Raw genomic sequence first — 41,171 nt, 5'->3', positions numbered from 1 at the left:
CCAGTTTCAGCATTACCAGTAAAGGTAAAAGTATCATTATCAGTAGAAGCAGCTCTATACCCAACACCAGCATCAAGGGTAGCAGTTTCGGTATTAGCCCAAGTGACATACTGACCAGTCACCTTTTCAAACGGACCAAATAAGTAAAGTGTACCAGCGCCATTGCTAAAGATATTAGGATTAGCAGCAGCAAAGTCATCGAATTGTTGACCCGTTAAAGGAGCCGACACGAGGTCGTTACTACCAGTAGTACCAGAGCCATTAATGTTAACATGACGCTCATATTCCATAGTACCTACAATAGTTCCATTAGGAATTAAACTCGAATAACTTGTAGAACTAGATTCAAGAGTTAAACCGTTGGTAGCTTCAAGTGTAGTACCAACATCAACAGTTACACTCGCTCCAGGATTAACAGTCATCGTGTTACAAGTTAAGTCAGAGCTAAGTACTAAATTACCAGAAGCAATGATGATATCATCTAAATCATTTGTAGGAGTACTTGGTGACCATACACCATCAGTATAGGTATAAGTTCCAGGGATGTTGTCATAAACAGCAACATCATCAACATATAAACTATCACCATCATCATTTGCCCACACAATAGCTATATAAACTGTAGGTGCACCTGCGTAAGCACTTAAATCAATAACTAATTGGTTGTATGTCGTAATATCAGTTTCACCGCTAGTATATACAGTCGTAAATGACGCATGAGCAGTGTCTGTAGTTGATACTCTTACAGTTAATGTACTACCATAATCTGTTGTTAACCCTTCTCTAGTAAAGAATGAGAATTCAGGATTTGATAATGCAGAAAAATCAAATTCTGGAGTTACTAACCAGTCTTCAGCGTCATTACCACTGACACTAAACCTAACGAATGCAGCTTGTGAACCACTATTAGCAGTAGCAGTCGTCGTCCAATCATAGGTAGTACCTTCATCATTTGTACCTCTAAAAGTAGACCAACATGTAGGAGGTACGCCACTTTCAAATCCTTCAGTATAAGGAAATGTAGAGAATGAATCACAAGCAGTAGCAAAATTAATCGGTCCAATCCATGCTCCAAATTCAACTCCAGCTGTACATTCTGCTCTTACCCAAACTTCATAACTTGTTGATGAACTTAAACCAGTAGCATTATAAGGATTTGTTGCTGAATCTGTACCAGATCCATCAGCAGCTCCTGGTTCTCCTGTTCCTGCAGCTTGTACCGCTACTTCCCAAGCGGTTTCAGAACCACCATTAGTCCATGCAATATCTGCAGAAGTTGTAGTGATGTTAGATACTGCAATTGCAGATACATCTGGACAAGATGGAGGAGTTCTTACAATAAAGTTGTCAATATGGAAGTCAATATCTCTTCCATCATCAGTTCCTTCAGAAACATAAAATGCAAATCGAACATTAGTTCCAGTTATTCCACTAAGGTCAATGGTTTCGGTTTGACCAGCAGCTGCAGGAACATTTACGTCGTTATATACAACTAAATCGGTCCAGTTTGTACCATCATTAGAATATACAATATGTACCTCATCACCTGTACTAAATCCATCGTTTTGAGTTGTGGCATTATAATCGGTCATTGCAACGTCTACTAATAATTCATAACCATCAGCTGATAAATCAAAGCTAGGTGATAACAACCAATCTATATCTGGTCCACCTAAATACATGTTAATATTCACAGCGCCATTACCAGATCCAACATGAGCAAATTCTTCAGCTAAGAAACCTCCAGAACCAAAGTTAGCAGGTCCTGATGTTAAATCACCATCTGTAGCTTCAGTCCAACATGAATTTAAGAATGTTGTAAAGTCTTCAGTGTAATCTGGTGTTTCAGTAGCACAAGGCGTTGTAAAAGTTACAGGACCAGTCCATGCACTAAATCCAGCTCCACCACAATTAGCTCTTACATATATTTCATAATCTGTTTCAGGTGTTAAGCCTGTAGCCGAATATGGGTTAGATGTTGTTGCATCACCTGAAGCAGGAGTTCCTGTTCCGTCAGGTTGTACAGCGACTTCCCAATCGGTAGCAGTACCATTTTCTGTCCAACCTATATTGGCAGAAGTACCAGTTGCACCAGAAACTGTTATACTTGTTACGTCTAAACAGCTAGGGATTTCTTCAACTGTGAAATCATCAAAATAGATATAGTAACCATCCAATCCACCAGAAGGTACATGAATAGCTAAGTATACATCTCCTGAATAAGCACTTAAATCAATAGGAGCTATTTCAGCATGTGTTGTATTAGATACAGATGTTAAAGCTTGTAATTCCGTAGAGAAATCGGCAGCAGCAGTTCCTGTGGTAGATAATACAACTCTGTAATCATTTGGTTCACCCGTTGATCTTGCTCTAACACTGAATTTGAATCGTTCATTTCCAGTTAAAGTAAATGGAGGTAAGATTAAATAATCATCATTATTTCCAGCATTGAAATCTGTATATAAACCTGCTTCATTACTAACAGAGCTAAAGTCATTCCATGTTCTGAAAAAGTCTCCATCTGCATTTTCATTTAATTCTGTCCAACAATCTGGTAAGTTTGGAATTGTAATACTCTCAAAATCTTCAGTCCAAGGGAAAGCACTAATAGTTTCACAAGGTGTTGTAAAGTTAAATGGACCATTCCAAGTACTAAATTCAGTACCAGCAGTACATTCTGCTCTTACATATACTTCATAAGCTGTATTAGCTGTTAAACCAGTAAATGAATACGGATTTGAAGTTGTATCTGTACCAGTACCATCAGCAGCAGCAGGTAAACCTGTTCCTGGAGCTTGTATTACGACTTCCCAATTAGTTTCAGCATTACCAGCAGTCCAACTAACATCTGCAGTTGTTGTAGTAACATCATCTAAAGTAATAGCTGTTACAGCTGGGCAATCTGGAGTTGTTGTAAAGTTAAACGGTCCAGTCCAAACGCTAAATCCATCAACACCACAGTTAGATCTTATATATACTTCATAAGCAGTTTCAGACGTTAAGCCTGTTGCAGTATAAGGGTTAGTAGCTGCTGTTCCGGCACCTGCAGGCTCACCTGTAAGTGGTGCTTGAACTACAACTTCCCATGCAGTTTCATCAGTGCCAGGAGTCCAGCTAATATCTGCAGTAGTTGCTGCTGGAGTTATAGCTATATCTGTAGGATCAACACAAGGAGGAAGATCTACGATGCTAAAATCATCAAAATAGATATAATAACCATCTAATCCACCATCTGGTACATGTATAGCAATATAGACATCTCCTGTATAAGCTGTTAATCGAATAGGAGCTATAGTTTCGTGTGTTGTATTTGATACTTCTGTTAAAGCTCGCAATTCTGTAGAGAAATCAGCAGCAGCAGTACCAGTTGTTGATAATACAACGCGATAATCATTTGGCTCACCAGATGATCTTGCTCTTACACTAAATGTTAATTCTTGATTGCCAGTTAAAGTAAACTGTGGTAAAATTAAATAATCATCATTACTTCCACCATTAAAATCTGTATATAAACCAGCTGCATTAGAGCCACCAGCACCATAAGTTCCATAGGTTTGGAAAGCGTCTCCATCAGCATTTTCATTTAATGCAGACCAGCAAATAGGTAAGTCTGGCGTTGTAATGCTTTCAAAATCTTCAGTCCAAGGGAATGTGCTTAGAGGGTTACAAGTTGTTGAAAAGTTTAAAGGTCCAACCCACTCACCAAACTCAGATCCAAGAGTACATTCTGCTCTTACATATACTTCATAGTCAGTTTGAGCAGTTAAACCAGTAGCAGTATATGGATTAGTAGCTGTATTTGCTCCAGAATCATTTGCTGTACTAGGTACACCTGTTCCTGCAGCTTGTACTGCGATTTCCCAATTGGTTTCTGCACCAGCATTTGTCCAGCTAATATCTGCTGTTGTAGTTGAAACGCTATCAAGGCTTAAACCTGATACATCAAAACAAGTTGGAGGAGTTCTTACTTTAAAATTATCAATATGGAAATCAATATCTCTTCCAGTAGTTCCTTCAGAAACATAGAACGCAAATTGAACACTAGTTCCTGTGATCCCTGTAAGGTCTACAATTTCAGTTTGTCCAGCAGCAGCAGGCTCATTTGTGTCATCATAGGTTACTAATGTTGTCCAGTTTGTGCCATCATTAGAATATACTATAAGGACTTGGTCACCAGTATTAAAGTTACCTTGAGCTGTACTATTGTAATTTGTCAAAGCAACATCCACTTCTAATTGGTAGCCATCAGCTGATAAATCAAAGCTAGGTGATAATAACCAATCTATATCTGGTCCGCCTAAATACAAATTAATATTTACAGCTCCATTACCAGTGCCAACATGAGCAAATTCTTCAGCTAAGAAACCTCCAGAACCAAAGCTAGCTGGTCCTGCAATTAAGTCGCCATCTGTAGCTTCTTCCCAACATTGATCTAGGAATGTCGTAAAGTCTTCTGAATACGATGGTGTAAATACAGGACAAGGTGTTGTAAAGGTTTCTGGGCCAACCCATTCAGGGTCAGTGCCACACATACCTCTTACATATGCATCATAAGATGTTTGAGCTGTTAAACCAGTAGCTGTATATGGGTTAGCTCCTGAAACATCTGTACCAGAGGTCGTTCCTAATGGAGCAGGATCTCCAGCAGGTAATACTAATACCTCCCAAGCAGTTTCAGAACCATTAACAGTCCATGCTAAATCAGCAGTAGTTCCTGTAATGTTTGATGCTACTAAATCTGATGGAGGATGTCCATCACTATCAAAAGTTCCTAAATCAATATTACAAGCACTATTAGTAACGTCAATAACATTAATTGATGGTGAAGTGGTTCCAATATCAAAAGGACCTACAACATTAATTCCTGAGGTTATTGGTACTGGAGCAGTACCAATAAGAAAGGTCGCTGTACCAGGATCGGTTACGTCTACTTCTACATTATATTGTCCAGTAGCACAATTGTCAACAACTGTTGTACTTGCAATAACAGCAGGTGTACATGATGGTGCTGTAATATTAACATCAAAATCTAAAGTCACACCATATGTTCCACTATAACAAGGGTTAGGTGTTGCTTGACCAGAATCTGCTGTACCAATTCTCATTTTGTGAGCACCTAAAAAGCCAGAAGGTACTGTAAAACTTGCATCAAGAGTAGTTGGGTTGTCTGCTAAAGATTCGCCAGAAAATACAAGCTCTCCTGGGTCTGTTAAATCTCCATTGTCATTTAAATCAATCCAAATATGTGTGCCATAAGTATAACCTGTTTCAAAAGTAATTTGAACATTAATTGGCACACCTTGACTTAATTCATTTACAGGGCCAGAATGATCAAAGTATGTCACATCTCCGGTAGCATAATCATCAAAACCAATTCTAACATTTGAAATACCAGCGCCATCATTTGATGTTGGGACAGAATCACATAAACAAGCTGTTGCATTTGTGGTGTATGTCTGCTCTGTACAGGTTGTGTTTGTTCCAACAATATTGTATGGAGAAACAGTATAGTAATATGTTGTGCTAGGACTTTGACTACTCACAGTAGTAGTTAAAACATCACCTAAATCAACATCATCAAGAATATCATTGCCTCCTGAAGTAGTTCCAACTGTAATACGATATCCGTCAGCTGTATCTGCAGCATCCCACGAAAGTGTTGTGTCTGAATTACCACAACTTGCATCTGGAGCAGGAGTATATGTTGCAGAACAACTAGGTACAGTAGAAGGTAATGTGGTAAAATCAACTGGACCAATCCAATCACTAAAATCACCACCACCACAATTGGCTCTTAAATATACTTCGTAATCTGTACTAGGCGCAAGACTTAATGCAAAATAAGGGCTGCTTGAAGTAGCAACACCTGAGCCTACTGGAGTTCCAGTACCATCAGTTTGAACTACAATTTCCCAATCACTTTCTCCAGAGACACCAGCAGTCCAGCTAATGGTTGCACTAGATGCATTAAAGCTGTCAATAGCTAATCCTGAAGGAACAAAACAAGATGGGTATTCATCAAATGATACATCATCAATGGCTATATCATCATAGAAGCTTCCAGAATCAGCAATTAAAAATCGTGCTTGAGCTGGTCCTGTAAATGTAAGACCGCTTAAATCAATAAATTTTTGTTCCCAGCCTGATGTGTTAGTGTTGTATGTGCCTACTGTATTCCATGCAGCACCATCCCAAACATCTACAGTTAATGTTGCATTAGGGTTAGCGCCTTCATTGTCACTTATTTCATAAAAAGATAAACTAGGTGTCGTTAAACCAGAGAGATCTACTAATGGGGATCTTAATTCTGCATTGGTAGCGTCAGGAGTAGAATCATCTACCCAAGCAAAGTAACCGTTAGAATCAGTTGAACCAGATAGTGTGCCATTATCACCAATATGTTCGCCACTTCCAGAATTTGCAAATTCCCAGTCGTCATCACCAGCTAAGGTCCAACAATCTGGAAGTGCTCCTCCGTTTTCAAAATCTTCTGTATAAGGTGCAGTTTCTATAGCACATGCTGTTGTGAAATTTACAGGACCAGACCATGCACTAAAATCAGTACCAGCACCAGCAGAACAATCAGCTCTTACATATACTTCGTAAGCTGTTTGTGCTGTTAATCCAGTTGCAGAATGTGGATTAGTTCCTGTATCAGTTCCAGAATTATCAGCTGCACCAGGCGTACCAGTTCCTGCAGCTTGTACTACTATTTCCCAATCTAATTCTCCTTGACCAGCTGTCCAGCTAATTTCTGCAGTTGTAGCTGTAAAGCTATCAACAGTTATCGCAGTAGGAGCAAAACACGCAGGAGGTGTACCGTCTATATAATTAAATTGTATGTTAGGTTTGTGCGGGTTAGTTGTACTGGTGTCAACACCACAGGCGCTACTTCCATCAACTCTGTAAATTCTTGAGTTGTTAGTACCATCAGTACCTCTTACTTGACCATAAGGGCCACTAAAAGGATTCTGTCCATCAGAGCAAACTTCTACTAAAACATTATCAACGCCATTCCACACAAAGTTAGTGTCAAATGTAATCATGTCAAACACGCCAGCAGCAGTGACAGTTGGATCATAATCAAATGCATTTTTAACAACAATAGTACTCGAGTTATCATGTGATGCCGAGTTTGCTGCTGAGGTGTGTCCCATTTTAATGGTATAACCTAGTAAGTTACCACCAGCATAGTCGCCAGAAATGGACCATCCTAAAGCAGTTATTTCATCATAAGGGGTTAAAGACGCACTTAATTCCGCAGCAGTATAAACTACTTGGTATCTAAAAGCATTGTAATACCCATGAATTGGATCAGATTCGGTACTCGTTGTTTCATCGGTACCTGTACCAATAACGATAGATTGTGAGTAGGATTGCCAACTAAAAGCAAGCAATACTAACACAATGAATGTAAATTTTCTCATAAAAGTTAATATTAGTTAATAGCTTAATGTTTGCGCAAATGCACAAATACCAAAAAAAAACAGGGAGTTATAGGAAGTTTTGGGAAGGTTTAAAAATAAAACAAGTTAATTTTATGTTAAACCGAAAAACAAATATAGCAAAACAGTTGAATTTTCAAACTTTTTGTTTATAAAAAAAAATGTTTTCTGTCAAGTGGTGTTTTTCTTAGATGAAACACATTTTTAATTAAAGTTGTTAACATAAAAATAAAGCGCATCAACAAAATGTAAATGCTTTTTTGAATTATAAAAATATGTTTCTTATTTAATAATTACTTTTTGTGATTTCGATTGTCCGTTGTTTTCAATGTTTACTACATAAATTCCACTACTAATTGCTGAAACATCAATGCGGTTGTCTTGAGTACTGTCATCAAGTTGTGTAGATAATACATGCTTGCCTAGAACATCATATAAATTTAAAGTAGTATTATTTAAAAGTTGCCCTTTAACCACAATCTCTTTACTTTGGTTTAAAGCAAAAACGGTTAAAGTTTCAAGGTTGTCTTCCGTAGTCGATAGCAGTGTGTCATCATAAACTCTAAGATAAAACCTTCCGGTTCCGTTTAAATCTACACTAGGTGTAATTACATAATCACCACTGTTTAGTAATGTGCTTGTATCTTCTACAGTGTCATCTAACCATAACTCAGTTGTTGATGGTAATGTGTTTGCAGTAAGAGTAAAAGTGATTTGCTCACCTTGTTCTGAAATTATTCCTATAGGGATGGTTGTGTTTGCTAAATCTGTAGTGTTTATGGCTTGTAGTGATAACATGGTTGGGTCAGAACCAGAATTTATTTCTATTAATTCAGTATATAAAACAAATGAAGGGATGCTAAATAATTCAGCATCAAATCCAAAATTAAAAGCAAGACTAGCATTTGGATTAAAATAGACATCTGTATTATAAGAATCACCGCCAGCACTAGCATTAAGGGTGAAAAATATTAAGCCACCTCTACTAGTAATCAAGTCATCGTTTGTTTCTAATTGGGCTTGAGCTCCATAACAGGTAAATAAAATAGTTGTCAATAAAACGTATAGTTTTTTCATAATTTCAGCAATTTTTAGTTAAAAAGATATGAATTAAGAAGGTAAATATATAATAGTTTTAGAAAAGATAAAAACGAAAATGATTTTGTGTTAATAAATTAGTAATAATATAGAGGTTGCTTTTTTATTGTATTAGATAGGGTTTTAAATAAAAAAAAGCACACTGTTATAGTGTGCTTTTTTTATTGATGAGGTTGTTTGCTTACTCAAAAGGATTTCCTCCTGGATCTGGTGGAGACGATGCTTGTGCTTGCTTCGGATTCAGTATAATAAATGATCCTACTGCTGTTAACGCAGCGTATTTCCCCATTTTTTTCAGGGCTTCTTTCCTCGTAATTTGATCTTTAGATGTATTGTGTGTCATTTTGTTAATAATTAAAGTTAACAAGTTCTATTTAAGAATCACTTTTTGAGTTTCCTGTTGTCCGTTATTTTCAACAGTTACCACATAAACACCTTCACTTAAAACTGAAGCATCAACACGATTTTCAAGACGAGTGCTATCAAGTTGCTTTGTTAAAACCTTTCTTCCTTGTATGTCATACAAACTTAAATGAGCGTTATCTTGTAACTGTCCGCTTATAACTAGTGCTTTAGAGTTATTTAGTGCGTAAATATTTAATGCATCTATATTGTGTTCAATAGTTGATAATGCTTCATTAGAAGTTCTTAAAAAGAAACGTCCAGTTCCAGATAAATCTGACGATGGCGTAATCACATAATCACTAGCATTCAATAATGTAGATGTATTAGCAACAACATCATCAAGATATACTTTAACAGATTCAGATAAAGTAGATTCAGCAATGCTAAACGTTAATTGCTCCCCTTGATTTGCATGAACGCCTAATGGGATGGTTACGTTAGATAGGTCTGAAGCATGTAATGACTGTAAGGCCATCGCTTTACCTTGGTTGTTGTCAACTAGATGCGAATAGATTGCAAAATCAGGAGTAGTTCCTCCCCAAACTTCAGCATCGTAACCAAAGTCAAATGCGCTACTTGCATTAGAGTTAAAATAAAAATCTGTAGTATAAGAGTTAGAGTTTGTGCGAGCATTAACTTTTACAAATACTAATTCTGCATTACGTCCAGAAATAAAATCATCACTAGTTCCAGTAGATCGCATTGCAGGTGTAAATTCTAAATCATAAGCAGCTACACTAGAAGCATCAGCACTTACAAAGAAGCCTTGACCTGGAGCAATAACTGTTGATAAAGTAGTTGTTGCCATATTGTATATAATCCATCCATCTTGAGCTGTACCATCATAACCGTAAATAGCTCCTGTACCTGTATTAAATAAGTCAAGGTTGGTAACGCCCGAACCTACTTCATGGTTAAAAAAGCTATGAACATTCATGTATGAAGGATAAGGGTTACCTACAAGATTCCATTCTGCTTCTTGAGGTCCAGAATTAGTAATGTTATATGTTATTGTACTATTATTTGCAGTACCCGTAAAAGTAACAGTACCATTGTCAGTCGTTCCAGCTCTATAACCTACACCAGCATCAAGGGTTGAGGTTTCTGTACCAGCCCAAGTTAAATATTCACCAGTACTTTTTTCAAATGGACCAAATAAATATAAGGTGCCATTGTTTAAAATATTTGGATTCGCAGTAGCAAAATTATTAAATGCTTGACCGGTTAAAGGAGCAGATATTAAATCGTTACTTCCAGTATCTCCAGAACCATTAATATTAACATGACGCTCATAATAAATGTCTCCAATTACATTTCCATCAAGAATTAAACTCGAATAGCTAGTAGAACTAGATTCTAGGGTTAATGTATTTGTTGTTAGTGTAATAGCAGTATCAACTGTAAGTCCTGCGCCTGCATTCACAGTTACAGTATTACACGTTGTATTAGTATTTATAGTTGCGTTGCCAGACTCAATTACGATGTCATCACTTGCTGTTGCTGTGCCACTAGGATCACTTGGCGACCAAGTGCCATCAAAAGTATAAGTGGTAGTTACTGGAGTACCACAATTTGCAGTATGAGAGCCAAGATTGGTTACGGTGTCTATACTAGAATTCGACCATTCTGTTGCTAATGTAGGAAAATCACAAGGAGAATTAGAAGGGTCGGCAGAAACTCCCGAACAAACATTGCTATTTCTTACCAAGGTCATGTTGCTTGTTGTGTTTCCACTATCACTCCAAGAAGAACCAGGGTCACAACCAATATTACCAATAATGTCAATTATAGTGCCATTATTTTTAAGTACGATAGTGTCGTCACCATTAAAGTTACAAACACTAGTAGAGTAAGCAGTTCCGCCATAAATACTTGCACTAGAGTTTTGTAACACAATAACAGCGCCATCAGCAAGCGTTGCTGGGAAACCAACACTAAAATCTTCTGTGTTACTTGCTGAACCACTTCCGTTTGAATACAATTCAACAGTATAATTACTTAATGTAACAGTAGCTCCAGTACCATTGTAGATCTCAATATATTTATTATTGCTAGAGCCTTCAATATATTCAGAGAAGATAAGATCTGTAGCTCCTGTTGGTAACGGTGTAACATCAAAGCTGTCAGAAACAAAACTACCAGGTATAATAGTAGAATCATCTGTAGCAGTTAAGCTAATTCCTGTATCTTCTGTATCAAAAACAAGATTGTTAAAAGTTGCAATGCCATTAGAAGCTGTAACCGTTGTTGTTGCCGATATATCAAAACTACCTGTGGTAGAAAGGCTAATGTCAAACAAACCATCATAGTCTGGGTCAACATTACCATTAACATCTACGTAAGCTACTGTAACATCAGGACTCATTACAGCGTCAACTGTAACGTCACTAGGTTGTTGTATAAAGCTTAATGTTGTAGCGTCTACGTCAACTGTAAAATTATTACCAACAACATCACCAAAAAGGAATGGATCTACAAAATCAGAACCATTTGCATCGGCATCAAAACCACTTGAAGTACCGTCTATTTGTAGCTGAATGATATTCCCATCTACAATATTTGTTGTGTTTAAATATAAACCAATTAAAAAATCAAGTGTGGTTCCATCTGCTACAGCAATTGGTGCTGCAAAATCTAAAATAAGTTCTGTATCTGTAATTGTCGTAGATGGAGTGTGCGAAGTTACGTTTCCGTCCAAAACAGTTACACCTTGTATAAAATCAGTCCAGTCAGCGGTGTTGTTTGGGCCAGGTACAAAACGCATTCTTGTTATGTTAGTGGCTAAACCGTCACTTGTGCCTTGGTCGTCAACTTCAAAGCTTAATACATCAAAAGCGGTTCCAGAGGTAGTCACATCAGCAGCGATTACAATATCTCCTGCAACTTGTGAAACAGCAAATACTTCAGTGTCAGCATCATTTGGAGCAGCGCTTTCTGTAATAGAAATATCTAGAACCCTCCAGTCTTCTGCACCAGCACCTGCAGTCATGTCATACTTAAACGCTAAGTATGCTATACCACTAATTCCTGAAGCATCCACAGAAGTAGTTGACGCCGTTGATAATCCAGATCCACTTGATGAATTATTAGGGTCAAATGTTAAGGCTGTCCATGTTGCTAAAGTAGGATCTCCAGACCCTGTATAGTCGGTAGAATACAATAATTCAAATTCGCCAACTTCGTTAGTGGTATTTCCATAACGCTCACTAGTCTCTATTTCAATAGTTTCATTGCTATACGCATCAAAATCAATTCTAAAGTCAGAGATCAACCAATCAATATCGTCACTGCCACTAAAACCATTTATGGCATACTCGCCAGAGCCACAAAGCCATGAATCGTTACCAGTTTGATCAAAAGTAAACCATTCAGCAGCAGCACAATCTGAAAAATCTTCAGAGTATGGTAAAGCAATAGGAGCTGCAAGATCATCATTGGTAATGGTCAAGTTAAAAGTATTGTTTGTTCCAACAATAGCATTGTTTCCGCCAGTTACATTTTGAATTTCAAAAGTAAGTACTTCATCGGCTTCAAAAACAGCATCATCAGTTACAGTAATGGTAATATTAATGTCTGTAACTGAACCACCAGGAAAACTTTCAGATTGTGTTACGTATGAGTCAATATCTGAAGCATCTCCAGAGGTTAAAACGACATCAAAATTGGTAGCGTTGATAGCATCTTCATTAGAGATTTGAACCACTAAGTCATACGTACCTATATTTTCAGAAACTGAAGCAGAGGTTGTGCTAAATTCAACTGTAGTGACAGCAGCAGTAGTAAAGTTACCTGTTAAGGCAGGTGTTAAATAACAAGTATCTGTGGTGTTGTATTCATAAACAGCTACATGATATGTTGTGCTAGGAGTTAAGCCTGTAATACTTGCCGAACTTGAAGTTGTTCCAGTATATACAGCATAATTACCTGTGCCTATTTCATCACCAGAACCAAAAGCGGTATTACCAGTATAACTTGTTCCGTTAGTTGGATCAGTATCTACTGCCGAACCTGCTTTAACTAATACTAACACTTCGTCGCCATCTCCAGAAGTCCAGTTTAAGGTTGCAAAACTAGAACCAATAGCCGTTGTGTTATATGCAGAGGCTTGTGTCGTTGGTGCTGTACAGCCACCAGAAATAGTAAACGCTGTCGTAGATATAGGTAAGATATTTTCACCACTTGAAGTTTCTCTTGTCCAATTTGAATTGTCACCTAACTCAACTAAATAATCTGAAAATAAAGATTCTCCAGAACGAGGACCGCTATAGTAACCACCATCAGGACTTCCGGAAGTGTAAAAATTTATAAATGTTGTACCAACTGTTAAGCCGGAAGATGCAAATCCACCACCTTGATTATTAGCTTCATTTTGTATTCCTGCTAACCATCCAGTAACAGCAGTTGCTGATGTTCCTACAAATGCATAAAGTGCATCTCCACCTCCAGCTAGATTGAAACTTCCACCTGCTGAGGAAAATGACCCAATAGAAGCACTTCTAGAACCAGAGCTTGCGTCAGTAAATACAATGATTGAACCTTGAGTAATTAAAGACCCACCTGAATTCCAAAGAAGAGTTCCTTCTCCTCCAGTCAAAGTTGTTGCACTTGCTGGTTCATTATCAGTGAAATATATTTCTGTATTAGCAGGAATGTCAACCAATGCCACAATGGCAAAGTCGTCGCCACCATCAGCATTAAAAGCAGTAAATGCAATATCTCCTGGACTAGTTTGTGCAAACCCTAAACCAGTAATCAATAGGGCAAATAAAAATGTGTAAATGTTTTTCATAATATAAATAAAAGTTTTTAAACTATAACACCGTGTTTAATACGGCAATTTGTAAAAATAATAGCGGTTACAAATATAACGCAAACTTATTAAAGGTCATGTATGAACATATTAACAAACCATTAATTCATATTTATATTTGCATCTGCATATTTCACGTGTAATTAAGACACATATTTTTTAAATGAGTCACTATATATAGCCTAATGAAGACATATATACCAAAACTGTTTATCACTAAACAAGCCACAAGAGTAATCACACACACACACACACACACACACACACACAACCCTGTCCTCGAATTAGTTAAATTCTACAATTTCGAGCCTATCGAGAAATCTTATTCTATCTGTCAGTAATGTAAACCCACAAGAATATTCCTATCAATTAACAAAAATTAATATTATTAAGCACTTGCAATTCCGACACCGTCGGAACCAGCGACCTCCAATTATTTAGCGTAAAACATGCAGAGAAGCGAAGGGTAAAACAAAAATCGAAGAAAAGAAGAATAAGCAACTACGCAATAAGTGATTTAGAAGTTTAGAACACGAACAGAACTGCGACTCTTTATTTTTGTGCCGTAGCGATCAAAATGTTTAGCAAAATCATTGGCAGTCTTGATTTTTTTGTTTCATTTTTTTATCAAGAAAAAAATGAATAATAAACGATAACCATAGTAAACACTCAAGAGTAATCACACACAGCTCTGTCATTCCGAGCCTGTCGAGAAATCTCATTCTGTCTGTCAGTAATATAAACCCAAAATAATGATCCTATCAATCAACATTAATAAAAAAATCAAACCCTAACCTCAAGTAATTTAACCCCAACCATACCATTCAAACCATAAACCTCACCATCAATTACCTCATAAAACCTTAACCCTAAAACCGCAATCCCAACATATTCGGGTATAATAACCTGTTCCATAGTAATCTCAAAAGAAAAAGAACCAATACCGACCTCTAAAAAATACGTAGGAGCAACCCTTACTGAAGATATTAAACTATCAAAATTAAAGTCCAGAATACCTAACGTTATACCTATATGTGTGGCAGACTTAGGGTGCTTATATAATCGCGAATCAAAATCACTAATACTAAGCCTTTGCAAAGACCAATTAAACGCCGACTTACGTACAAGGGCTTCTAACATTTTATGCTGAGGTGTAAAATCAAAATCACCTAACAGTTTTCGGCCTTTAGCCGACTGTAAACCTCTACTAACTCTGCGATTACCACGTGTCGAAACCTCGTCCAAAGCCTTAATACTCATAAATAAAGACATCATACGTGCATGTAACTTGGGATCTTTATAACCCGCTAAAAAAGGATGTAATGAAAGTTTAAATTCTTTTTTTACTTTACTACAACGACCAAACTCACTGGCGTTTTCGCGTACACGTTGCATGTTCGGCTGATATCGTATGGCATTACCGTTAAAACCACCACCAGCTTTACGAGCATATCCAACACCCTTAACAATATAAAAGTTAATACCATCTAAAGTCCCCGAAAATTTCATTAAACCTTTCTGACGTGCCATGATATGCTAATATACTGATAAATAATTATTTACATAATAGGTATAGCGTATATATAGCGTATTATATTCATATAAACCTCAGGTCAGTTTCGGGAGAAGCTTACATCTACTTCGGGTATATCCTAAATTCTAGGTAAATAGTAGCGCACAATTCCTATTGTGAATCTTCAATCAAAGTAGAGTTAATAGCTATGAAGACAAAACAAAAAAAGCACACTTTTAAAGTGTGCTTTTTTATTAAAATAACAGGAAGTTCTATTTAATGATAACTTTTTGCGTTTTCTGCTGTATATCATTATTAATGCTTACCACATACACACCACCACTAAGCGAAGATGTATCAATACGGTTTTGTAAGTTCTCATTATCAAGTTGAGTGCTAAGCACTAAACGACCTTGAGTATCATACAATGTTAGCATTGTTTTAGCATCTAGTAACTGACCACTAATTACAAGCTCTTTAGACGATTTCAATGTAAAGATATCTAACAGATCAAGGCTATTATCCATAGTAGATAAAGCTTCGTTAGAAGTTCTAAGGAAGAAACGACCAGTACCATTTAGAGGAGTTGTAGGTGTAATGCTATAATCTGTTTCATTAAGCAGAGTTACAGTATTAGCTACAACATCTTCAAGGTAGATCTTAACCGATGCAGGTACATTGATATCTGCAATACTAAAGGTTAGTTGCTCGCCTTGATTAGCATTTACTCCTAACGGAATGGTTACATTGTCAAGCTCATTAGAGTTTAAGGTTTGTAATGCTACAGGATCACCAACATTGTCTTGAACTAAATGAGAGTAAATAGCAAATTCAGGAGTTGTATTGCCCCAAAGATTAGCATCATACCCAATATCAAATCCAGTAGAAGCATTGGTGTTAAAGTAAAACTCTGTATTGAAAGCTTTCTCATTAGCACTCAAGTTAAGTTTAACATAAGTTAACTCCGCATTACGACCAACGATAAAGTCATCACTGTTACCAGTGCTTCTCATAGCAGGTGTGAATGTTAAATCACCAGTAGCCACGTTAGCAGCATCAGCACTTACCATAAATCCTTGCCCTGGAGCTATTACTGTAGAGGCACTAGTGTTAGCTAAGTTGTAAATGGTCCAACCATTTTGAGCACTACCATCATATCCATAGATAGCAGCCGTAGGGCCATCAAATAATTGAATGTTTGTTAGTCCACCACCAGCATCACCTGAAAGGAATTGTTGCACATTCAAGTAAGATGGATAAGGGTTACCCACTAAGTTCCATTCTTGATTGTTAGTACCTTGGTTAACAATATCATGAGTTATGGTTCCAGTTTCAGCATTACCAGTAAAGGTAAAAGTATCATTATCAGTAGAAGCAGCTCTATACCCAACACCAGCATCAAGGGTAGCAGTTTCGGTATTAGCCCAAGTGACATACTGACCAGTCACCTTTTCAAACGGACCAAATAAGTAAAGTGTACCAGCGCCATTGCTAAAGATATTAGGATTAGCAGCAGCAAAGTCATCGAATTGTTGACCCGTTAAAGGAGCCGACACGAGGTCGTTACTACCAGTAGTACCAGAGCCATTAATGTTAACATGACGCTCATATTCCATAGTACCTACAATAGTTCCATTAGGAATTAAACTCGAATAACTTGTAGAACTAGATTCAAGAGTTAAACCATTGGTAGCTTCAAGTGTAGTACCAGCATCTACAGTTACACTCGCTCCAGGATTAACAGTCATTGTGTTACAAGTTGTATTTGAGTTAATCACAGCATTACCAGAAGCAATAATAATATCATCATTAGAGGTAGCTGTTCCATTAGGATCACTTGGTGACCACACTCCATTAAAGGTGTAGGTTATAGGAGCTACATATGCTGAACCAGGAGTTCCTCCGTCATAAAAAGATGAAGCTACCCAATTGGCTCCTACTGTATTGTCAAATGTAACATCAATTAATTCTAAAGATGGACCATTACCATCTGCAGTAGTAGGCCAAGGTGAGCCATCATCATAGGTTACTATGTCTATTGTAGTATTTGCTCCACTAGGATCAAATATCAATTCTATGGTTGCAGAAGAATTTCCAAGATTATTACTATCGCTTATAGTAGCCACTGGAGTTCCAATTTCACTAACATCTGGTGTAAAAGGGTTATCATTATTATAAGTGCCATCACCATTACTACCTAAGGCTATGGTTAAATAACTATCAGCAGGAATAAGAGTACCAGTAAAATCGTAAGTAGTAGATTGGTAGTTTAATCTCCAATCAGAATCTAAAGTAATATCTGCACCAGAGGCGTTATATATTTCTATCCATTCATCATCAGTGCCAGAAGAATTATACATAATTTCAGAAATTACAACATCGCCTGGTAAAGCTACATTGCCGTCATTATCTTGAATAGTTAAATCAAAGGAAGTATTAGTTCCAGCTGTTGCAGAATTTCCTCCAGCTACATTCTGAATTTCAAAAGTGAATACTTCAGCCGATTCTTCAACCATATCATCTGTAATGGTTACTGTTACTGTTTGGTTAGCCGATGAACCAGCTGGGAAAGTTACCGTTTGCGTTGTATACGCATCAATATCTCCTGCATCTCCAGAAGTTAATACCACATCAAAAGTTGTCGCGTTAGTGGCATCTTCAAATAAAATTTCAAAAGTCAAATCGTAAGTTCCAGCATCTTCAAATACAACATCAGAAGTGGATGCAAATTGTACTGAAGTAGTAGTAGAGCCTTCAACAACTATAAATTCAGAAATTGAGTAGCCATCGCCACCTCCATTTTCTGAGAATTCATAACCTACTTCTAAATCGGTTGCGCCAGAAACGTTTATTCCAGTTAAAGAATAGTTTACAGGATCTCCATTACTTGAAGATACTGGTGTTTCAACTCGAGTTCCGCCATCTATGATATAAAAATATGTAAAATTATTTTCGTTGGCTCCAACATTGATTCCCGTTGCAGAAATATCTACAACGCTTATTCCTGTTACATCAATAACTTGGCTAGTAAAAATACCTTGTCCACCCCAATCATCACAAACTAATTCACCACCAACAACTTCAAAAATATTATCTGATCCGTCTGTATTTGGAGCTGTGTCATAAGATAATGCCCATTGGTTTGGTGCTGCTCCAAAAAGTCCAGTAGAAGTTGGTCCAGCTGCAGGAGGAGAGCTGGAGTTGTGTGCTGGAAATCCATCGCCATCATTTGTGAAATCTGCATCATATAAAAGTCCAGGGATTACAGGTTCATCATTGGCTAAAATGGTTAAGTCAAATGAGCTATTTGTCCCTATAAAGGCATTGTTTCCTCCAGATACATTCTGAATTTCAAAAGTAAGTGTCTCATCGGCTTCTTCAAGTAAATCATCTGTAATTGTAATAGTAACAGTTTGGTCGGCAACAGATCCAGCAGGAAAGCTTACATTTTGTGTGGTGTATGAATCTATATCTGAAGCTTCTCCAGAAGTTAACACCACATCAAATGTAGTGGCATTAGTGGCATCTTCGTTTGTTATAGTGAATTCTAAATCTACAGTGCCAACATCTTCAGCAACACTTACAGACGTGCCAATAAACTCTACACTTGTGTTGGGAGCACCTTCAAATATAGAAATATCTGAAACCCTCCAGTCTTCAGCACCACTACCAGCAGCAGTATCATAAACAAATGCGAGATAAGCTGTTCCGGTAATTCCTGAAGCATCTACAAAAGTTGTTGATGGAGCAGATGCTGTCGCATTAGTTGAAGTGTTATTTGGATCAAAAACTAGGGCAGTCCATGTTGCGTTAGTAGGATCACCATATCCAGCGTAATCAGTAGAATAACGCAACTCAAATTCACCAGCTTCATTAATTGTATTTCCAAAGCGTTCACTTGTTTCAATACTTATTGTTTCATTGCCTTGGGCATCAAAATCAATACTAAAGTTTGATATCAACCAATCCACATCATCAGGATTTGGAAATCCATTCATATTGTATTCTCCTCCAGCACAACTCCAAAAATTACCTCCACTTTCATCAAATGGAAGCCATAAAGCAGTTTCGCAATTAGAAAAATCTTCAGAATAAGGTAATCCAATTGTAGCTGGTGCATCATTATTAGTAATCGTTAAATCAAAAGTGTTGTTAGATCCTATAATGGCAGTCGCACCACCAGAAACATTTTGAATCTCAAAAGTCAATACCTCATCAGATTCAAAAATAGCATCATCAGTTATGGTTAACTCAATAACTTGGTCGGCAAAAGAACCAGCAGGAAATGTTACCGTTTGTGTTGTATACGAATCAATATCTGATGCATCACCAGAAATTAACACCACATCAAAACTAGTAGCGTTAGAAGCATCTTCATTTGCAATTGTAAATTCTAACTCATGAGTTCCTATGCCTTCTGAAACTGAAATGCTAGAACCAATAAAGTTAACTTCAGTAGATGCAGTGCCTCCAGATGTCCCATCTACAGAAATATTGTCTAAATACAGACCTTCATCTCCAGCTGTTAAACCGTTAAAGGTTAATACAATATCAAGTGTCGTGTTTCCGTTTAAAGGAATTGTACTTGAAGTAAATGTTGCAAAATTAGAAGCGCTAACAGTACATCCATGTATCGTTCCTGTTGAAATAGCTGGCAGTGTTGTTGAGGCTCCACAATCACCATCATTGTCAAAGCCAGCGTCTATAGCTGCAGGACCATTAGAGATGTCTCCTAAATTCCCAGGATCACGAACCATTTGAACCCACATTAAGTTTTCTGCAATTGCGCCATCAATAGAATAGCTAATCAATAGTTCATCTGTTGAATCCCAATCTTGATAATGGTGTGCTAACATATCTATTGAAAATGTAAAATCTGAAAAACCAGTCACATCCATTTGATCTAATGTAATTGTTGCAGGAGTAACATTTGAATCTTCAATAGCCCAAATAAATGTAGCATTACCTCCAATGTCTCCTCCAGAAGCTGCTGAAGCATCAATTCTATTAAATACATCTTGAAATGTAGAACCTTCGGTAACAGAAGATGAATAACCATCATTAGCAACCTCAAAACTTTGGGTGTAAATATTGGTTTGCGCAAACCCTAAACTCGTCATTATTAGGGATGCTAAGAGTGTGTAAATTTTTTTCATGGTTTAATTAATTTTATAACAAAAACCTGTATTACTTTAAGTAATAACAGGTTATAAAGATAAGGGAAAGTAGAGGAAGCTAAAATTTCAGATATTAACAAATTGTGAATTTTTGTTAATAGCAAAATTTTGAATTTCAATACAATAAGGTGTGCTGTTGTTTAAAATTTCTATTTCAAAACTCATGATTTGGTGCTAATTCAACTAAATACTAGCTCTATGAAGTTTTTGCTTGACTTGAATGTATAAAAAAAGCGCACTAAACTAGTGCGCTTTTTTTATTTTAATAGGCTTATAGATTAGTTAATAACTAATTTTTGAGTTTTAATGTTGTCTTTATGTTTTACTGTGGCAACATAAACTCCTTGGTTTATATTCGATACATCTATTCTGTTTTTTAGAGTATCAGAATTAAGCGCTACAGTTAATACATTTCTACCTTGTATGTCATAAAGACTTAAAAGCGTCTGCTCTTGTAATTGTCCACTAACAACGAGTTCTTTAGATCTGTTCAAAGCAATAATGTTAATTGTATCAAGATTGTTTTCAATTGTCGATAAAGCTTCATCCGAAGTTCTAAGGAAAAAACGTCCAGTTCCATGTATTGGAGTTGCTGGCGTAATAATATAGTCAGAGGTGTTCAACAATGTTACAGTATTAGTAACAACATCTTCAAGATACACCTTAACCGATGCAGGCACATTCATATCGGCAATACTAAAGGTTAATTGTTCACCTTGATTTGCATTTACTCCTAAAGGTATTGTTGCGTTTGATACATCTGTTGAGTGTAATGTTTGTAATGCCATAGCATCATTAGTATTGTCTTGAACTAAATGAGAATAAATTGCAAACTCAGTAGGAGTATCTCCCCAAACTTTAGTGTCATATCCTAAATCAAAACCAAGACTCGCATTGGTGTTAAAATAGATTTCAGTTTTAGATGCATTTGTAGCACTACTTAAATTAAGTTTTAAATAAACTAACTCAGCATTTCTACCTGCAATAAAGTCATCACTAGTTCCAGTTCTTCGCATAGCAGGAGTAAATTCTAAGTCATAAGCAGCTACATTTACAGCATTAGCACTTACAAAAAATCCTTGACCAGGAGCAATAACAGTAGACGAAGTAGTTGTTGCCAAATTGTAAATAACCCAACCATCAGTAGCATCGCCATCATATCCAAAAATTGCTGCTGTTGTAGGGTTGAATAATGCAAGGTTAGGCACGCCAGTACTGACTTCGTGGTTAAAAAATGCTTGTACATTTAAATATGAAGGGTATGGGTTACCTACAAGGTTCCATTCTTGCTCAGCAGGTTCTGTAGGTCCAGAATTTATAATATCAATACTAATTGTAGTGTTTTCAGCGGTACCAGTAAATGTTACTGTACCATTATCTGTTGTTCCAGCTCTATAGCCTATACCAGCCTCTAAAGGAGTGGTTGCGCTTCCAGCATAAGTTACATATTGACCTGTAGTTTTGTCAAAAGGACCAAATAAGTATAGTGTGCCATTATTTAAAATATTCGGATTGGCTGTAGCAAAATTATTAAAGGCTTGACCAGTTAATGGTGCAGAAACTAAATCATTACTTCCTGTAACTCCAGAACCATTAACATTTACATGACGCTCATAATTTATGGTTCCTGAAATTGTTCCATCTAATATAAGGCTTGAATAACTTGTAGAGTTAGATTCTAAAGTTAAATCGTTTGTAGTAAGGGTAACTCCAGCATCAATTGTTAGACCTGCGCCTGCACTTACTGTTGCTGTATTACATGAAGTATTAGAACTAATTATTGCGTTACCACTAACTATGCTAATAGTGTCTACAGTGTTCGAAACACCAATCGGGTTCGAAGGTGACCAACCGTTATTATATGTATAATTAACAGTTCCTGTAACATTTATAGTGTAATCTTCAATTTCTCCATCACTAGATCCATCACAAGGCCCATTTGTAGGAACTGTACCATTGTAGTACTGACAAAGAACTCTTAATCTTGTGTTTCCAGTCGCAGCATAAGTAGGGATAGAAACAGAAAGCGCACTCAAACTCGTTGGCCCATTAGATGTGTTTTGTGCATATCCTAAATCATAAGTTTCTCCAGAGTCTTCAAAGTCACCATCTTGGTTCCAATCAATCCAAGCATAACTATATACTAAATAATTACCATCAGTATCAAGATTTACTGTTAAATCTTCTGAAGTCCCTTTGGTTACTGTTGTAGATTGATTAGTGAAATCTGAGTAGCCGTCATCTAGATCTTGACCTGTAGTGTTACTAATTGTGCCAAAATCAACTAATGTTATTGCTGTATTGTATGTTAAGTCTCCTACAACGTTACAATAACCTAAATTAGCAGTTGCACTTATGGTAACACCAGAGCTCCAATTTGTTCCCTTTCTTGTAAACACTTCAAAATGATATGTTGTGCCATTAGTTAAACTTGTTGTAGTAACAGAGTTATTGGTGCCTTTATAAACTACAAACTCATCAGTAGCAATTTCGGTTCCAGAACCAAAAATACTATTCGCTGTATAAGAACTGCCGTCGCCCGATGGTGTTGCTGTAACTGCCGAAACCGATTTTGCTACAACCAAAACTTCATCAAAACATGAGCTAGTTGTCCAATTAAGTTCTATTTGCTCATTATTTGGTGTAGCCGTTAAGTCACTAACATCAATAGGCGTTGTCGAACAAGGGAAAGTACCAACTACAAGTATATTATCAAAAGTGGTAACTTCATTGTCCGAATCGTTATCAATTTGAACCCTAAGTTCTAACGTGTTTCCTGTTAATCCTGCTTGACTAACCGTAAGATTAAAATCATTGTTCAAACTTCCGTTTGTTGAAGCTGTTGTCCATGAACCTCCATTAATTCGATATTGAACTGAAAATAGGTCGCTATTGTCATTATTTCCAGAGGTAAAAGCGTCCATTGATAAGCTTACATTGGTATAACCTGAAATATCTATAGAAGGTGAATACCAGATAGCATTACCATCAGTATCTTTTCCTGCAAAAGCTTCTCCAGTAACGTAAAAATAATCAGCATTGAACCCAAAAAAACCATTGCTTAGAGAGGAGCTTGAAACATCAATAGACCAATTTACATCTGAAACATCGGTACTAGTACCAATTGCTCCTTTTCCGTTTTGTCCTGTAAAATCCTCAGAATATAAGGTGGTTTGTGCAAACATAGCTTGGCTTAATAATATGCCAAAGAGTAGAATAAAGTAATTTTTTTTCATGATTAAGATAGATTTTTTATTTAACAATAGAAACATTGCTGTTTGAGGGAGTGTTCAAAATTATAGATTATATATGCCATGTCATGAAAATTTCTATATAATGACTGTTTTATTAGTTGAATATCAATTTATTAGGATGAAATGTTCGGTTTTGCCGTTCATTTGAATGTCCTAAAACCAATTCATCCAAATCAATATGTTTTTTTGTTTAAATCTCCATGTCAATACTCTTGTATTAATTAAATGTATACACAGCCACAGAGAAATAATCTACAGCGCTTCCTTGGGTATTGTGTATTTGGTTTAATCATGTAGATTAATTTTAAACCTTTACTTTTAATTGAAGAATCTTAATGTTCTATAAGCAGTAATTTAAGCATAGCATTACATTGTGTGGTAAAAACTATAAAGCACACATTTTTTTGATATGTTAAATCAAATGTAATACGTTGATTAACAATTATTTGCGTAATAGGTATAGCGTATGTATAGCGTGTCATATCCATATAAACCTCAGGTCAGCTTCGGGAGAAGCTTACATCTACTTCGGGTTTATCCTAAATTCTAGGCAAATAGCAGCGCACAATTCCTATTGTGAATCTTCAATCAAAGTAGAGTTAATAGCTATGAAGACAAAACAAAAAAAGCACACTTTTAAAGTGTGCTTTTTTATTAAAATAACAGGAAGTTCTATTTAATGATAACTTTTTGTGTTTTCTGCTGTATATCATTATTAATGCTTACCACATACACACCGCCACTAAGCGAAGATGTATCAATACGGTTTTGTAAGTTCTCATTATCAAGTTGAGTGCTAAGCACTAAACGACCTTGAGTATCGTACAATGTTAGCATTGTTTTAGCATCTAGTAACTGACCACTAATTACAAGCTCTTTAGACGATTTCAGTGTAAAGATATCTAACAGATCAAGATTGTTATCCATAGTAGATAAAGCTTCGTTAGAAGTTCTAAGGAAGAAACGTCCAGTACCATTTAGAGGAGTTGTAGGTGTTATGATGTAATCTGTTTCATTAAGCAGAGTTACAGTATTAGCTACAACATCTTCAAGATACACCTTCACCGATGCAGGTACATTGATATCGGTAATACTAAAGGTTAGTTGTTCGCCTTGATTAGCATTTACTCCTAACGGAATGGTTACATTGTCAAGCTCATTATGACTTAAAGCTTGTAATGCTACAGGATCACCAACATTGTCTTGAACTAAATGAGAGTAAAGTGCAAACTCAGGAGCTGTATTGCCCCAAAGATTAGCATCATACCCAACATCAAATCCAGTAGAAGCATTGGTGTTAAAGTAAAACTCTGTATTGAAAGCTTTCTCATTAGCACTCAAGTTAAGTTTAACATAAGTTAACTCCGCATTACGACCAACGATAAAGTCATCACTAGTTCCAACAGAACGCATAGCAGGAGTGAACTCTAAGTCATAAGCAGCAACATTATCGGCATTTGCACTTACCATAAACCCTTGACCAGGCGCAATACGAGTAGAAGCCGTTGTATTAGCTAAGTTGTAAACAGTCCAACCATTAAGCGCACTACCATCGTATCCATAGATAGCAGCCGTAGGAGCATCAAATAATTGAATGTTAACGACACCACCTACATCATGAGATAAGAACTGTTGTACATTTAAGTAAGACGGATAAGGGTTACCCACTAAGTTCCATTCTTGATTGTTAGTTCCTTGATTAAGGATATCATGAGTTATGGTGCCAGTTTCAGCATTACCAGTAAAGGTAAAAGTATCATTATCAGTAGAAGCAGCTCTATACCCAACACCAGCATCAAGGGTAGCAGTTTCGGTATTAGCCCAAGTGACATACTGACCAGTCACCTTTTCAAACGGACCAAATAAGTAAAGTGTACCAGCGCCATTGCTAAAGATATTAGGATTAGCAGCAGCAAAGTCATCGAATTGTTGACCCGTTAAAGGAGCCGACACGAGGTCGTTACTACCAGTAGTACCAGAGCCATTAATGTTAACATGACGCTCATATTCCATAGTACCTACAATAGTTCCGTTAGGAATCAAGCTCGAATAACTTGTAGAACTAGATTCAAGAGTTAAACCATTGGTGGCTTCAAGTGTAGTACCAGCATCTACAGTTACACTCGCTCCAGGATTAACAGTCATTGTGTTACAAGTTGTATTTGAGTTAATCACAGCATTACCAGAAGCAATAATAATATCATCATTAGCGGTAGCTGTTCCATTAGGATCGCTTGGTGACCATGAACCATCATAAGTATAAGTTGTTGAAGGTCCAGAAGTTCTTAAGAAGAAACGTCCAGCTCCATCTAATGCTGTTGTAGGTGTGATAGTATAATTTGAGCTGTTTAATAAAGTTGAAGTGTTTTCAACTGTATCATCAAGATAAACCTCAATAGATGGAGGTAATGTTGATTCAATAATACTAAATGTTAAAGGCACACCTTGTGGAGCACTTAGTCCTAAAGGAAACGTTACTGAAACAAGGTCTGTAGTATTTACTGCTTGTAAAGAAAGATCAATGCCTGTATCATCTTCAACTAAGTTTGAATACAAAATAAAGCTAGGAGGAGCACCAAAAAATCCAGCATCATAACCAAAGTCGAATCCAAGACTGGCATTATCATTAAAGTAAAAAGAGGTTGTATAAGAATTGCTAGATGTGCTTGCTCTAAGTTTAATAAATACCAATTCACTATTGCGTTCAAACACAACATCGTTGTTGGTGTTGGTGTTGGTGTTTTTTGTTTGAAAAGCAGGCTTCAAATCTTTAGTTGAGTTACCTTCAGTGTTAAAGATTACTTGACCTGGATCTATTTGTGAAAATCCAAAACTAGCAATTAATAAGGCAAATAATAGTGTGTTTTTATTTTTCATATATGTATTTTTTTTACATCTATAGGCAATTGACTTACAAGATGATTTGTGTTGTCAATCAAGATTGCAAATATAGTGTAAACTTATTTACGATGAGTTTCTAAACAATAAACCTCTTTATATACAGCATTTTTATTGAGATTTTTTGTAGGGAATAGTAAATTCTTTGGAAGTTGAATTTAATCAAAGTTGTTAAGTGTTTAATTAATCTTTTATTTGTTATAGATTTGTAACCACTTGATGCTTTATTGAAATAGGAGTGATAGATGTAACTCAAGTAAAGTATACAAATGAGATTATCTCAGTAACTCATTTATAAATATAAAATTAAGATGAAAGGAATTATTCTAGCTGGTGGATCAGGAACTCGTTTGCATCCATTGACGATAGCTGTAAGTAAGCAATTATTGCCAATATACGATAAACCCATGATTTACTATCCGTTGTCGGTTTTGATGCTTGCAGGAATTAAAGAGATTTTAATTATTTCTACACCACATGATCTTCCAAAGTTTAAACATTTATTAGGAGATGGTAGTCAATTTGGGATACAACTAAGCTATAAAGAGCAACCTAGTCCTGATGGTTTAGCACAAGCTTTTATACTAGGAGAAGAATTTATAGGAAATGATGATGTATGTATGGTCTTAGGAGATAATATCTTTTATGGAGCAGGATTGCAAAATATATTAAGAGATGCAATACATACAGTAACTAATGAAAGAAAAGCTGTAATTTTTGGTAATTATGTAAAAGATCCAGAACGTTATGGAGTAGCAGAGTTTGATAAAGAGCATAATGTTATTAGTATTGAGGAAAAACCAAAAACACCTAAGTCTAATTTTGCTGTTGTCGGACTGTATTTTTATCCTAATTCTGTTATTGATATTGCAAAAAACGTAAAACCATCACATCGTGGAGAGTTAGAAATTACGTCTGTAAACCAAGCGTATCTCGAAGAGAAAAGCTTAAAACTTCAACTATTAAGCAGAGGTTTTGCATGGTTAGATACAGGTACACACGAAGCACTTACTGAAGCCACAGAGTTTGTTAAAGCTGTTGAGAAAAGAACAGGTCTTAAAATTGCGTGTTTAGAAGAGATTGCATTAAGCTATAACTGGATTGCCAAGGAGGTGTTAGCTAATAAAGTTAAAAGTCTTAAAGGTGATTACTACGATTACTTAAAAGCAATTATAGCCTAAAGCATGTCATTAAAACAGAAATCTGGCGTTGCACTAGCTTGGGACTTAGGAGGAACCATTGTAAAATCCTTGGGTGGTTTTGTTATTTCTATTTTTTTAGCAAGATTACTTACACCTGAAGAATTTGGTTTAGTTGGTATGGCTATGGTTTTTATTACTGTAAGTCAGGTTTTTATAGATGTGGGTTTTGCTTCTTCATTAATTCAAAGCAAAAAGACTACAAATCTCAGTTATAGTTCAGTTTTTTGGCTAAACTTAGTGATGGGATTTGTCCTTACAGCTATATTTTACTTATCGGCATCTTACATTGGAAACTTTTACGATAATCAAGAAATCACAAACATTGTACAATGGCTGTCTTTAATATTTTTACTTAATTCATTTTGCATTGTGCAAACTGCGCTTTTAAAAAAGAAGTTAAATTTTAAAGTGTTGTCTTTAAGTAATATGTTAGCAGGAATAATAGGAGGAATTGTAGGAGTTGTTTTTGCTTTTATGGATTATGGAGTTTACAGTTTAGTGATACAAAATATTATAACAGCTATTCTATTAACTATCTTTTTATGGTCAGCAGCTGACTGGAAGCCAGATTTTAAATTCTCATTTAATGAAATAAAAAAGCTAACGGGTTATAGTACTTATGTTTTTGTAGATCGATTCGTTTCGTCTTTATTCGAAAGACTAGATATCATAGTTATTGGAAAAGTGTTGTCGCCAGCTACTTTAGGGTTCTATACAAGAGCTGTTTCTTTAAAAAGTCTGGTTACTAAATATTCTTCATCTAGTATTTCAAAGGTTTTTTTTCCGGTTTTATCGTCTATTCAGGATGATGATGAACAATTTGAAAGGGTTTATTTTAAAATTGTTTCTATTGTTAGTTTTATAAGTTTTGGATTGACAGGAGTACTCTATGTTTTAGGAGAAGATATTATAATTTTATTGTTTGGTAACAAGTGGATGCCTTCGGTAACTATTTTTCAAATTCTAATTATTTCAGCATGTAACTACCCTCTTAGTTCAATGATGGTTAATGCTTTTATGAGTAAGGGGAAGTCAAAAGAAAATTTTTATATTGGGCTATTCAGAAAAGCAATTCGAATTGTTCCGCTTTATTTAGCATATAAGTACGGTATTGTTTCATTTGCAGTAGGCGTTGTTGTTGTAAGTTATTTTTTAACCATTACAAATATGATGTTTTTAAAAAAGTTTACCAATCTATCACTTAGAATGCATTTTAAAAAAATTTTTGAAGGGATAATTCCTTTAATTATTATAATATTAGTATACCAAATGTTAAATCCAGAACAGATGATTTACAGAATCGGATTGGCATTGCTTTTTATAATTACTTATATAGGTTATAACCATTTATTGAAGACGGAAGGTTATACGTTTGTAAAATCAAATTACCCTTTAGTAATAAATAAAATACAAAAGAAATTAAGAGTGTAGAAGCAAATAGGTAAATAGAAATGTAAAGATGAATTTAATCCACCGAATATATAATAAAATTAGAAGAGACTATATCGTTCCTTATAAAATAAGAAATAAGCCTAAGATTTTTGGTGTTGGAAATAACAAAACAGGAACAACGTCTTTAAAAGAGGCTTTTTTGCAATTAGGTTACGTTGTGGCTAGTCAAGGAGAAGCAGAAAGAATGATAAAAAAGTGGGCAATAAGAGATTTTAAAAGTTTAATAAAATTTTGTAGAAAATCAGAATTTTTTCAAGATATTCCTTTTAGCAAGCCGTATACATTTATCGCGCTAGATCAGGCATTTCCTGGGAGTAAATTTGTTTTGACTGTAAGAGATACGCCTGAGCAATGGTATAATTCAATAACAAAATTTCACGCTAAGAAATGGGGAGTTGATAATAAAATTCCAACTAAAGAAGATTTGAAAAACTCAGAATATTGCTATAAAGGTTGGGTTTGGGAAGTAAATAGATTACAATATACGACACCAGAGAAAGAGCCATATAAAAAAGAGGAATTAATTAAAAGGTATAATGATCACAATAGTGCAGTTATTGATTATTTTAGACATCGTCCTAAAGATTTATTAGTTCTAAATGTTTCTGAAGAAGGAGCTTATAAAAAACTATGTTGTTTTTTGGGAGTTGAAGCAGTCGCAAATGAGTTTCCTTGGGTAAATAAAACTTAAAGCAGTATTCATGAAAAGTTATTTTTTTGTTCCAGCTAACAGATTGCATAAGGTTTCTACAATTGAAGCATACGGAGTCGACAATTTAATTATAGACCTTGAGGATTCAATAAAACAATCTGAAATCTCAGAATTTATTGTAAACTTAATTGCAGAAGAAACATATAAAAAATACTTTATTAGACTTCATATCTTGAACGATAAACATGAAATTGATTTAGAAGTCTTTCACCAACTTGCTAAAAACGGCTATCAATATTTTATAATACCTAAACTTCAAAACTATAATCAGGCTAAAACTTTTTTTACTTTAGTTCAGCGCTACAATTTTCAATTTATTATTTTAGTTGAGTCTCCAAGATTTTTTATTCAGCTTGATGCTATTTTAGAAGAATTTTCTTCTCAAATTTGTGGTGTAGGTATTGGTAGTCACGATTTGTTGGGTTTGATTGGTGCTAAGCATACAATGAGTAATCTAGAATTTATAAGACAGTCTATACTATATATGGCAAAGGCACATGAGAAGGAAACTATCGATTTTGCTTCAATGAATTTAAAAGATCAAAAAGCATTTTCAAATGAACTAACAGATGCATTTGATAAAGGTTTTGATGCCAAGTTTTTTATTCATCCATGGCAAATAAATTGTCTTAATCGATTAGATTTTTATAATGATGAAGATTATGCTTGGGCTAAAAGAATATACAAGGCATTAGAGAAGGTGAATTTTAATGATAAAGAGTTTAATGCTTTAAAGATTGATGGTGAAATTGTAGAAAAACCACACATTAATAGAGCTAAACGTATAATAGAATATTTTAAAAAATAAGAATGAAATCAAGTAAGTTAGGTAATTACTTTGAGTCCTTTAAAAAAGGAGAAATTATAACACATTCGCTTTCTAAGACTATTTTTGAAAGTGATAACAATCTATTTAGTTTGTTAACGATGAATCATCATCCAGTGCATTTAAATGTTGAACACACAAAATCACATCAACACGGAAAAATTTTGGTGGTCGGAACCTTAGTTTTTAGCTTAGTTGTCGGAATAACGGTTCCAGATATCAGTGGTAAAGCAATTGCAAATTTAGAATATGAACAAGTAAAGCATGTTGGACCAGTTTTTATTGGAGATACAATAACTGCTCAAACTGAAGTTTTAGATGTGTATTTAACATCAAAAAAGGACAGAGGAATAGTTTATGTTGAAACTATAGCATTTAATCAAAATAAAGATGTTATATTAACCTTTAGAAGAAAAGTATTAATACCAACTGAAGCCAATGGAAACTAACGATTTATTAATGCGAAGCCTCATGTTTGTACCTGCTCATAATGAAAAACTTATGGTTAGTGCTTCAAACTCAAGTGCAGATATACTATTACTAGATATAGAGGATTCTGTTCAACCCATAGAAAATAAGCAAATAGCTAGAGATAATATCAAAGCGTTTATCGAGTCTGGAAAGTTTGAAAACAGAGTGCTTTTTCCAAGAATAAATGATAGAGAAAGTGGACAATTGCTTAAAGATGTCATGCAGTTAACTATTGATGGTGTTAGCGGATTTATGTATCCTAAATCTAAACGAGGTGAAGATGTTTACTTTTTCGATAAACTTCTTGAAACTGTCGAATATGAAAAAGGTATAGAAAAAGGAACGTTTAAAATTATTCCGCTTATCGAAACAGCTTCTGCTGTATTAAATGTAGAAGAGATTTGTCGTGCTTCAGATCGTGTTGTGGCTATAGCTTATGGCTCAGAAGACTTTATAACCGATTTAGAAGGTATTCACGATTATGCACATACAAGTTTGTTTACACCAAGAGCTATTATAGCTATGGGAGCAAGAGCAGCAGGTGTAATTCCTATTGATACTGTACATATTAGAGTTCATGATTTAGAGGATTTAGAAAAGAATTTAATAGTTTCTAAAAATTTAGGTTTTGAGGGCATGTTGGTATTGCATCCTAAAGAATTAGACTTGGTACATTCTTATTTTTCACCTTCAGAAAAAGAAATTGCCGATGCAAGAGAAATGTTAGATCTAGCTAAAGAGGCAGAAAGTAAAGGTTTAGGTGTAGCCATAAGAAACGGAAAGTTTATTGGTCCACCTATGATCAAAAAAGCGTTAAAAATAATTGAAAAACATTCGTTAATTAATAATTAAATGAAAAAAATAGTCATATTAGGTGGTCGTGGTATAGGTATGATTGCTGCATCTGTAGCTCAAGATTTAGGAAATTATGAGGTCTTAGGATTTTTAAACGATTTTGTTGATAAAGGAGATGCGGTAGGTGTATATAAAAAACATGAAGTTATAGGAAATACAAAAGATGTAGAAAGATTTTTACAATATGATGATGTCAATTTTTTTATCGGCTACATTGGGATGAAAAATGAACGCGAAATTTTTGATAAAATTACAAGTTTGAATATTCCAAGAAGTCGCTTTGAAACCTTAATACATCCAACAGCAATCATTCCAAAAGGGTATTGTAAAATAGGTAATGGAGTTCTTATTTCGCCTCTAGTTCAATTATCTCCAGATACTACCATTGAGGATAACTGTATATTACTTCCAAATTCTTTTTTAGGACACGATAGCACAATGAAACGTTTTTCTCATATTACAGCAAATAGTGTTGTCGGTGGTAATGTAACTCTTGGTTTGGGATCTCATGTTGGGACAAATGCTACCATAAGAGAGGATGTTACTATTGGTGACTTTGCAATTGTTGGTTCTGGTTCTGTGGTTTTAAATGATGTGCCGAGTAATTCAATCTATGTAGGGAATCCAGCTAGACTATTAAGGCAAAAGTAATATGAGTACAACACCTTTGGTTAGCATTTGCTGTCAAACATACAATCATATAGATTATATTGCTGAAACCCTAGACAGTTTTTTAATGCAAAAAACTGATTTCGAATTTGAGATATTGCTAAGAGACGATGCCTCAACCGATGGAACTACAGAAATTTGTCATCGTTATGCAAATAAATATCCAAACAAGATAAAGCTTTTAGCCTATACTGAAAATCAATGGCAACGTGGTATTTCTCCATTTAGAGACAATGTAAAGCGTGCTCAAGGGAAATATATTGCCATGTGCGAAGGCGATGATTATTGGACAGATTCTGATAAATTACAGATTCAGGTAGATTTAATAGAAAAACATAATGTAGGAATATCATTTCATGCAGCGGAAATTTTAAGTTACAATAAAGATAAAATCAATAGTGATAAGTCTACTTTTTTCTATGGTGATGATATTAAGGTGTTATCTGTTACAGATATTATAGATGCTAACGGTAAAACCTTAAACACTCCTTTAGCATCTTTTGTGTTAAAGAAAGAAATACTTGATCAACTAAAATCTAAGGATTTAGAATTTTATTCAAACAATTTACAGCATTCATTTATAATACTTTGGATGACTTATTGCTCTAAAGCATTATACGTACCAAGGTTTATGTCTGTTTATAGGAAGTCTCATGTTGAATCATGGACTTATAAAATGAAAAGTGATTTTACATTTAAAAAAGACTATAGTTTAAAGACCATTAAATCCTATACTAAATTTGATAAGATTACAGAGTTTGAATTTAGCAGTAAGATTAAAAAGAGCATTGATAAAAGGATTTTTAGTATTTTAAAAAACATAAACATTCCTTTAAAGGAAAGAAATGATTTTTTTAAAGAGTTAAAAGATCAAGTTAACTTTAAAAATAGAGTGTTATGGTTTTTTATTTTTAAAAGGAAGAATGTGCTTCAATTTATAAATTGGCTTTTTAAATCATATCGACAATTGTAAATTAAAACATGGAAGTATCAAAAAAAATTGAAATTGAACCTAGTTGTTCTAATGTTCAAATTATAAATTCATTACGTAATTTAATTGTTAGTAAGTACGAACATTTGTTTTTTGCAGTAATAGCTCACGGAAGTGTTGGTACTGGTGAGATTGTTCCTTTTAGTGATTTTGACGGATTGCTTATTGTTAATGACGAATATGTTGACTCGAAACTTTTAAATGAGTTTAAAAAAAAATCAATGAACTTAATTTATAGGTTTGATCCATTGCAACATCATAAGTGGTTTGAGATTTCAAAATCTAGTCTCGATAATTATCCTCAAGACTATTTCCCAAATGAAATTTTATCGCATTCTAAGCTAATATATCCAATGGCTTCCAGCATTACACTAGACATTACCTTTAATAATTCTAATGTAGATTATAAAAAGGGCTTATTTCATATTATAAGCTTGTTGGAGCTTCAGAAGGAAACCAATTGGGAGAAAGAAAACTTATACCAACTTAAAAGTTATTTAAGCAAAATAATGCTTTTGCCATCATTATATTATTCTGCTAAATCTTCAAGAGGAATATTTAAAAAGGACAGCTTTGAAGCTGTAAAAAATGAATTTACAGAGCAAGAGTGGATGGTTATAGAAAGTGCTTCTAAAATTAGAAAAGAATGGAATTATGAGTTGTCATTTTTTCAAAAAAAAATAATGAGTAATGAGCATAGATTATTTAGGAAACTTACTAAGCTTGTTATTGCTCCAAAAGTTTCAAAAGAATTAGCAATATTTTTAAATACTGAATTTAAAATGGCATTGTCAATTTTCATTAGTAGCATAAAGAAAAATGTTTTATGATATTTGCAAACCAACCCATGGATAAATTGAATTACTCACAATGAAAATTATAAACATTCCAAAAAAATATGCTTTAGAAGATTACAATAAAGCCATTAATAAACAAGTTGAGTGTCTTTCTGAAATAGATGAAGTTAAAAGCATATATCAAATAGGAGGTGTTTCTACTCCTGGTATTTCTGATATTGATTTGGTAGTTGTTTTTGAAGATCACTACAATTTCAACTTAAACCCAAGATCTAATAATTCTGATACTGCTAATTATTTATTTACACATGGATTATATGGAGCTTCTGAAAAATATTTCAATGAAGGACTTAAATTTACTTTTTTTCATAATTATAAGTTACTACATGGTGAGAATTTAGACCTAAACAATACTACAAAAATTGCTGACCAAGTAATTTTAAAAAAGCAAATAGCACTAGAGTTCTTATTTAAAATGTATGTGAATCTAATGATTCAAAAATCATATAAAACAATTAATTTAAGATCGTTATTTTTGCATATTAAAGCCTTGCCATATGATTTTGAGTTTTTAAATATTCAGCCAAAAGAACTTATAGTGCTTGTTAACCAAGGAGTTTCGTTAAGAAATAATTGGTTAGATGGTACAGTTTCAAAAAATGATATTATACATTGGTTTAGACAATTTTATGATGAGTTTGAATCGTTTTTGATTAACCTTTTCAAAGAATATACAATGTATGCTTCGGCTTTACAATTTAAAATCGCTCCTAATGTAGAGATTTGTAATGCAAATAATCTTGGCTTTTCAAAAAAAGGTTTTGTGTTTCCAGACCTATTCAATATGTTAGATAAAAAATATTTTAAAGCACTTAACAAATTCAATGATTTTATAATTGATGTGCCTTTAAAAACTGATGCTCCTAGTATTGTTAAGGATTATTTTAGCTATGCTGATGAGGTTGGAAACTATAACAAATTACATCTACCACATTTTATGACATTAACCTCAAGTTTGAAAGTTTATAAGTAATGAATACAAATAATGTCAAAATACAATGGCTTACCAAGTCAAGCAGTATGATTGATTTTTTAGATGGAAAAACTAACAATCAGATTCGTGGCGGAAGACTTTATGAAATAGAAGCAATTAATGTGCTTAAAAGTAAATATGAGGTTAATATTAATAAAGCCTATATAAAAAGGTCAAATATTATAAAATATATTTTAAAGAATCATAAAAAAAAAATAGAAGCCGATATTTGTGTTTTAGATCCTTATGTATTAGCACTAGGAAAATTTGATTTAAGAAAAAAAAATATAGCCATAATTCATCATATCGATGAAGTTATATTTAAAAAAAATATAGTTTCTAAGTTTTTCTATAAAAACCTTATCAAAAATTTAAGGAAAATGGATGCTGTTGTTGTAGTATCAGAGGTTTGGAAATCGTTTTTGCAAAAAAAAAGAATTAAAAACATTCATGTTATTTATAATGCCTTCAATGTCGAAAAATATAATTTCTCATCAAATCAAATAAGTGAATTTAAAACAAAATATAGTTTAGATTTAGACAAGCCATTGGTTTATTTAGGCCCATTGACTAATGGCAAAGGTGTCGCAGAGGTTTTTAAAGTTATAGATAAAGAAAAGTTTCAAATTATAGCAACATCTAAAACTTTAAAGCATGCAAATATTAATACACTTTATTTTTCAGATGTAGAATTTCCTTTATTTTTGGCAAGTTGCGATGTAGTATTGTGTATGTCATCAGTGCCTGAAGGATGGAATAGAATTGCTCACGAATCTCTTTTGGTAAAAACACCAGTTATTGGTTCTGGTTCAGGCGGAATGGGAGAATTATTGCTAAAGTCTGGACAGATAGTCCTAAGTAATTTAAGTAATTTAAATTCTCAGGTTGAAATATGCATTAAGAACAATTCGTATTATGGCAACTTAGGGTGGAAATATGTATCTCAATGGGATGTAGCTTATTTTGACAATCAATGGAAAAAGTTAATAGACCAATTATATTAATAATGATTTGATGAACAGTTTATTAAAAATACTATGGCTTTCACCAAATTTTAATCACTATAAAGCTCGATTCTTAAATCATTTAGCAGCCGATACTGATATACAACTTACAATTTTATCAGGTTCGGGTAGGCTTAATGTAGGAGATCAAGAATTGACAAATGATTGGAACTTTGAACACATTAAACTCAACGTACTTAAAAAAGACTATGGTAGATCAAAGTTGGTAAAAGGAAAGTTAAAAGCCATTTTTGATGATTACGATTGGATAATGATTCCTGCTGAAAAAAAGAATCTACCTCTTTTTTTATATACTTTAAAATTAAGACGACTTAATAAAGAAGTGCGTTTGTTTTCATACAATCATCCAGTTCTTAGGTCAGGAAATGGTAAAATAACAGTTTTTGATAAATGGATAACTAAATTTTATTTTAGAAAGTTAAATCGAGTAGTGTTTTATACAGAGCATAGCTGCCAGTGGGCCTTAAAAAATGGGTTGGTTCGTAATAATAAAGCGTATTGGGCGAATAATACAGTCGATAATATCGAAATTAAAAAACATTATACTTATCAGTTGCCTCCTGAAAACTCAAATACAATTGTGTTTATTGGACGCCTAATTCCTTCAAAACGAGTTCCAGATTTAATAACTTACTTTACAGCGTTAAAAAAAGAGACTCCTAATATTAAGCTTGAAATTATTGGTGATGGACCAGAAAGTTATCATATAAAATCTGCTTTGCAATCTAATACTAATATTGTTTGGCATGGTACATTAATAGATGAAGCATCTATTTCTCCTATCATGACTCGAGCAGCGTTAGTATTTATTCCTGGGCATTCGGGTTTATCTGTGAATCATGCATTTTCTTATGGAAGACCTTATGTAACACTAAAAGGACCAAGTCATGCTCCAGAGTTACAATACCTTGAGGAAGGTAAAACGGGTTATATTCTTGAAGGCGATTTTAAATCGAATGTTAATACAATTAAAAACCTTTTATCTAATAGAGAGGTATTAGAACGTTTTTGTACCAATGCTCAACAAAAAGGTGAGTACCTTTCGGTGCAAAAATGGGTTGAACAAATGAAGCAAAACCTTTTAAGTGACTAATATAAAACCAAACATATTATTTATAGGTCCTACGCCACCACCATATTCTGGTCCAGAATTGAGTATGCAACAGTTTTTAGAATCTGAAACCCTTAATGAAACTTTCAATATACTGTTTTTAAAAACAAACTTTAGAAATGATAATACAAAAAAAGGAAAACTAGACCTTTCAATGGTTTCTAATTTTTTTATCTTTTTTTCCAAACTATTAAAATTATTAATATCAAATAAAATTCAATGTGTTTACTATCCAATAACACCTACTCAAATTGGTTGGATAGGTCGTGATGTTTGGACGATATTATTAAGTAAATTATTTGGCGCAAAAGTGATTATTCATTTAAGAGGAAGCCATTTTAAACTAAATTTTAATCAATTTAATACCATTGTAAAACGTCTTGTTGGGTTTAGTTTAAAAAAAGTAGACTGTGCTATTGTTCAAGCAAAATATCTTAATGACCAATTTTCACCTTATATTGATGCTTCAAAAGTATCAGTATTATATCAAGCAATGGATGTTAAGGAATATTCTAATACTTATGAAACAGAAGTTGAAAAAGGAAAAATACTCGTGATGGGTCACATGACCAAAGCCAAAGGCTATACAGATATTTTAAAAATAATTCCAGAGTTATGCCAAGAGTTTCCTTATATAAAGTTTTATTTTGCAGGAAATATAAGAAAAGGAGAACGTGGTGTGTTTTATAATCAATATACAGGAGAAAAAATAAATTATGAAGATCCTTTTGAAGCTGAAAAAGAAATACTCAATTCTGTATATAAACAGAATTATGAAAATTTAGGGATTATAAGTGGAGAACATAAAATGAAGCATTTGCAATCTGCAGACATATTTTTAACCGCATCCTATTCTGAAGGATTCTCAAGGTCTTTACTCGAAGCTATGGCAATAGGAAAGCCAGTAGTGTTTACTCCAGTTGGAGCACATCGTGAAGTGTTTGAAGATGGTGTAAATGGCTTCAAATTTATTCCAGGAGATTTAGAAGGTCTGAAAACAGCTCTAAAAAAAATATTAGAAGATTCTAATAAACGATTTTCAATCGGACAAACAAATAGAGATAATGTGGTTTCAAACTTTTCTATTGAAAAAATTTCTAATGATTTTAAAAGTATAATTCTTAGTACATTGGCGTCATGAAAATAATTATTAGAAAAACTATTCATTACTTAGGAAACCTTTTAAGGTTTCTTCAAATGTCTTTTCTTAGAGCTTCTGGTGCAAAGATTGGTAAAAATACCATGATTAGTCTTGGCGCTAAAATTGATGTCAGAAGAGGAAAAGTAGCCATAGGAGATCATTGCTTAATAACTCATGGTTGTTATATTCTGTCACATGATGGAGCAGCTCATATCATTAACCCTAAAGATAATGGGACGGGTTTCGTTACCATAGGTAATCACGTATTTATTGGAGTGAATACAGTTGTGATGCGAAATGTAACAATTGGAAGCCATGCTATTATTGGAGCAGGCTCTGTGGTTAATAAAGATATTCCTGAGGGTGTTGTAGCAGCTGGTAATCCTATTAAAATTATAAAGGAATTAGAAAAGCCTTATAGACCATTGCCCAAAAAACATACTAACGTTTCATGATTTTTATTCCATTTGTCATATTCCTTGCTTTAATCATTGCTAAAGCCCAAAAAGGGCTGTTTGCTTGCTTATTAGTGTTGGTGGCAACCAAATCTATAGTTGATGTGTTTTGGGAGTATAAATTTGGACCTATGTCTGTCACGTCTATTCAAGGGGTGTTGATTCCAGTTCTGTTTTATCAAGTTTTGAATCATAAAAAAAATGTACCTCAATTATGGATAAGAACTGCTAACATTTATATCATAGCCTTATCTTTCGGAATTGTTTGGGCTATAACAGTTAAGCCTGTTGAATTTGCACAAAGTGTTATGTTATGTATTAATGTTTATTTAGGTTTTATTTTAATACCATTATTAGTTAATACTCAAAAGCGCCTAAAACAATTGTTATTAGCGATGATGATTTGTGGATTGTTTCCTATCCTAGTCAGTATTTTTCAATTACAAACGGGTATTGTTTTTAGAGAACGAGAAACTGTAGGCTTAGTTCGTTATGTAGGCTTTTATCATGACGCTTTTCCAGTTCGTTTTTATGGCTTAATGTCGATATTGTCAGTGTTGTTGTATCAAGTAACTTTTAAAACTAAGGATGTTTTTTTAAATGGTTTTATGCTAATAGTAGCAGGCGGGGCTTTTGTATCCATCTATGTCGTCTATAGTAAAGCAGCTGTAGCAATATTGGGCCTTTGGATTATGCTTTTATTACTGTTTTCTAAATCTAGAGTCAAACAATCATTTTCAATGCTTATCGGGATATTAGTTTTGGTTATTGTATTTGGAGATGCAGTGTCAAGTAATATTGAACAACTATTTAGTAAAGAGGTAGGGTATCAAACAGGTGAAGTAAAAGATGCCAAATACACTTTAGCAGGAAGAGGCTATATATGGGAAGATTATTGGAGGTTTTGGTTAAATGAGCAAAATTTTTTTTATCAATGGTTTGGGGATGGCTTAGACCGACCAGCTCACAACGAGTTTTTGAGAATACTATTGGTGAATGGGATTATAGGTGTGATTTTTTTAATCATATTTATGATAAAAAGTATTAGTAATGTATTTAAAATATATAATAGCATTAGGGTTTTTGCCTTTATGCTGCTAGGTATGTATATGATTGATTGCATAGGACTTGAGCCAGGAAAATATTACTATTATAATATCTTAGTTTGGGGTATCTTTGGCACGTTATTATTAAGACCTAATTTATTTATTAAAGAAAAATAAAATTTTAAATGCAACAATTAACACAAAAACTTGGTTCAGGAGACATGATTATTCAAGAGGTCCCTTACCCGCAACTCGGCAAAGGGATGGTCATTGTCAAAAACTACTATTCTATTATAAGTGCAGGAACTGAAGGCTCAACTGTAGTCGCTGCTCGTAAAAGCTTAATTGGGAAGGCTAAAGAGCGACCACAACAAGTGAAACAAGTTATCGATACCTTAAAAAAGCAAGGGCCTGTTCAAACCTACAGAGCTGTAATGAAAAAACTAGATGCTTATTCTCCTTTGGGGTATAGCTCTGCTGGCGAAGTGATTGAAGTAGGTGAAGGTGTTACTGAGTTCGAAGTTGGAGATAAAGTAGCTTGTGCTGGAGCTGGATATGCTAATCATGCCGAAATAGTGACAGTGCCTGTTAATTTATGTGTAAAACTAAACCCTAACACCAATCTTAAAGATGCTGCATACAATACTTTAGGTGCGATTTCTATGCAAGGTGTGCGCCAAGCCGATTTGAGATTGGGAGAATCCTGTGTCATTATTGGTCTTGGTCTTCTCGGTCAATTAGCAGCCCTTATTTTAAAAGCGTCTGGTGTTACTGTAATTGGTGTA

General features: G+C 34.5%; 24 protein-coding genes (1 of these 24 cut by a window edge). 16 read left to right on the top strand and 8 right to left on the bottom strand.

Annotation, left to right across the window (positions count from 1 at the left end; all coding sequences use genetic code 11):
* The 8 genes from ACP15M_RS11840 to ACP15M_RS11805 form a co-directional block, all read right to left on the bottom strand.
* Window positions 1-7,427, bottom strand: a 7,427-nt coding sequence (locus tag ACP15M_RS11840; protein ID WP_425077422.1) for a choice-of-anchor J domain-containing protein, incomplete at its 3' end; no start/stop codon positions are given.
* A gap of 300 nt (window positions 7,428-7,727) precedes the next feature.
* On the bottom strand, window positions 7,728-8,522 hold the full coding sequence (locus ACP15M_RS11835) for a T9SS type A sorting domain-containing protein (RefSeq protein WP_425077421.1): 795 nt from the start codon (window positions 8,520-8,522) through the stop codon (window positions 7,728-7,730).
* A 202-nt stretch (window positions 8,523-8,724) separates the two neighbouring features.
* Window positions 8,725-8,886 carry a hypothetical protein gene (locus tag ACP15M_RS11830; RefSeq protein ID WP_425077420.1) on the bottom strand — a complete coding sequence of 54 codons (162 nt, stop codon included), beginning with the start codon at window positions 8,884-8,886 and terminating at the stop codon, window positions 8,725-8,727.
* Window positions 8,887-8,913: 27 nt separating this feature from the next.
* The gene (locus ACP15M_RS11825; protein ID WP_425077419.1) at window positions 8,914-13,737 is read right to left on the bottom strand and encodes a lamin tail domain-containing protein; all 4,824 of its coding nucleotides are present in this window, start codon (window positions 13,735-13,737) and stop codon (window positions 8,914-8,916) included.
* A gap of 804 nt (window positions 13,738-14,541) precedes the next feature.
* Window positions 14,542-15,288: a hypothetical protein gene (locus tag ACP15M_RS11820; protein ID WP_425077418.1), complete on the bottom strand. Its 747-nt coding sequence runs from the start codon at window positions 15,286-15,288 to the stop codon at window positions 14,542-14,544.
* A 255-nt stretch (window positions 15,289-15,543) separates the two neighbouring features.
* Window positions 15,544-20,427 (bottom strand): lamin tail domain-containing protein, encoded by a 4,884-nt coding sequence (locus tag ACP15M_RS11815; RefSeq protein ID WP_425077417.1) that lies wholly within the window; start codon window positions 20,425-20,427, stop codon window positions 15,544-15,546.
* A gap of 299 nt (window positions 20,428-20,726) precedes the next feature.
* Window positions 20,727-23,684, bottom strand: coding sequence for a GEVED domain-containing protein (locus tag ACP15M_RS11810; protein WP_425077416.1), 2,958 nt, complete (start codon window positions 23,682-23,684; stop codon window positions 20,727-20,729).
* A gap of 690 nt (window positions 23,685-24,374) precedes the next feature.
* Window positions 24,375-26,579 carry a T9SS type A sorting domain-containing protein gene (locus ACP15M_RS11805; RefSeq protein WP_425077415.1) on the bottom strand — a complete coding sequence of 735 codons (2,205 nt, stop codon included), beginning with the start codon at window positions 26,577-26,579 and terminating at the stop codon, window positions 24,375-24,377.
* 332 nt (window positions 26,580-26,911) lie between these two features.
* On the opposite strand from ACP15M_RS11805, the gene rfbA reads away from it, so the two are divergent.
* The 16 genes in view from rfbA to ACP15M_RS11725 are tightly spaced (at most 40 nt apart) and all read left to right on the top strand, a layout consistent with a single transcriptional unit that may run on beyond the window.
* Window positions 26,912-27,781 carry a glucose-1-phosphate thymidylyltransferase RfbA gene (gene rfbA, locus ACP15M_RS11800; protein WP_425077414.1) on the top strand — a complete coding sequence of 290 codons (870 nt, stop codon included), beginning with the start codon at window positions 26,912-26,914 and terminating at the stop codon, window positions 27,779-27,781.
* Window positions 27,782-27,784: 3 nt separating this feature from the next.
* Entirely contained in the window at window positions 27,785-29,233 is a 1,449-nt protein-coding gene (locus ACP15M_RS11795; protein ID WP_425077413.1) for a lipopolysaccharide biosynthesis protein, read from the top strand.
* Between the two features lie 28 nt (window positions 29,234-29,261).
* Window positions 29,262-29,945, top strand: coding sequence for a sulfotransferase (locus ACP15M_RS11790; protein WP_425077412.1), 684 nt, complete (start codon window positions 29,262-29,264; stop codon window positions 29,943-29,945).
* A 10-nt stretch (window positions 29,946-29,955) separates the two neighbouring features.
* Window positions 29,956-30,774 (top strand): HpcH/HpaI aldolase/citrate lyase family protein, encoded by an 819-nt coding sequence (locus ACP15M_RS11785; RefSeq protein ID WP_425077411.1) that lies wholly within the window; start codon window positions 29,956-29,958, stop codon window positions 30,772-30,774.
* A gap of 2 nt (window positions 30,775-30,776) precedes the next feature.
* Entirely contained in the window at window positions 30,777-31,241 is a 465-nt protein-coding gene (locus tag ACP15M_RS11780; protein ID WP_425077410.1) for a MaoC family dehydratase, read from the top strand.
* Window positions 31,231-32,115, top strand: coding sequence for an HpcH/HpaI aldolase/citrate lyase family protein (locus ACP15M_RS11775; protein WP_425077409.1), 885 nt, complete (start codon window positions 31,231-31,233; stop codon window positions 32,113-32,115). Before ACP15M_RS11780 ends, ACP15M_RS11775 begins: the two co-directional genes overlap by 11 nt.
* Window positions 32,116-32,769 carry a NeuD/PglB/VioB family sugar acetyltransferase gene (locus tag ACP15M_RS11770; protein ID WP_425077408.1) on the top strand — a complete coding sequence of 218 codons (654 nt, stop codon included), beginning with the start codon at window positions 32,116-32,118 and terminating at the stop codon, window positions 32,767-32,769.
* Window position 32,770: 1 nt separating this feature from the next.
* On the top strand, window positions 32,771-33,760 hold the full coding sequence (locus tag ACP15M_RS11765) for a glycosyltransferase family 2 protein (RefSeq protein WP_425077407.1): 990 nt from the start codon (window positions 32,771-32,773) through the stop codon (window positions 33,758-33,760).
* An 8-nt stretch (window positions 33,761-33,768) separates the two neighbouring features.
* The gene (locus ACP15M_RS11760) at window positions 33,769-34,608 is read left to right on the top strand and encodes a hypothetical protein (protein ID WP_425077406.1); all 840 of its coding nucleotides are present in this window, start codon (window positions 33,769-33,771) and stop codon (window positions 34,606-34,608) included.
* 40 nt (window positions 34,609-34,648) lie between these two features.
* Entirely contained in the window at window positions 34,649-35,608 is a 960-nt protein-coding gene (locus ACP15M_RS11755) for a hypothetical protein (RefSeq protein ID WP_425077405.1), read from the top strand.
* Window positions 35,608-36,612 carry a hypothetical protein gene (locus tag ACP15M_RS11750; RefSeq protein WP_425077404.1) on the top strand — a complete coding sequence of 335 codons (1,005 nt, stop codon included), beginning with the start codon at window positions 35,608-35,610 and terminating at the stop codon, window positions 36,610-36,612. Before ACP15M_RS11755 ends, ACP15M_RS11750 begins: the two co-directional genes overlap by 1 nt.
* A gap of 10 nt (window positions 36,613-36,622) precedes the next feature.
* Window positions 36,623-37,726, top strand: coding sequence for a glycosyltransferase family 4 protein (locus ACP15M_RS11745; protein ID WP_425077403.1), 1,104 nt, complete (start codon window positions 36,623-36,625; stop codon window positions 37,724-37,726).
* Window positions 37,719-38,885 carry a glycosyltransferase family 4 protein gene (locus ACP15M_RS11740; protein WP_425077402.1) on the top strand — a complete coding sequence of 389 codons (1,167 nt, stop codon included), beginning with the start codon at window positions 37,719-37,721 and terminating at the stop codon, window positions 38,883-38,885. Before ACP15M_RS11745 ends, ACP15M_RS11740 begins: the two co-directional genes overlap by 8 nt.
* Window positions 38,882-39,340, top strand: coding sequence for an acyltransferase (locus ACP15M_RS11735; RefSeq protein WP_425077401.1), 459 nt, complete (start codon window positions 38,882-38,884; stop codon window positions 39,338-39,340). The genes ACP15M_RS11740 and ACP15M_RS11735 overlap by 4 nt, the downstream gene beginning before the upstream one ends.
* Window positions 39,337-40,563 carry a hypothetical protein gene (locus tag ACP15M_RS11730; RefSeq protein ID WP_425077400.1) on the top strand — a complete coding sequence of 409 codons (1,227 nt, stop codon included), beginning with the start codon at window positions 39,337-39,339 and terminating at the stop codon, window positions 40,561-40,563. The genes ACP15M_RS11735 and ACP15M_RS11730 overlap by 4 nt, the downstream gene beginning before the upstream one ends.
* Window positions 40,564-40,571: 8 nt before the next feature.
* Window positions 40,572-41,171, top strand: the 5' portion of a protein-coding gene (locus ACP15M_RS11725) for a bi-domain-containing oxidoreductase (protein ID WP_425077399.1). It continues 1,539 nt past the right edge of the window; the window shows 600 of its 2,139 coding nt (coding positions 1-600); its start codon is at window positions 40,572-40,574; the stop codon falls past the right edge of the window.

The sequence above is a fragment of the Psychroserpens sp. S379A genome, assembly GCF_049800755.1.
GTDB lineage: Bacteria > Bacteroidota > Bacteroidia > Flavobacteriales > Flavobacteriaceae > Psychroserpens.
The sequence above is the reverse complement of the archived record's forward strand: the minus strand, read 5'-3'. Positions and strand labels throughout refer to the sequence as shown.

Bases quoted from the DNA above. Each gene is read 5' to 3' on its own strand.
- ACP15M_RS11835 (WP_425077421.1), bottom strand. From the start codon at position 8,522: ATGAAAAAACTATACGTTTTATTGACAACTATTTTATTTACCTGTTAT.
- ACP15M_RS11830 (WP_425077420.1), bottom strand. From the start codon at position 8,886: ATGACACACAATACATCTAAAGATCAAATTACGAGGAAAGAAGCCCTG.
- ACP15M_RS11825 (WP_425077419.1), bottom strand. From the start codon at position 13,737: ATGAAAAACATTTACACATTTTTATTTGCCCTATTGATTACTGGTTTA.
- ACP15M_RS11820 (WP_425077418.1), bottom strand. From the start codon at position 15,288: ATGGCACGTCAGAAAGGTTTAATGAAATTTTCGGGGACTTTAGATGGT.
- ACP15M_RS11815 (WP_425077417.1), bottom strand. From the start codon at position 20,427: ATGAAAAAAATTTACACACTCTTAGCATCCCTAATAATGACGAGTTTA.
- ACP15M_RS11810 (WP_425077416.1), bottom strand. From the start codon at position 23,684: ATGAAAAAAAATTACTTTATTCTACTCTTTGGCATATTATTAAGCCAA.
- ACP15M_RS11805 (WP_425077415.1), bottom strand. From the start codon at position 26,579: ATGAAAAATAAAAACACACTATTATTTGCCTTATTAATTGCTAGTTTT.
- rfbA (WP_425077414.1), top strand. From the start codon at position 26,912: ATGAAAGGAATTATTCTAGCTGGTGGATCAGGAACTCGTTTGCATCCA.
- ACP15M_RS11795 (WP_425077413.1), top strand. From the start codon at position 27,785: ATGTCATTAAAACAGAAATCTGGCGTTGCACTAGCTTGGGACTTAGGA.
- ACP15M_RS11790 (WP_425077412.1), top strand. From the start codon at position 29,262: ATGAATTTAATCCACCGAATATATAATAAAATTAGAAGAGACTATATC.
- ACP15M_RS11785 (WP_425077411.1), top strand. From the start codon at position 29,956: ATGAAAAGTTATTTTTTTGTTCCAGCTAACAGATTGCATAAGGTTTCT.
- ACP15M_RS11780 (WP_425077410.1), top strand. From the start codon at position 30,777: ATGAAATCAAGTAAGTTAGGTAATTACTTTGAGTCCTTTAAAAAAGGA.
- ACP15M_RS11775 (WP_425077409.1), top strand. From the start codon at position 31,231: ATGGAAACTAACGATTTATTAATGCGAAGCCTCATGTTTGTACCTGCT.
- ACP15M_RS11770 (WP_425077408.1), top strand. From the start codon at position 32,116: ATGAAAAAAATAGTCATATTAGGTGGTCGTGGTATAGGTATGATTGCT.
- ACP15M_RS11765 (WP_425077407.1), top strand. From the start codon at position 32,771: ATGAGTACAACACCTTTGGTTAGCATTTGCTGTCAAACATACAATCAT.
- ACP15M_RS11760 (WP_425077406.1), top strand. From the start codon at position 33,769: ATGGAAGTATCAAAAAAAATTGAAATTGAACCTAGTTGTTCTAATGTT.
- ACP15M_RS11755 (WP_425077405.1), top strand. From the start codon at position 34,649: ATGAAAATTATAAACATTCCAAAAAAATATGCTTTAGAAGATTACAAT.
- ACP15M_RS11750 (WP_425077404.1), top strand. From the start codon at position 35,608: ATGAATACAAATAATGTCAAAATACAATGGCTTACCAAGTCAAGCAGT.
- ACP15M_RS11745 (WP_425077403.1), top strand. From the start codon at position 36,623: ATGAACAGTTTATTAAAAATACTATGGCTTTCACCAAATTTTAATCAC.
- ACP15M_RS11735 (WP_425077401.1), top strand. From the start codon at position 38,882: ATGAAAATAATTATTAGAAAAACTATTCATTACTTAGGAAACCTTTTA.
- ACP15M_RS11730 (WP_425077400.1), top strand. From the start codon at position 39,337: ATGATTTTTATTCCATTTGTCATATTCCTTGCTTTAATCATTGCTAAA.